Source organism: Novosphingobium lentum NBRC 107847 (assembly GCF_001590965.1).
Taxonomy (GTDB): Bacteria; Pseudomonadota; Alphaproteobacteria; order Sphingomonadales; family Sphingomonadaceae; genus Novosphingobium; species Novosphingobium lentum.
Genome location: NZ_BCTW01000015.1, coordinates 1 through 57,229, shown reverse-complemented (window position 1 = coordinate 57,229; position 57,229 = coordinate 1). Strand labels below are relative to the sequence as shown.

Annotated in this window: 49 protein-coding genes (1 of these 49 cut by a window edge); 12 read left to right on the top strand and 37 right to left on the bottom strand. The window is 66.5% G+C overall.

Translation table 11 applies throughout. The features are described from left to right. The 3 genes in view from sdhA to sdhC are tightly spaced (at most 37 nt apart) and all read right to left on the bottom strand, a layout consistent with a single transcriptional unit that may run on beyond the window. A protein-coding gene (gene sdhA, locus NL2_RS14085; RefSeq protein ID WP_068076329.1) for a succinate dehydrogenase flavoprotein subunit crosses the window boundary here: on the bottom strand, window positions 1-1,543 show its 5' portion. It extends 281 nt beyond the left edge of the window; only the first 1,543 of its 1,824 coding nucleotides appear in the window; its start codon is at window positions 1,541-1,543; the stop codon falls past the left edge of the window. Between the two features lies 1 nt (window position 1,544). Beyond that, window positions 1,545-1,928, bottom strand: a complete 384-nt coding sequence (gene sdhD / locus NL2_RS14080; protein ID WP_068076328.1) for a succinate dehydrogenase, hydrophobic membrane anchor protein — start codon at window positions 1,926-1,928, stop codon at window positions 1,545-1,547. A gap of 37 nt (window positions 1,929-1,965) precedes the next feature. Beyond that, window positions 1,966-2,394, bottom strand: coding sequence for a succinate dehydrogenase, cytochrome b556 subunit (sdhC, locus tag NL2_RS14075; protein WP_068076327.1), 429 nt, complete (start codon window positions 2,392-2,394; stop codon window positions 1,966-1,968). Between the two features lie 162 nt (window positions 2,395-2,556). Between sdhC and NL2_RS14070 the strand changes: the two genes are divergently transcribed. From NL2_RS14070 to NL2_RS14060, 3 genes are read left to right on the top strand one after another with little or no spacing between them, the layout of a single operon-like run. Next, window positions 2,557-3,285, top strand: coding sequence for an SDR family NAD(P)-dependent oxidoreductase (locus tag NL2_RS14070; RefSeq protein ID WP_068076326.1), 729 nt, complete (start codon window positions 2,557-2,559; stop codon window positions 3,283-3,285). After that, a complete protein-coding gene (locus NL2_RS14065) occupies window positions 3,275-4,237 on the top strand; it encodes a 50S ribosomal protein L11 methyltransferase (RefSeq protein ID WP_068076325.1) in 963 nt (320 codons plus the stop codon). Before NL2_RS14070 ends, NL2_RS14065 begins: the two co-directional genes overlap by 11 nt. Then, complete coding sequence (locus tag NL2_RS14060; protein WP_245647693.1) at window positions 4,234-4,977, top strand: TIGR02117 family protein; 744 nt, start codon at window positions 4,234-4,236, stop codon at window positions 4,975-4,977. Before NL2_RS14065 ends, NL2_RS14060 begins: the two co-directional genes overlap by 4 nt. Here NL2_RS14060 and ligA read toward each other — a convergent pair. Genes ligA through recN form a run of 3 tightly spaced genes read right to left on the bottom strand, consistent with a single transcriptional unit; the run spans window position 4,961 to window position 9,242 of the window. Next, window positions 4,961-7,141 (bottom strand): NAD-dependent DNA ligase LigA, encoded by a 2,181-nt coding sequence (ligA, locus tag NL2_RS14055; protein WP_281191029.1) that lies wholly within the window; start codon window positions 7,139-7,141, stop codon window positions 4,961-4,963. The two genes, NL2_RS14060 and ligA, sit on opposite strands and share 17 nt — an antisense overlap. Window positions 7,142-7,161: 20 nt before the next feature. Then, a complete protein-coding gene (locus NL2_RS14050; protein WP_245647692.1) occupies window positions 7,162-7,566 on the bottom strand; it encodes a putative quinol monooxygenase in 405 nt (134 codons plus the stop codon). Continuing rightward, window positions 7,563-9,242 (bottom strand): DNA repair protein RecN, encoded by a 1,680-nt coding sequence (gene recN / locus NL2_RS14045; protein ID WP_068076324.1) that lies wholly within the window; start codon window positions 9,240-9,242, stop codon window positions 7,563-7,565. Before recN ends, NL2_RS14050 begins: the two co-directional genes overlap by 4 nt. 191 nt (window positions 9,243-9,433) lie before the next feature. Between recN and NL2_RS14040 the strand changes: the two genes are divergently transcribed. Both NL2_RS14040 and NL2_RS14035 read left to right on the top strand, forming a co-directional pair. After that, the gene (locus NL2_RS14040; protein ID WP_068076323.1) at window positions 9,434-10,375 is read left to right on the top strand and encodes a UDP-2,3-diacylglucosamine diphosphatase; all 942 of its coding nucleotides are present in this window, start codon (window positions 9,434-9,436) and stop codon (window positions 10,373-10,375) included. Beyond that, window positions 10,372-11,433, top strand: coding sequence for a glycosyltransferase family 4 protein (locus NL2_RS14035; RefSeq protein ID WP_068076322.1), 1,062 nt, complete (start codon window positions 10,372-10,374; stop codon window positions 11,431-11,433). The genes NL2_RS14040 and NL2_RS14035 overlap by 4 nt, the downstream gene beginning before the upstream one ends. A 57-nt stretch (window positions 11,434-11,490) precedes the next feature. Here the strand turns inward: NL2_RS14035 and NL2_RS14030 are convergent, their stop codons facing one another. The 8 genes from NL2_RS14030 to NL2_RS14000 form a co-directional block, all read right to left on the bottom strand. Beyond that, window positions 11,491-14,013, bottom strand: a complete 2,523-nt coding sequence (locus tag NL2_RS14030) for a TonB-dependent receptor (protein ID WP_068076321.1) — start codon at window positions 14,011-14,013, stop codon at window positions 11,491-11,493. A 92-nt stretch (window positions 14,014-14,105) separates the two neighbouring features. After that, window positions 14,106-14,276, bottom strand: coding sequence for a YezD family protein (locus NL2_RS20835; protein WP_084356097.1), 171 nt, complete (start codon window positions 14,274-14,276; stop codon window positions 14,106-14,108). Between the two features lie 193 nt (window positions 14,277-14,469). Continuing rightward, complete coding sequence (locus NL2_RS14025; protein ID WP_068076320.1) at window positions 14,470-15,279, bottom strand: outer membrane protein assembly factor BamD; 810 nt, start codon at window positions 15,277-15,279, stop codon at window positions 14,470-14,472. A gap of 75 nt (window positions 15,280-15,354) precedes the next feature. Beyond that, complete coding sequence (locus NL2_RS14020) at window positions 15,355-15,789, bottom strand: RrF2 family transcriptional regulator (protein ID WP_068076319.1); 435 nt, start codon at window positions 15,787-15,789, stop codon at window positions 15,355-15,357. A 138-nt stretch (window positions 15,790-15,927) separates the two neighbouring features. Beyond that, window positions 15,928-16,920, bottom strand: coding sequence for a DUF2891 domain-containing protein (locus NL2_RS14015; RefSeq protein ID WP_068076318.1), 993 nt, complete (start codon window positions 16,918-16,920; stop codon window positions 15,928-15,930). Next, entirely contained in the window at window positions 16,917-17,858 is a 942-nt protein-coding gene (locus tag NL2_RS14010) for a DUF979 domain-containing protein (protein ID WP_068076317.1), read from the bottom strand. The genes NL2_RS14015 and NL2_RS14010 overlap by 4 nt, the downstream gene beginning before the upstream one ends. After that, window positions 17,855-18,529, bottom strand: a complete 675-nt coding sequence (locus NL2_RS14005; protein ID WP_068076316.1) for a DUF969 domain-containing protein — start codon at window positions 18,527-18,529, stop codon at window positions 17,855-17,857. Before NL2_RS14005 ends, NL2_RS14010 begins: the two co-directional genes overlap by 4 nt. Further along, window positions 18,529-22,122: a hydantoinase B/oxoprolinase family protein gene (locus NL2_RS14000; RefSeq protein ID WP_068076389.1), complete on the bottom strand. Its 3,594-nt coding sequence runs from the start codon at window positions 22,120-22,122 to the stop codon at window positions 18,529-18,531. The genes NL2_RS14005 and NL2_RS14000 overlap by 1 nt, the downstream gene beginning before the upstream one ends. Window positions 22,123-22,304: 182 nt before the next feature. Between NL2_RS14000 and NL2_RS13995 the strand changes: the two genes are divergently transcribed. Genes NL2_RS13995 through NL2_RS13985 form a run of 3 tightly spaced genes read left to right on the top strand, consistent with a single transcriptional unit; the run spans window position 22,305 to window position 26,369 of the window. Further along, on the top strand, window positions 22,305-24,212 hold the full coding sequence (locus NL2_RS13995) for a potassium transporter Kup (RefSeq protein WP_068076315.1): 1,908 nt from the start codon (window positions 22,305-22,307) through the stop codon (window positions 24,210-24,212). Between the two features lie 10 nt (window positions 24,213-24,222). After that, complete coding sequence (locus tag NL2_RS13990; RefSeq protein WP_068076314.1) at window positions 24,223-25,692, top strand: ATP-binding protein; 1,470 nt, start codon at window positions 24,223-24,225, stop codon at window positions 25,690-25,692. Next, on the top strand, window positions 25,689-26,369 hold the full coding sequence (locus tag NL2_RS13985) for a response regulator transcription factor (protein ID WP_068076313.1): 681 nt from the start codon (window positions 25,689-25,691) through the stop codon (window positions 26,367-26,369). The genes NL2_RS13990 and NL2_RS13985 overlap by 4 nt, the downstream gene beginning before the upstream one ends. A gap of 3 nt (window positions 26,370-26,372) precedes the next feature. On the opposite strand, the gene NL2_RS13980 is transcribed toward NL2_RS13985, so the two are convergent. The 5 genes from NL2_RS13980 to NL2_RS13960 all read right to left on the bottom strand — a co-directional run bounded on the left by NL2_RS13980 (window position 26,373) and on the right by NL2_RS13960 (window position 35,229). After that, window positions 26,373-27,509 (bottom strand): DUF11 domain-containing protein, encoded by a 1,137-nt coding sequence (locus tag NL2_RS13980; RefSeq protein ID WP_068076312.1) that lies wholly within the window; start codon window positions 27,507-27,509, stop codon window positions 26,373-26,375. Between the two features lie 41 nt (window positions 27,510-27,550). Next, window positions 27,551-32,521, bottom strand: a complete 4,971-nt coding sequence (locus NL2_RS13975; protein WP_245647691.1) for a hypothetical protein — start codon at window positions 32,519-32,521, stop codon at window positions 27,551-27,553. Window positions 32,522-32,613: 92 nt separating this feature from the next. Beyond that, window positions 32,614-33,675 (bottom strand): hypothetical protein, encoded by a 1,062-nt coding sequence (locus NL2_RS13970; protein ID WP_068076310.1) that lies wholly within the window; start codon window positions 33,673-33,675, stop codon window positions 32,614-32,616. A gap of 73 nt (window positions 33,676-33,748) precedes the next feature. Next, on the bottom strand, window positions 33,749-34,225 hold the full coding sequence (locus NL2_RS13965; protein ID WP_068076309.1) for a hypothetical protein: 477 nt from the start codon (window positions 34,223-34,225) through the stop codon (window positions 33,749-33,751). Window positions 34,226-34,257: 32 nt separating this feature from the next. Next, window positions 34,258-35,229 carry a DUF11 domain-containing protein gene (locus NL2_RS13960; protein WP_068076308.1) on the bottom strand — a complete coding sequence of 324 codons (972 nt, stop codon included), beginning with the start codon at window positions 35,227-35,229 and terminating at the stop codon, window positions 34,258-34,260. A 177-nt stretch (window positions 35,230-35,406) separates the two neighbouring features. Between NL2_RS13960 and NL2_RS13955 the strand changes: the two genes are divergently transcribed. Next, complete coding sequence (locus tag NL2_RS13955; RefSeq protein ID WP_169799515.1) at window positions 35,407-36,012, top strand: response regulator transcription factor; 606 nt, start codon at window positions 35,407-35,409, stop codon at window positions 36,010-36,012. A 21-nt stretch (window positions 36,013-36,033) separates the two neighbouring features. Here NL2_RS13955 and NL2_RS20830 read toward each other — a convergent pair whose 3' ends face one another. Then, entirely contained in the window at window positions 36,034-36,402 is a 369-nt protein-coding gene (locus tag NL2_RS20830) for an Hpt domain-containing protein (protein WP_169799514.1), read from the bottom strand. Window positions 36,403-36,486: 84 nt separating this feature from the next. Between NL2_RS20830 and NL2_RS13945 the strand changes: the two genes are divergently transcribed. Continuing rightward, window positions 36,487-39,189: a PAS domain-containing hybrid sensor histidine kinase/response regulator gene (locus NL2_RS13945; protein WP_068076305.1), complete on the top strand. Its 2,703-nt coding sequence runs from the start codon at window positions 36,487-36,489 to the stop codon at window positions 39,187-39,189. 75 nt (window positions 39,190-39,264) lie between these two features. Here the strand turns inward: NL2_RS13945 and NL2_RS13940 are convergent, their stop codons facing one another. Beyond that, window positions 39,265-40,098, bottom strand: coding sequence for a p-hydroxycinnamoyl CoA hydratase/lyase (locus NL2_RS13940; protein ID WP_174522618.1), 834 nt, complete (start codon window positions 40,096-40,098; stop codon window positions 39,265-39,267). A 26-nt stretch (window positions 40,099-40,124) separates the two neighbouring features. After that, window positions 40,125-41,525: an aldehyde dehydrogenase gene (locus tag NL2_RS13935; protein ID WP_068076304.1), complete on the bottom strand. Its 1,401-nt coding sequence runs from the start codon at window positions 41,523-41,525 to the stop codon at window positions 40,125-40,127. A 75-nt stretch (window positions 41,526-41,600) separates the two neighbouring features. Here NL2_RS13935 and NL2_RS13930 point away from each other — a divergent pair, with 75 nt between their 5' ends. Next, the gene (locus tag NL2_RS13930; RefSeq protein WP_068076303.1) at window positions 41,601-42,011 is read left to right on the top strand and encodes a MarR family winged helix-turn-helix transcriptional regulator; all 411 of its coding nucleotides are present in this window, start codon (window positions 41,601-41,603) and stop codon (window positions 42,009-42,011) included. A 38-nt stretch (window positions 42,012-42,049) separates the two neighbouring features. On the opposite strand, the gene NL2_RS13925 is transcribed toward NL2_RS13930, so the two are convergent. The 15 genes from NL2_RS13925 to NL2_RS13855 all read right to left on the bottom strand — a co-directional run bounded on the left by NL2_RS13925 (window position 42,050) and on the right by NL2_RS13855 (window position 56,808). Further along, a complete protein-coding gene (locus tag NL2_RS13925; RefSeq protein ID WP_068076302.1) occupies window positions 42,050-43,060 on the bottom strand; it encodes an alcohol dehydrogenase catalytic domain-containing protein in 1,011 nt (336 codons plus the stop codon). A gap of 22 nt (window positions 43,061-43,082) precedes the next feature. Continuing rightward, the gene (locus NL2_RS13920) at window positions 43,083-43,847 is read right to left on the bottom strand and encodes an SDR family NAD(P)-dependent oxidoreductase (RefSeq protein WP_068076301.1); all 765 of its coding nucleotides are present in this window, start codon (window positions 43,845-43,847) and stop codon (window positions 43,083-43,085) included. Further along, on the bottom strand, window positions 43,835-44,734 hold the full coding sequence (locus NL2_RS13915) for an MBL fold metallo-hydrolase (RefSeq protein WP_068076300.1): 900 nt from the start codon (window positions 44,732-44,734) through the stop codon (window positions 43,835-43,837). Before NL2_RS13915 ends, NL2_RS13920 begins: the two co-directional genes overlap by 13 nt. Then, window positions 44,734-46,359 carry an FAD-binding oxidoreductase gene (locus tag NL2_RS13910; protein WP_084356094.1) on the bottom strand — a complete coding sequence of 542 codons (1,626 nt, stop codon included), beginning with the start codon at window positions 46,357-46,359 and terminating at the stop codon, window positions 44,734-44,736. Before NL2_RS13910 ends, NL2_RS13915 begins: the two co-directional genes overlap by 1 nt. Then, window positions 46,356-46,682, bottom strand: a complete 327-nt coding sequence (locus NL2_RS13905) for a c-type cytochrome (protein WP_068076299.1) — start codon at window positions 46,680-46,682, stop codon at window positions 46,356-46,358. The genes NL2_RS13910 and NL2_RS13905 overlap by 4 nt, the downstream gene beginning before the upstream one ends. Beyond that, on the bottom strand, window positions 46,679-47,503 hold the full coding sequence (locus tag NL2_RS13900) for an SDR family NAD(P)-dependent oxidoreductase (protein WP_068076298.1): 825 nt from the start codon (window positions 47,501-47,503) through the stop codon (window positions 46,679-46,681). The genes NL2_RS13905 and NL2_RS13900 overlap by 4 nt, the downstream gene beginning before the upstream one ends. 11 nt (window positions 47,504-47,514) lie before the next feature. Then, a complete protein-coding gene (locus NL2_RS13895) occupies window positions 47,515-48,048 on the bottom strand; it encodes a 2,4'-dihydroxyacetophenone dioxygenase family protein (protein WP_068076297.1) in 534 nt (177 codons plus the stop codon). Window positions 48,049-48,058: 10 nt separating this feature from the next. Further along, entirely contained in the window at window positions 48,059-48,586 is a 528-nt protein-coding gene (locus tag NL2_RS13890) for a 2,4'-dihydroxyacetophenone dioxygenase family protein (RefSeq protein WP_068076386.1), read from the bottom strand. Between the two features lie 20 nt (window positions 48,587-48,606). After that, the gene (locus NL2_RS13885; RefSeq protein WP_068076296.1) at window positions 48,607-49,140 is read right to left on the bottom strand and encodes a 2,4'-dihydroxyacetophenone dioxygenase family protein; all 534 of its coding nucleotides are present in this window, start codon (window positions 49,138-49,140) and stop codon (window positions 48,607-48,609) included. Window positions 49,141-49,201: 61 nt separating this feature from the next. Then, a complete protein-coding gene (locus NL2_RS13880; RefSeq protein ID WP_068076295.1) occupies window positions 49,202-51,748 on the bottom strand; it encodes a TonB-dependent receptor in 2,547 nt (848 codons plus the stop codon). Window positions 51,749-51,896: 148 nt separating this feature from the next. Further along, window positions 51,897-52,826 carry a helix-turn-helix domain-containing protein gene (locus NL2_RS13875; protein WP_068076294.1) on the bottom strand — a complete coding sequence of 310 codons (930 nt, stop codon included), beginning with the start codon at window positions 52,824-52,826 and terminating at the stop codon, window positions 51,897-51,899. A 21-nt stretch (window positions 52,827-52,847) separates the two neighbouring features. Further along, window positions 52,848-54,119, bottom strand: a complete 1,272-nt coding sequence (locus NL2_RS13870; RefSeq protein WP_084356092.1) for an MFS transporter — start codon at window positions 54,117-54,119, stop codon at window positions 52,848-52,850. Then, the gene (locus NL2_RS13865) at window positions 54,116-54,661 is read right to left on the bottom strand and encodes a VOC family protein (RefSeq protein WP_068076293.1); all 546 of its coding nucleotides are present in this window, start codon (window positions 54,659-54,661) and stop codon (window positions 54,116-54,118) included. Before NL2_RS13865 ends, NL2_RS13870 begins: the two co-directional genes overlap by 4 nt. Window positions 54,662-54,890: 229 nt before the next feature. Next, window positions 54,891-55,901, bottom strand: coding sequence for a zinc-dependent alcohol dehydrogenase family protein (locus NL2_RS13860; protein ID WP_068076292.1), 1,011 nt, complete (start codon window positions 55,899-55,901; stop codon window positions 54,891-54,893). Between the two features lie 85 nt (window positions 55,902-55,986). Then, window positions 55,987-56,808, bottom strand: coding sequence for an IclR family transcriptional regulator domain-containing protein (locus NL2_RS13855; RefSeq protein WP_068076287.1), 822 nt, complete (start codon window positions 56,806-56,808; stop codon window positions 55,987-55,989). 109 nt (window positions 56,809-56,917) lie between these two features. Between NL2_RS13855 and NL2_RS13850 the strand changes: the two genes are divergently transcribed. Further along, window positions 56,918-57,229, top strand: a 312-nt coding sequence (locus NL2_RS13850) for a Tm-1-like ATP-binding domain-containing protein (RefSeq protein ID WP_174522617.1), incomplete at its 3' end; no start/stop codon positions are given.

Sequence of the window (57,229 nt, the reverse complement as noted above, 5' to 3'; positions counted from 1 at the left end):
TCAGCGAGCGGTCGGACACGTGGATGTCCTGCATCTTCTCATACGTGGCGGCGAGCTTGACCTTGCCTTCGGCCATCAGCTCGTCGGTGCGGAACACCGCCGCGTGCGCCGACATCGTGCGCTGCATCTCGGTGCGCACTTCGGCGGTGGGCGATCCGCCCTTGGCGTTGCGGAAATGGTCGAGCCGGGTCAGCGACAAGTCGGCGCTGTCCTTGGGCAGGGCCTGATGCGCAGTGCCGGGCTTGATCAGTTCCTTGAGGCGCAGGCCGGTGGCGCGGCCGAACACGACGAGATCGATCAGCGAGTTGGAGCCAAGCCGGTTGGCGCCGTGAACCGAGACGCACGCCGCCTCACCCACCGCAAACAGGCCGGGGATGATCGTTTCGGGGTTGCCGTCCGCACCGATCGTCACGACTTCGCCGTGATAGTTGGTGGGGATACCGCCCATGTTGTAGTGCACCGTGGGCACCACCGGCAGCGGCTGGCGGGTAAGGTCCACGCCCGCGAAAATCTTGCCGCTTTCGGTGATCCCGGGCAGGCGTTCGCCCAGTACCTTGGCGTCGATGTGGTCGAGGTGGAGGTAGATGTGGTCCTTGTGCGGGCCCACGCCCCGGCCTTCGCGGATTTCCAGCGCCATCGAGCGCGAGACCACGTCGCGGCTGGCGAGATCCTTGGCCGACGGGGCATAGCGTTCCATGAACCGCTCACCCTCGGAATTGGTGAGGTATCCGCCCTCGCCCCGCGCGCCTTCGGTGATCAGCACACCCGCGCCATAGATGCCGGTGGGGTGGAACTGCACGAATTCCATGTCCTGCAACGGCAGGCCCGCTCGCAGCACCATGCCGCCGCCGTCGCCGGTGCAGGTGTGGGCGCTGGTCGCGGTGAAATAGCTGCGGCCGTATCCGCCGGTCGCCAGCACCACGGCGTGGCTGCGGAAGCGATGGATCGAGCCATCGTCCATGCACATGGCGATCACGCCACGGCATTCCCCGTTCTCCATGATCAGGTCGATCGCAAAGTATTCGACGAAGAAGTCGGCGTCGTACTTCAGGCTCTGCTGGTAGAGCGCGTGGAGCATGGCGTGGCCGGTACGATCGGCAGCAGCGCACGTGCGCTGCACCGGCGGGCCTTCGCCCATGTTCTGCATGTGGCCGCCGAACGGACGCTGGTAGATCGTGCCTTCGGGGTTGCGCGAGAACGGCACGCCGGCGTGTTCGAGTTCGTAGACGGCGGCAGGTGCTTCGCGCACCATGTATTCGATCGCGTCCTGATCGCCCAGCCAGTCAGACCCCTTGACGGTATCGAACATGTGCCAGGTCCAGTGATCCGGGCTGTTGTTGCCCAAGCTGGCGGCGATGCCGCCCTGCGCGGCAACAGTGTGGCTGCGGGTGGGGAACACCTTGGTGATGCAGGCGGTGCGCAGGCCGGCCTGGGCGCTGCCCATGGTGGCGCGCAAGCCCGAACCGCCCGCGCCGACCACGACGGTGTCGTACGTGTGGTCGATGATCTTGTAGGCGGGTTGCGACGAAGCAGCGGTGGCCATCTCAGTGTGCTCCCAGCGCGAGACGAAGGACGCAGATCACCCCGAACGCTCCGGCGGCGAGCGGCACCACGTTGAGCGCGGCCAGCGCGGCAAACTTCAGCCCGTGATCGTGGACATAATCTTCCATCATCACCTGCACGCCAAGGCGCGCATGCCAGAACGTGCTAAGGATCAGCAGGATCATCGCGGTGGCCGAAACCGGCTTGGCCAGCCAAGTCGAGACCGTGGCGTAGTCATACCCCGGCATGAACGCCAGGCTGGCGAGCAGCCAGATCACCAGGATCAGGTTGCCGATCGCGGTGAAGCGCTGCACCAGCCAGTGCTGCGCGCCATGATGGCTGGAACCCAGCCCCCGCACGCGTCCGATTGACGTTCCGTTACCCATGGTTTCCCCGCATTGAAAAGATCATCCGGCCGCGCGTTCAGCGCAGCAGCACGACGGCCCAGAACAGAATGGTCAGCACGATCGAAATGCCGATGGTGGCGATCGACCAGCGCGAATTTGTTTCCAGCTCGTAACCCGCGCCCACGTCGAGCACGAAGTGCCGCAGCCCCGACACCATGTGCTGGAAGAACGCCCACGTCAGCCCGACGATCGCGATCTTGCCCAGGATGCTGGTGAACGACTGGATCGCGCGGTCCGGCTCGGGCGTCCACACCCAGTGGATGAACGTGCCATACGCCTCTGGCCCGCTGGCCAGCGCACCCAGCCACCACAGCAGCAAGCCCAGCCCGCCGAACGCCAGCGCGTTGCCGCAGACCCGGTGCAGGATCGAGACGAGCATGGCCGGGCCCCAGCGCCAGATCTGGAGGTGCGGCGAAAGCGGTCGGTTGCTGTGCGTCTGCGCCATGTGGAGCCCCCTCGCGTCGCGTCGAGCCACGCTTTCGCGCGGCACAATTGAGAATCGGTATTAGTCGATTTGCCGCCCCGCGCAAGCGCGCTAGCCCACGAAAATTGCCGCAAGCCGGGGGCGCAGTTGCAGCCATGGCAGGCTTGCGCCTAGGGATGCCGGATGCACGCACCCACCATCCTCGTCACCGGCTCGACCCGTGGCATCGGCCTGGCCATTGCCGATGCCTTGTCCAGCGCGGGCGCAACGGTCATTCGCCACGGTAGCAGGAACGGAGCCGGTGTGATCGGCGCCGATCTTGCCGCGCCCGGCGCACCCGACGCTCTGTGGCAGCAGGCGCTGGAACTGGCGGGCGGCAGGATCGATGTCCTGGTCAACAACGCGGGGCAGTTCGAAGCCAGCCCGCTCGAAGTGTCGGACATCGTGTGGCTCGACAACTGGGAAGACACGCTGCGGATCAACCTGACCGCCGCAGCGCAGCTTTCGCGGTTTGCGGTCCGTCACTGGCTGGCGTCGGACGGCGCCGATGACGCCGTCAGGGGCCGCATCGTCCATATCGCCAGCCGCGCCGGCTATCGCGGGGATTCGCCCGATCACTGGCACTATGCCGCCGCCAAGGGCGGGATGATCGCGCTGCACAAGACCATTGCCCGAGGTTACGCGGCCAGCGGCATCCTCAGCTTCGCGATCGCGCCGGGGTTTACCGACACCGCCATGGCGGGCGATTACCTCGCCAGTCGCGGCGGCGCGGCGCTGCTCGCCGACATCCCGCTCGGCCGCGTCGCCACGCCACAGGAAATCGCGGCGATTGCCCGGTTCTGCGCGCTCGACGCGCCGCCGAGCATGACCGGCACCGTGATCGACGCCAACGGAGCCAGCTATGTCCGCTGACGAAAGCTGGAAGATCACCGCGCTGGCACCGCGCGAAGTGGTGCAGGCCGCGCTGATCGCGCACGAGGATGCGTTCGACTGGTCGCCCGACATCGTCATCGGCGGCAGCGAGGTGGCCGAGGACCGGCCCGACGACTGGCAACTCGAAGCCTGGCTGCCGCGCAAGCCCAAGGCGGCCGACCGCGCGGCGTTCGCGGCCCTGTTCGGCGCCGATGCGCCCGCCTTCACGGTCGAAAAGCTGCCGCCGACCGACTGGGTCACCCTGAGCCAGCACGGCGTGGAGCCGATCCGCGAAGGACCGTTCCATGTCCACACGCCCGACTATCCCGCGCTGAACGCACCCGGCGTGCGCGACTTCCTCGTGCCCGCCAGCCGCGCGTTCGGCACCGGCCAGCACGCGACGACCGCCGGATGCCTGGCCATGCTCACGCATATCCGGGCCGAGGGTGCGGTCGTGCGCAACCTGGCCGATATCGGCACGGGCACCGGCCTGCTCGCGTTTGCCGCGCTGCACTTGTGGCCGCGCGCGCTGGCGACGGCGAGCGACATTGATCCGGTGTGCGTGCCGGTGGTGCTGGAGAACGCCGCCGCCAACGGCATCGCGACGGGTGGCGGCGCGGGCCAGCTGGCGATGGCGGTGGCCGAAGGGATGGACCATCCGCTGCTGGCGAGCCGCGCGCCTTTCGATCTGCTGATCGCGAATATCCTGGCCGGACCGCTGGTGGAGCTGGCGCCCGCATTTGCCGATGCGGTCGTTGCTGGCGGCAGCCTCGTTCTGGCCGGCCTGCTCGAAACGCAGGAGCCAGCCGTGCGCATGGCGTATCGGCGCGCGGGCTTCCGGCTCGCCGCGCGCGTCGTGCGGGGCGACTGGTCGATCCTGTGGCTGCGTCGGCGTGGCGGCGGTCGATCGCACAACGCCGGACGCCAGACGGGCCGGCCGCAACGCTGGTGAAAGCGCTGCACGCCAGCCTCGGGACAAGCCTGAGGGTGCTGCGCGCGATCGCCGCGTGGACGCTGCTGGCGGCGGGACTGTTCATGCTGTCGGCGCTGCTCGGCTCATCGATCCCGCGCAACAGGGCGTGGCGCGAGCCCAGCGACGGCATCGAGATCATGGTGGCGGGCAACGCCGTCCACACCGAGATCGTGGTGCCGCTGGTGACGCCGGAAAAAGACTGGCGCACGGACTTTCCCGCCTCGGACATTCCCGTTCCCGATCGCGACTACACGCACCTGGCGATCAGCTGGGGCGAGCGCGAGGTGTTCCTCCACACGCCAACATGGGGCGATCTGTCGCCGCGCACGGCGGCATGGGCCGCGCTGGACGGATCGCCGCTGCTCCACGTCGAGCATTTCGTCAGGCCCGCGCCCGACGACGATTTCCGCCCATTGCGCCTGACCAGCGATGAATACGCCCGCCTCGTGCGCCGGATCGAAGCGGCGGTGCGCCAACCGCCCGGCCCGGCGCGCCAGGCTTATCGCGGGTATGCGGACTACGATGCGTTCTATGATGCGCGGGGGCGTTACAGCGTGGCGCTGACCTGCAACCAGTGGACCAGCGACATGCTGGCTGCGGCCGGGGTGCGGATCGGCTGGTGGACGCCGTTCGCGGGCGGGGTGATGAAGTGGATTCCCCGCCCTTCGATGCGTCCCCCGATGCTAACGTCGCAACGCCCGGTCAGCCCGCCGCCCTGACAATCTCGGCCCACGCCGCCTCGTCGATCACTTCGATGCCCAGCGCGGCCGCCTGCTTGAGCTTCGAGCCTGCCCCCGGCCCTGCCACTACCAGATCGGTCTTCGCGCTGACCGATCCGGCAGCGCGCGCGCCCAGCGCCTCGGCCTGTGCCTTGGCCTCGTCGCGGCTCATCGTTTCTAGCTTGCCGGTGAACACCACGGTCTTGCCCGCCACCGGGCTGTCCTTGGTAATGACGATATAATCCGGGGGCGCGACTTCGCCCAGCAGATCGTCCCACACCGCGATGTTGTGCGGTTCGTGGAAGAAATCTCCCAGCGCCTCGACCACCACCGGGCCGACGCCCTCGATCGACAGAAGTTCGGCGCGAGCCTCCAATTCCTCCCCGGACCGGGGAGGCGGACCATCCGCAGGATGGTGGAGGGGCAGCGGCGGTTGGGCACTGGCGGCTGGACCATCCACGACCACAACCTGCCCCTCCACCAGCTTCGCTGGTTCCCCTCCCCGATCCGGGGAGGAATGCGCCCGTTCCGCCACACTACGCAGCGCGGGCAGCGTCACGAACCGCTTCATCAGGTCGCGCGCGGTGACCACGCCGACATGGCGGATGCCAAGCCCGAACAGCAGCCGCGCGGCATCGGGCGCGCGCTTGGCCTCGATCGCTGTCAACAGCTTGTCCACAGACTTGTCCTGCCAGCCCTCGCGCCCCACGATGTCGCTGCGGCGCGCTTTCAGGCGGAAGATGTCGGCCGGGCTTTCCAGCCAACCGAGCGCGAAGAATTCGGCGATGGTCTTGTCGCCCAGCCCTTCGATATCGAGCGCGGCGCGGCTGACGAAGTGGCGCAGGCGCTCGGTTCGTTGCGCCGGACAGATCAGCCCGCCGGTGCAGCGCACATCGACCTCGCCATCTTCCGCCACCGCCTCGCTGCCGCATTCGGGGCAGTGATCGGGAAAGGCATAGGCGGCGCGCGGTTCGTCGCGGGTGAGGTTTTCGACCACTTGCGGGATCACGTCGCCTGCCCGCTGCATCACGATGCGATCGCCGATGCGCAGGCCCAGCCGGCCGATTTCGTCACGGTTGTGCAGCGTCACGTTGGTGACGGTCACGCCGCCGACCAGCACCGGCTTCAACCGCCCGACCGGGGTGAGCTTGCCCGTGCGCCCGACCTGGATGTCGATCGCTTCCAGCACGGTTTCAGCCTGTTCCGCCGGAAACTTGTGCGCCAGCGCCCAGCGCGGGGCCTTGGCGACGAAGCCGAGCCGCTGCTGCCATTCCAGACTGTCGACTTTGTAGACCACGCCGTCGATATCGTATGGCAGCGACGCGCGCTGGGCCCCGATCGAGCGGTAATGCGCCAGCATCGCCTCCAGCGAGGCGCACCGTACCAGCTGCGGCGACACCGGCACGCCCCATGCCGCGATCAGGTGCATCATCCCGAACTGCGTGGCGGCGGGAACTTCGCTCGCCGCCCCCCAGCCGTGCGCGAGGAAGCGCAACGGGCGGGCGGCGGTGACGCGCGCATCCTTCTGCCGCAGCGAGCCGGCGGCGGCGTTGCGCGGGGTGGCGAACAGGCGATCGTCGTTGGCCAGTTGCGCGGCATTGAGCGCGGCAAAGTCGGCCTTGCTCATATAGACTTCGCCGCGAATCTCGAAGACGGCGGGCACGGTGCCGGCCAGTTGCTGCGGGATATCGGCGATATGCGCCACGTTTGGCGTCACATCCTCGCCCACCTGCCCGTCGCCGCGCGTTGCCGCGCGCACCAGCCTGCCCTGTTCATAGCGCAGCGAGCAGGACAGCCCGTCGATCTTGTCCTCGGCGGTCACCGCCACTTCGGCATCGGCGGGCAGATTGAGGAACCTCCGCACCCGCGCGAGGAATTCGGCGACTTCCTCGTCCGCGAACGCATTATCGAGGCTCATCATGCGAACCTCGTGCGCCACTTTGCCCAGCGGCGACGCGGCGACTTCATGGCCGACCGCCTGCGACGGACTGTCGGGCCGGATCAGCTGCGGGAACTGCGCCTCAAGCTCGGCATTGCGCCGCACCAGCGCATCGTACTCCGCGTCGGAAATCTCCGGCGCATCCTCGGCGTGATAGCGCCGGTTATGGTGCGCAATCGCCTTCGCGAGCCGCATCAGCTCGTTGGCGGCATCGGCTTCGGACAAGGGAGGCTGGCCAGGCTCGCTCAATGCTTGCCGCCGACCGGGATGACCTCCGCCGAGGTGCCGAAGCCCGCGATGATCGGGCGCGCCTTGGCGATGGCCGCCTGCACCTGGGGCAGTTTCAGGCTGGCCTTGTGCGATGCCGCGTCCTTCCAGATCTCGGTGATCCAGATCGAATCCGGATTACCGGCATCCTTGGCCACGATGTAGGCAAGGTTGCCGTCCATCCCGTCCGACCCGTCGAGCAGGTAACCGATCAGTTCGGCGCGTTTGCCGGGCATCGCGCGCAGTTCGCCGATCCGGCCGTACAGGTCCTTGTCGCCGGTCAGTTCTTCCATCGCATTTCCCCTTGCATGGACCATGAGCAGCGCCGCTGCCGCCGCGCCGACGAATTCCCGGCGGCCGAGTGACATTCCCGGCGCGATCATGCCCGCTCCAGCAGGCGATCGGCCTGTGCCCGCGCTTCGCTGGTGATTTCCGCGCCCGACAGCATCCGCGCGATCTCTTCCTTGCGCCCCGCCGCGTCCAGCCGGGTGACGCCGGTGCGCGTGACCGTGCCCTCGCTCGACTTGGCGATGACGTAATGCGTGTTGCCGCGCGCCGCGACTTGCGGGCTGTGGGTGACCGCCAGCAGTTGTCCGCCGCTGGCAAGCCGCGCCAGCCGCTCACCGATCGCGCTGGCGACCGCGCCGCCGACGCCGCGATCGATCTCGTCGAAGATCACCGTCGCCGCGCCGCCTTCTTCGGCCAGCGCCACCTTGAGCGCGAGGATGAAGCGCGACAGTTCGCCGCCCGACGCGATCTTGGCCAGTGGCGCGAAATCGGCGCCGGGGTTGGTCGAAATGAGGAATTCGACCAGATCGATGCCGTGGGCGCCCCAGCGATCCTGCTCCATGCGCATGACGCTGGTGCGGAAGCGTGCGGCGTCGAGCTTGAGCGGGGCGAGTTCGGCGGCAACCGCAACGTCGAGCCGCCGGGCGGCCTCGGCCCGCGAGACGGACAGCGATTCGGCCTTGGCGCGATAATCGAGCCCGGCATCGCGCGCCGCCTTGTCCAACGCCGCCAGATGCGCCTCGCCACCCTCGATCGCATCGAGCGCGCTGCGCATGTCGTGCATCTTCGCAGGCAACTCGTCGACCTGGCAGCCATGCTTGCGCGCCACCGCCCGCAGTTCGAACAGCCGCGTCTCGATCCGGTCGAGCGCCTGCGGATCGTGGCTCAGCGCTTCGGAGGCGCGCGCCAGCCGGTCTTCCGCCTCGCTCGCCTCGATCACCGCGCGATCGAGCGATTCAAGCGCTTCGGTCAGCAGCACATGCTCCGCCGCGATGCGATCGAGCCGCCGTGCCGCCGATCGCAGCGCGGCCAGCGCCGAGTCCGATCCGGCCCACAAGTGCTGCAATTCGGCGAGGTCGCCCGACAACCGCTCGCCCTTCTGCATGTCGGCGCGCGCATCGGCCAGTTCCTGTTCCTCGCCGGCGACGGGCGCCAGTCCGGTCAGCTCGGCCAGATGCGCCAGCAGCAGGTCCTGGTCGGCGGCGATCCGATCGACTTGCTCGCGCGCCGCCTGCAGCGCGTCCTCGGCGCCGCGCCAGCGCGTCCATGCCTCGCCCACGCCGACGGTATCGGCCCCGGCGAAGCGATCTAGCAGCGCGCGGTGGCCGCGCGGATTGACCAGCCCGCGATCGTCGTGCTGGCCGTGCAGTTCCACCAGATGCCGCGCCATGTCGCGCAGCAGCGCCACGCCGACCGGCTGATCGTTGACGAAGGCCTTGCTGCCGCCCGCAGAATCGTCGGTGGCGGCGCGCAACCGGCGCTTGACGATCAGCGGTTCCCCCGGTTCCACATCCACTTCGGCTTCGGCTAGAATGGCCCGAATCGCTGGCGGCAGCCGGTCGAATTCAAAGCTGGCGGTGACGCTGGCCTGGTCTTCGCCCGCGCGCACCAGGGCACTGTCCGCCCGGTCGCCCAGCGCCAGACCGACCGCATCGAGCAGGATCGATTTGCCCGCGCCGGTCTCGCCCGTGAGCACGCCCAGCCCCGAACCGAAAGTCAGGTCGAGCGCCTCGATCAGGACGATATTGCGGATGGAAAGCGCGGTCAGCATGGCCTTGTCCCGTCTTAGCGGGTCGATCGGCCCCCGTCACCGTCGATTAATGCCCCATACCGGACGATGCACCGGGCATCGCATCCGTCGCGGTGCGCATCCGCGACAAGTCAGACCTGTGACACTGCGCCTCGGAACGGAAACCTGAGCGGCGTAAATTCTCCCTGCGAACCAGAGAGAAAGGTACGCTGATGCGAAAAGCGCTCCCGACTGCAGCCGCCGCCATCCCCGCTATCGCCGCCTTTACCGCCGCCAGCCCGACGCGGGGGTCGATCCCCGCGTGGCTCGACTTGCCCGAACCGCGCGGCTTCCGCCCCAAGCGCAAATACCGCACGGTGTTCATCTCCGACATCCATTTGGGCACGCGCGGATGCAACGCCGCGCTGCTGCTGGATTTCCTCCAATCGATCGAATGCGACACGCTGTTCCTGGTCGGCGACATCGTCGATGGCTGGCGCCTGCGCAAGGGCTGGTTCTGGCCCGACGCGCACAACGAAGTCGTCCGCCGCATCCTCAAGATGGCGCATCGCGGCACGCGCGTGGTGCTCGTTGCGGGCAACCACGACGAAATGCTGCGCCCTTACGCGGGCATGGGCTTCGGCGGGGTGGAACTGGCGCTCGAGGCGATCCACGAAACCGCTGACGGTCGCCGCCTGCTGGTGACGCACGGCGACGGGTTCGACGGCGTGGTGCTGTATGCCCGCTGGCTCGCGTTCCTGGGCGACAAGGCTTACGAGCTGTTGCTGCGAGCCAACGTGGTGTTCAACGCCGTTCGCCGCCGGTTCAAGCTGCCGTACTGGTCGCTGTCCTCGTACATGAAAAAGCGCGTGAAGAACGCGGTGCAGTTCGTGTGCGACTTCGAGGAAGCCGTGGCCCATGCCGCGCGCGATCGCGGCGTGGACGGGGTGGTCTGCGGGCACATCCACTGTGCCGAAATCCGCGAGATCGGCAACGTCACCTACTACAACGACGGCGACTGGGTGGAAAGCTGCACCGCGCTGGTCGAAGACCGCGACGGCGCGCTCTCGATCCTCGACTGGGCGGCGGAAAAGCGCAAGCCGGCCCACGCCGACGATGTGCGCGAGGCGGAGCCCGTCGCAACCGGCCCGGTCCGGGAGGAGCAACCGGCATGAGGATCGCGATCTGCACCGATGCGTGGCATCCGCAAGTCAACGGCGTGGTGCGCACGCTGGCCATGACCGTCGACCGGCTGACGGCGCGCGGTCATGAGGTCGAGCTGATCACGCCCAGCCAGTTCCGCACGATGCCCTTGCCGGGCTACAGCGAGATCCGGCTGGCGATGGCGCCGCGTTTCGGCACGTCGCGCTGCTTGGCCGATTTCGCGCCCGACATCGTCCACATCGCCACCGAAGGGCCGATCGGCTGGAGCGCGCGCGGCTGGTGCAAGCGCAACGGTGCGCCGTTCACCACCGCGTTCCACACCCGCTTTCCCGAGTACGCAGCGGTGCGCACCGGGATCGATGCCCGGCATTTCTGGCCGGTGATGCAGCGTTTTCACGCCGCGAGCCGCGCCGTGCTGGTGTCCACGCCCTCGCTGGGCCAGGAACTGACCACGCAAGGGATCGGCCACTGGGCGCTGTGGTCGCGCGGGATCGATGCGGCCTTGTTCCATCCGCGCCACGATCCGCTGCCCGAACTGGCCGACCTGCCCCGCCCGATCATGCTCAACGTCGGCCGGGTGGCGGTGGAAAAGAACATGGCCGCGTTCCTTGATGCCCGCGTGCCGGGAACCAAGGTGGTGATCGGCGACGGCCCCGATCTGGCGATGCTGAAGGCGCGCTATCCCGATGTGAAGTTCATGGGCACGATGTCGGGCGAACGCCTTGCGCGGGCCTATTGCTCGGCCGACGTGTTCGTGTTTCCCAGTCGCACCGATACGTTCGGGCTGGTGATGATCGAGGCGCTGGCCTGCGGCGTGCCGGTGGCGGGCTTCCCGGTAGCCGGACCGCTCGACATCGTCGGGCGCGACGGGCGCGGCCCTGCCGGCAACCTGCCGATGACGGTCGGTGCGCTGGCGGAAGACCTTGTGCATGCCATCGGCCGCGCGCTGACCTGCGACCGGCTGGGCGCTGCGGTGCATGGCGCCAGCTTCAGCTGGGAGCGGGCGACCGACCAGTTCGAACAGGCGCTGCTCGACGCGCAGCAGGTCCACACGGCGGTCGCCGCCTGAACTTGCTCACTGAATGACCGGCATGGGCGCCAAAGTGTGCCCATGCCGGTCGATTGCTCAGAACTCGATCTGCAGCGTGCCGCCGAACGTGCGCGGATCGCCAAGGTTGCCCACCACCAGACCGACACTGTTCGGCGCGATCTGGAGCTGTTCGAGATAGCCCTTGTCGAAGGCGTTGCGCACCCACCCGTAGATGTTGAGCTTAGGCCCGGGCGCGTCGCGATCGGACCGCCAGCCGAGGCGGAAGTTGGCGATGGTATAGCCCGCAATGTCGGTCGAGGCCGAAGGTGTCGCGTTCGAGGAGAAGTTGGTGCGGGCGTTGCCGTCGGCCCCGACATAGATCTGGCCGGGCCGGCCGGCCAGCTGCACCGGGAGGTTCGCCTCGCCCCCGAAGGACAGCGAGTATTTCGAAGCGCCGGGCAGGCGCTGACCCGAAATGTCGCACGATACCGGGCTGGTGCCCTTGGGCAAGGCGGTGGGAATCGTGCAGTTGGTGCCGCTGAAGGTCGTGCCGCCGGACAGTTCGAGCGGCGGCGGCGCGTTGGTGAACTCGCGGTAGGTCGCGTCGGTGTATGCGAAATTGACGTACGCGTTGAAGCGCTCGCTCGGGCGCACCGAAAAGTCGCTTTCGATACCCTGCGAGCGCACTTTGGGCACGTTGGCGACATAGCCGCGCAACGTGCTCAGCGAGGCGGCGTTGTTGGCGCTGAACACCGCCTGGTAATTGCCGATATCGGTGCGGAACGCGGCGAGGTTGAGGGTGACCTTGCGATCGAGGAACTGCGACTTCAGGCCGACTTCGTAGTGGTGCACCGATTCGGGTGCGACGCTGGCGAACTGCAGCAACGGCAGGCCGGTGATCGCGTCGGCGGGCACGCCGTTGAGGTTGATGCCGCCGGTCTGGAACGTCTTGGCGTACGTCGCGTAAGCGTGGACATCGCGCGCGAGGTCATAACTGAGCGTGAAATCGTAGGAGAAGCTCCACTTGGACGTCCGGGCCGCATAGCTTTCGGGCAGCAGCACGCCAAGCTGCGCCTTCTGGGTGGCATTGCCGGTGGTGACGAGTCCACCGGTGAGGACTGTACCCGCCGCGTTGGTGACCACCGCGTCATAGGAACCGGTCTTCTTGTCATAGTTTACGCGCGCGCCGGGCTGGATCGTCAGTCCCGGCAATGGGTGCCAGCTTGCCTGGCCATAGACCGAGAAACTGGTGTTCCTCAGGCGGATCGTGTTGGTCGAAGTCAGCCCGTTGAGGACGTCGAGGTTGTAGGGATTGCTGGCCGAGGCATTGGGCGAAAGCAGCCACTTGGTGGCCGCCGGGCCCTGCACTTGCGAGCCGTCGGTATCGATCTTCTGGTAATAATAGAAGCTGCCGACCTGAAAATCGAGGTGATCGCTGTGCTGGTTGTAGCGCAGTTCCTGCGTGAACTGGCGCTGCTTCGACGGGTTCTGGCTGATCGTGGTGATCGGCAGCGCGGTAAAGTCGCGATCGTTGGACGGATCCCAGTCCCAATAGCGGAACGCGGTGATCGAGGTCAGCGTGCCCGCACCCAGATCAAGCTTGGCGCGAACCGAAGCGCCGCCGATCGACTGGCGCGCGCGCAAGGTGGCATCGACATCGCTGATCCGGTTGAACGGGTTCTGCGCGGCCAGCGGAATGGCATAGCTCTGCACGGCGGAAATGGCCGCGTACTGGCGGTTGAGCGCCTTTTGCGTCTGGACGTTCTTCACGTAGACCGTGGCGCAGCACACCGTGTTCTGGTGGTTGTAGTCTGCGGCAACCAGCACTTCGAGATTGCCCGCCGGTTTCCATAGCAGCTGGCCGCGCAGGCCCACGTTGCTGAGGTTGTTGTCGCGCTGGCCGGTCGTGATGTTGTCGACCGTGCCGTTGCGGCGGGTGGCCGATGCAGCGAGGCGCAGCGCCACCTTGTCCGACAGCGGACCCGAGATCGCGCCCTTGAACTGCGCGTAGCCATAATTGCCCGCCGAGATTTCGGCGCGTCCCTCAAGGTCGAACGTCGGCGCGCGCGAGGTGATGTTGATCGCGCCCGCCGTGGTGTTCTTGCCGTACAGCGTACCCTGCGGGCCGCGCAGCACTTCGATCTGCTTCACATCGAGAAAGTCGAACGTGGAGGACGCGACGCGCGAGTAATAAACGTCATCGACATAGATGCCGACGCCCTGGTCGATCCCGTCGTTGGTCAGCCCCAGCGGCGCGCCGAAGCCGCGCACGTTGACCGAGGTGTTGCGCGGGTTCGATGAGTAGAATTGCAACGTCGGGGTGAGCTGCTGCAAGCGGCCGACGTTGAACGCGCCGGTGCTGTCGATGTGATCGCCCCCGACCACCGAGATGGCCACCGGCACCGCCTGCGAGCTTTCGCTGCGGTGGCGCGCGGTGACCACGATGTCAGCGTTGGCATCGCTGGCACCGGTGCCGACCGAGGTCGACTGCTGATCATCGGCAGCGCCCGGATCGGGGGCTGGATTGGGTGAAGAATCGGGCTCGGGCGTGGCGGCATAGGCGGGAAATGCCGTGGCGACGGCAAGTGCAAGCAGCGAACTGCGGACGAACGAATGCATATCCAAATCCTTTGGAAAAGGGAATTGGATGCATCCGGTGGTCCGGTCTGCATCGAATGTGGTTATGAAAAAAGCCCCCGTTTCAGGGAGAATCAGGTGAACCGGCGGCGTTCCGTGACATCGACCTGGACGAGCCGGCCGTCATGGACGACAATCTGGATGACACCGTATTTCATGCGGCCGAGCGCCTCGACGACAGTGTCGAGCGGGGCGTTGTCGGACTTGTGGGAGGGGATCGTGGACGAGACGGGCTTGAGCGACATGGAATGATCTCCTGGCGCGCCGATCTTTAAACTCTACTTTTTAAATAGACAATCAAAGATTGCCTTTGCGTCGCCGAAGCGGGCGTTTTGCGCGCCGTGCGGTGGGCTGAATATCACCGAGCCGGCGCGCCAACGAAAACGGGCCACTTGCGCGGCCCGTGAACGTATCGATGGTACTGCTTACCGCAGCGAATCAGGTGGCGGTGGTGCCCGCCGCCTTGGCGTTCATCAGCTTGAACGCGCGCTGGTACCATTCGCTGCCGGGATAGTTGGCACCCAGCACAGCGGCGGATTTCTGCGCCTCTTCCGGAATACCGAGCGACAGGTAGGCTTCGACCAGGCGATACAGCGCTTCGGGCGTGTGGCTGGTCTGCTGGTACTTTTCCACCACCGAGCGGAACCGCAGCGTGGCGGCCAGCCATTTGCCGCTGCGTTCGTAAAAGCGCCCGATCTCCATTTCCTTGCCGGCAAGGTGATCGTTGACCAGATCGATCTTCAGCTTGGCGTCGGTGGCATATTGCGTGGTGGGGTAGCGGCGGACCACGTCGTTGAGCGCGGTCAGCGCCTGCTGCGTAACCTTCTGGTCGCGCGTGACGTCGCCGATCTGCTCGTAATAGCACAGCGCGACGAGGTAATAGGCGTACGGCGCATCCTTGTTGCCCGGATGGATCGACAGGAAGCGCTGCCCGGCCTGCACCGACTTGTTGTAATCGCGCGCGACGTAATAGCTGAACGCGCTCATCAACTGCGCGCGGCGGGCCCACGGCGAGTAGGGATGCTGGCGTTCCACTTCGTCGAACAGCGCGGCAGCCGCCTTGGCATCGCCTTTGTCCAGGCGGTCCTTGGCCGCCATGTACAGCGTATCGACATCGCGCGCGACATAGGCGGTATCGCGCTTGCCCTTGCCGCCCGCGGCACAACCGGCGGTCGTCCCGATGGCGAGGATTGCAGCGGCAAGGACGGCGAGCCGGAGCGGAGTGCGGCCATGGGCGTTGTGCATCATGCGCGCCCTATAGCCAGCACGCCCCTGAACGCCAAGTGAAGTTGTCCGGCGATCGCACTGCCACTCGACAGATCGTCAGGCTTCGGGAAACGGCGGTTCCAGTGCAATCGGATCGGCCAGCGTGATCCGGTCGAGCATCGCGGCGGTTTCGTCGCGCAGCTGCAGCATGAGCCCGCGCAGGCGGCATTCGGCTTCGGGCAGGCAATTGGGGCAATGTTCGTGCGCGTTGCGGCTGGCGCAGGGCACCAGCGCCAGGCTGCCGCGCGTGAGGCGGATGATGTCGCCATAGCGGACGTCCACCGGCGCCAGCGCCAGTTCATAGCCGCCCTCGCGCCCGCGATGCGAATTGACGATGCCCTCGCGCGCCATTTCCGACAGGATCACGGTGAGGAACTTGCGCGGAATGTTCTGGTCCGCCGCGATTGCGTCCAGCCGGACCGGACCCTGACCGAAACGGTCGGCAAGGTGCTGGAGAGCCCGGATGGTATAGCGCGTCTTCTGCGACAGCATGGCATGAGCAAGACGCCGACCCGAGCAGATTGTCAACGCCCGAGGTAGATAATGCGTCCGATGCGGGGATGCGTTTGGGCGTGAGGCAAGGACCGGATAAATTCTGCAATGAAATCATTGGCCGATTGTCGCGAGCGGCTATCCCTCCAGCGCGAGCAGCGCAAATGTCGCGAGCCAGTGTTCGCCCATGTAATCACCGCTGACGTGCGGCAGCGCCGCGTCGAGGTGGTCTTGCGCCGTCTGCTCCATCGCCGCGTGGAGCGCATGACCGGGGCCAAGCGTGCGGCCCAGCGCGCGCCAGCACCACGCCCGGCTGAGGTTCAAGCCGTCGAGATGCGCGATCTTGCCGTCGCTGCGATCCGACACCACGACCGGACGGAACAGCGTTGCGGGTTCCCTCTGCGGCAACGCCGGCAGGAAGCCGTCGAACCAGTCGGCAAATGCCGCTGGCCCAAGCACCCGGCTCATCAGCAGCGCCTCGCACAGCGCGGGCGACAGGAACTCGTCGCCGCCCGGCTCCCACGCCTGGCAAGCCCGATCGCCGACGAACCAGTCGATCGACCGGGTATCGATCAGGGCCGCCAGCGCCGGATCGAACCGCACCGCCCACTCGCGCGCCAGCACCAGCGCGAACGCGATGTTGAAATGGGTGCCGACGCGGATCGGGTAGGTCAGCTTGGGCAGGAACGTGTGGAACCGCAGCGCGAACGCCTCTGCCAGCGGGCGCAGCGCTTCGCCCCAGCCTGCATCATGCCGCGTCGCTTCGCCGTGCAGCGCCAGCAGCCACGCCCAGCCATACGGCCGCTCGAACCCTGCGGCGGTCGGGCGTGCCAGGAACGCCAGTTCGCCTGCCACTTTCTCAGGCACCAGCATCGCGTTGGCGTGCACCCGCACCTCGGCCGCCTGGTCCGTGTCCGGAAACAGGCGGGCAAGGCGCAGCACCTGCCACCAGCCATGGACGCAGCTGTGCCAGTCGAAACTGCCGTGGAAGATCGGGTGAAGCTGTTCGGGCAGGCGAAAGTCGTCGGGGCCCGCCAGCACGAGATCGGGCTTGTAGGGCCAGCGCCGGTCGAGATGGCCCAGCGTCAGCGCCATGAAACCGGCGGCGGTGGCTTCGTCGATGCGGCTCATGGAAAGGCCATGACGCGGATCAGCACGATGTTGAACACCAGCAGCGGCAAGGCGGTGGGCCATTGTGCCCGGATCACCGCATAGCGGTCCTTCAGCTTGAGCAGCGCGACCGGGACCAGGTTGAAGTTGGCCGCCATCGGCGTCATCAGCGTGCCGCAGAACCCAGCGAGCATCCCCACCGCGCAGACGATCGCCGGATCGCCATGGTGCGCGCGGATCAGCAGCGGCAAGCCGATCGCGGCGAACATCACCGGGAACGCGGCAAAGGCGTTGCCCATGACCATCGTGAACACCACCATGCCCAGCGCATAGGCCAGCACCAGCGCGGTCAGCCCGGCGCCGGGCAGGCTGGCCGAGACGATATGCCCCACAGCTCCCCCAACCCCGGCCAGCGCGAAGATCGCGCCGAGGCTGGCGAGCATCTGCGGCAGGATCGCGGCCCAGCCGACATGATCGAGCAGCCGCCGACCCTGCTGCAGCGGCATCAGCGCGGCGGGGCGCAGCCATGCGTAGCCTGCCGCCAGCGCCACCAGCACGCCGAACGCCAGCGAGATCAGCGTCGCCTGCCTGGCATCGAGCAAGCCGGGCGCGTACTTGGCCAGAATCGTTCCCGCCAGCGCGGTTGCCGGGATGGCGAGCGCGATCACGAACAGGCCATTGCCGAACCGGGTGGCGCCTGCCTCGCGCGTCGCGGCTGACACCTCGTGCGCGGTGCCCCGGCCCAGCCCGCCAGCCCCGGCAATCGCCACCAGCGCCAGCACGAGGACACCGTTGGCCAGATCGCCCAGCCGGTCGCCCGCCAGCATCGACAGCGCCAGCAATGCCCAGAACAGCGCGGTCGTCCAGCGGCGCGGGTTGCTGCGGTCCGCCGCGCCCAGCACCGCAAACGCGGCGAACAGGCTACCCGCGAACGCATAGACCATCGCCAGCGAGATCATGGCCGCGCGCCCTCCAATCGCCGGGTCAGCCGCCGGTCGAGCCGCCACAGGCGGAACCCGTGGATCAGGAACGCGGACACCGCCGAAGGAATCGCCCAGACCGACAGCGCGAACGGCGGCAGGGCGATGCCCGCAGACTGGAGGATGCCCTTCATCAGCAGGATCGAACCGATCGCGAGGAAGATGTCCTCACCGAAGAACACCCCGATGTTGTCGGTCGCCGCCGCCAGCGCCTTGATCCGGTCAAGCTCGTCGTCACCGCTCAACCCCTGGCGCTCGGCGGCCGCGACCGCCATCGGCGCCAGCAGCGGGCGCACCGTCTGCGCGTGGCCCGCCATCGAGATCAGGCCGACCGCGGCAGTCAGCTGGCGCAGCAGCAGGTAGCCCCACAACAGGCGCCCCGCCGTGGCCCCCGCCATGGATGCCACGATGGCGCGGGCGCGTTCCTGCAGGCCCTTGGCCTCCAGCATCCCGATCACCGGCAGCACGATCCAGATCACCGAGATATAGCGCGTGTCGTTGAACGACTTGCCCAGCGCCGCGACGATCGTAAGCGGGTCCATCCCGGCGGCAAGACCGGTGACCAACGCCGCGACCAGCACGACCAGCAGCGGATTGAACCGCAGCAGGAAGCCCGCGACGATCACGCCGATCCCGCTCAGCACCAGCATCAGTCGTCGCCCTTCCTGCCGAACCCGCCACCACCCGGCGTTTCGATCACGAACACATCACCGGGGGCCATGCTGGCGGTGGCGGTGGCGGGCAGCGGTTCGACCTTACCGTCCGCGCGTTCGATGCTGTTGCAGCCCGTTGCGCCCGGCATCCCGCCCGCCAGCCCGAACGGCGGGACGATCCGCCGGTTGGAGAGGATACCGGCCGCCATCGGTTCCAGAAAGCGCACCCGCCGCGTCGCGCCATCCCCGCCCCGGTGCAAGCCCGGCCCGCCCGATCCGCGCCGGATCGAGAATTCCTCCAGCCGCACCGGAAAGCTGGTTTCGAGCACTTCGGGATCGGTCAGCCGGCTGTTGGTCATGTGCGTCTGCACCACGTCGCAGCCATCGAAGTCCGGCCCCGCGCCCGATCCGCCCGCGATCGTCTCGTAATACTGGTGGCGGGCATTGCCGAAGGTGAAGTTGTTCATCGTGCCCTGCGCCGCCGCCATCGCGCCCAGCGCGCCGAACAGGGCATCGGTGATGACCTGGCTGGTCTCGACGTTGCCCGCCACCACGGCCGCCGGCGAGACCGGACGCAGCATCGATCCTTCGGGCACGATGATTTCAATCGGACGCAGGCAGCCCTCATTCATCGGCACCGCATCGTCGATCAGCGTGCGCACGACGTACAGCACCGCCGCGCGCACCACCGGCAGCGGCGCGTTGAAGTTGTCGGCCAGTTGCGGGCTTGAACCGGTGAAGTCGATCGTCGCGCGATGGTGGGCGCGATCGATCGTGACCGCGACGCTGACCTGCGCGCCGTTGTCCATGGCGTAGACGAACCGTCCGTCGTCGAGCCGATCGAGCAGCGCCCGGACAGCGCGTTCGGCCTGCGCCTGAACATGGCACATGTAAGCATCGACCACCGCGCGGCCCTGATCGGCGGCAATGCGGCGCAGTTCGCTGGAGCCGCGCTGGCAGGCGGCGACTTGCGCGCGAAGGTCGGCCAGATTCATGTCGGGATTGCGCGACGGCCACGGGCCCTGCTCCAACAGTTCGCGCACGTCTGCCTCGCGCAAGCGGCCGCGATCGACCAGCAGCACGTTGTCGAGGAGGATGCCTTCTTCGGCCAGCGTCGTGCTCCCCGGCGGCATCGATCCTGGCGATATCCCGCCGATGTCGGCATGGTGGCCGCGCGCGGCGACGAACCACGCGGGCGCGGTGTCGCCCGCCTCCGCGAACACGGGCATCACCACCGTGATGTCGGGCAGATGCGTGCCGCCGTCGTACGGCGCGTTAAGCGCGTAGGCATCGCCGGGCAGGATTCCGCGACTGTCTGCCCCCGCACCGCGCCGCGACAGGATCGTGCGCACGCTTTCGCCCATCGAGCCCAGATGCACCGGCATGTGCGGCGCGTTGGCGATGAGGTTGCCCGCCGCATCGAAGATGGCGCAGGAGAAATCCAGCCGCTCGCGAATGTTGACCGACGAGGCGCTGTGCTGAAGCGCCGCGCCCATCTCCTCGGCAATGGCCATGAACATCCCGCCCATGATCTCCAGCCGCACCGGGTCGCAGGCGGTGTCGCCCGCAGGAGTTGCGCGCGCTGAGATGCGCGACAGCAGCAGATTGCCGATGGGATCGACCCGCGCGCGCCAGCCCGGCTCGATCACGGTGGTCGAGACCGGATCGACCACCAGCGCCGGTCCGTCGATCGCAAACCCGGCGGCGAGGTGTTCGCGGCGCAGAAGCACGGCGGCGCAGTCGATCCCCGCTGCGCGCATCGCAATCGTCTCGGTCCCCGGCGTCGATCGTTCCGGCAGCGCCGCGAGGTAGGGCGTGGTCTGCGCGTTGTGCACCACGACCTCGACCCGCACTGTCTCGACGACCAGCGCGGCAGTTGACGCAAAGCCGAAGCGGGCGTTCCAGTCGCGTTCGAACTGCGCGGTCATTTCCGCGAGGCTGGCGCGCCTGACCTCGATGACGTTTTCGCTGCCGACAGGGCGCAAGTCGAGCGACACGTCACGGCGCAGCGTTTTGCCTTGCGCACCTTGCTCGCCCAAGGCCCGACCCGCATCGTCCGCCAGTCGTGCAACGCACGCCTCGATCGCATCGGTCGCGGTCGGGTCGAGCGGGAGGCCCAGCGTTGCCTCACGCACCTCGCGCCGGTCGGCCAGGCCCATGCCATAGGCAGACAGCAGGCTGGCCAGCGGGTGGACCATTACTTGCGTCATCCCCAGCGCATCGGCCACCAGGCACGCGTGCTGTCCGCCCGCCCCGCCGAAGCACGCCAGCGTCGCGCGGGTGACGTCATGGCCCCGGCGCACCGAGATGGCCTTGATCGCGTTGGCCATGTTCGCCACGGCGATCTGGACGAAGCCTTCGGCCAGCGCCAGCGGATCGGGTGGCGCGCCGGTGGCCAGCGCCACCTCGTCGCAGATCGCGTCGATGCGTGCTTGGGCCGCCTCAGCGTCCGGCGGCAGGTCGCCGGCGGGGCCGAACACCTGCGGAAAATGCGCAGGGCTCAGCTTGCCCAGCAGCATGTTGCAATCGGTCACCGTCAGCGGCCCGCCGCGCCGGTAGCAGGCCGGGCCCGGCACCGCTCCGGCCGAATGCGGACCTACGAAATAGCGCATGCCGTCGAACCCGCAGATCGATCCGCCCCCGGCGGCCACGGTGTGGATGCGCATCATCGGCGCGCGCAGTCGCACCCCGGCAACATGCGTCTCGCTGTCGCGTTCGTACCGCCCGGCATGGTGCGAGACATCGGTCGACGTGCCGCCCATGTCGAACCCGATGACGTGGTCGAAACCTGCCGCCCGCGCGGTTTCGGCCATGCCCACGATGCCGCCCGCCGGGCCGGACAGGATCGCGTTGCGCCCGTGGAACGCCGCGCGTCGGGCAAGGCCGCCGCTCGACTGCATGTAGAGCGCGGCCACGTCCGGCCCCAGCCCGTGCTCCAACCCCGCGACGTAACGGTGCAGCACCGGTGACAGGTACGCGTCGACCACCGCCGTATCGCCCCGCGACACCAGCTTGATCAGCGGCGCGACCAGATGGCTGGCGGACACTTGCGTGAAGCCGATCTCGCGCGCCATTCGCATGATTGCAATCTCGTGGGCCGTGTGCCGCCACCCATGCATCAGCACGATCGCAACCGATCGCAAACCGCGCTCGAGCGCATGGGACAGCGCGGCATGAGTCGCTCGTTCGTCGAGTGGCTGAATGACGGTTCCATCGACCCCGACCCGCTCGTCGATTTCGATCACCTCTGCATAAAGCGGATCGGGGCGATGGATGGCGCGGGCGAAGATATCGGGCCGTTCCTGCGTGCCGATCCGCAGCGCATCGCCGAACCCCCGGGTGATCGCCAACAGGGTCGGCTCGCCGTTGCGCTCGAGCAGCGCGTTGGTCGCCACGGTGGTCCCCAGGCGCAGTTCGGCGGGCGGCAAGTGTGCCCCGGTGCCGGTCAGGCGCTTCATCGCTTCGACTGCGGCGTCAGCATAGCGGCCCGGATCTTCCGACAGCAGCTTGGCGGTGTGCCACGTGCCTTGAGGATCAACGGCCACCACATCGGTGAACGTACCGCCCCGATCGACCCAGAATCGCCACATCGCCTTGCTCACGCCCGCCACCCTAGAAGGTTTGGCGAAAACCCCAAGCGGGTGGAATCCGCCAGGCGCATCATCGCCACAGGCGGCAACTTTAATGCTCTCGTAATGGCGGGCAGACCGATTTCTTATGGCGCCGTAATCGTTTGATCGCCCATGGCGGGCTCTGACATGGGGGCCACTTGATGACAGAATCGGCATCGGCGCACAAATCGACGCTGGGCGCGCTGACGCTCGGCGCGCTGGGCGTCGTCTATGGCGATATCGGCACCAGTCCGCTTTATGCGTTCCGCGAAGCGCTGGCGCAAACCGCCGCCGGCGGGATCGATCGCAGCGAGGTGATCGGCGTGTTGTCGCTGGCGCTGTGGGCGCTGATCGTGGTGGTCACGCTGAAGTACGTGCTGTTCCTCACGCGCGCCGACAACAACGGCGAGGGCGGCGTGCTGTCGCTGATGGCGCTGGCCAGCCGGGCGACCAAGGGCAAGTGGATCGTCGTGCTGCTGTTCGGCGCGACCGGCGCGGCGCTGTTCTATGGCGACGCGATCATCACCCCCGCGCTGTCCGTGCTGTCTGCGGTCGAAGGGCTCAGGACCGTCCCGAGCCTGGCGCACCTGATGACCCTGCCGGTGATCCTGGGCACCACGATCGGCATCCTGTTCGGCCTGTTCGCGATCCAGTCGCGCGGGACCGCCAGCATCGCCCGGTTTTTTGGCCCGGTCTGCGTGCTGTGGTTCCTCGTGCTCGCCGTTCTCGGGTTCTGGCACATCCTCCAGGCCCCCGAAGTGCTGGCCGCGTTCAACCCTTACGAGGCGGTGGCGTTCATGATCGGGCACGGCGTGTCCGGACTGTTCGTACTCGGCGCGGTGTTCCTGACGGTGACCGGCGCGGAGGCGCTGATCGCCGACATGGGCCATTTCGGCCGCAAGCCGATCCAGCTCGGCTGGTTCGCGATGGTGTGGCCGTCGCTGACGCTCAACTACCTCGGCCAGGGCGCGCTGGCGCTGGCGACGATGAAGGCATCTGAAGCAGCTGGAAAGCCGTTCGAGAACGCGGACTGGTTCTTCCTGATGGCTCCCGAAACGATGCGCGCGCCGCTGGTGATCCTCGCCACGGTCGCAACGATCATCGCCAGCCAGGCCGTGATCACCGGGGCATACTCGCTGTCGCAGCAGGCGATCGCGCTCGGCCTGCTGCCCCGCCTCACGATCCGCCAGACTTCCGCCGACCAGATCGGCCAGATCTACATGCCGGTGGTCAACTGGCTGGTGCTGGCCGGCGTGCTGGTGCTGGTGCTGGCGTTCAAGAACAGCTCCGACATGGCCGCCGCCTATGGCATCGCGGTGACCGGGACGATGGTCGTCACCACCTGGCTGGCCTTCATCATCGCGTGGAAGCTGTGGGGCTGGAACCCGCTGTGGACCGCCGTGCTGTTCGTGCCGTTCATGGCGCTGGACATGGTGTTCTTCGGCGCCAACATCCTGCGCGTGGTCGAGGGTGGCTGGGTGCCGCTGCTGGTCGCCGCGATCATGGGGGTGATCATCACCACCTGGATGCGCGGGCGCAGCGCGGCACTGCAACGCACCACGGAACAGGGCGTGGCGATGACCGACCTTGCCTCGGCGCTGGCCGCCCGACCGCCGACGATTGTCGAAGGCGTGGCGGTGTTCCTGACCCAGAACCCCGAAATCACCCCGTCCGCGCTGCTCCACAACCTCAAACACAACAAGGCGCTGCACCGGCTGAACGTGCTGCTTGCGGTCACCACCGAGCAGCGGCCGCATGTTCCGCTGGCGGAACGGCTGACGATGGAGCCGATCGACGAACGCTTCACCCGCGCGTCGCTGCACTATGGCTATATGGACCGTACCGACGTGCCAAGCGACCTCGCGCGCAGCCCCAGCCTGCTGACCGGGCGCGGGGGCACGTCGTTCTTCGTCGGCCGCAACGCCATCCGGCGCGCCGCCAACCCGGCCCTGCCCCGGTGGATGACGGTGCTGTTCACGTTCCTGCACCGCAACGCGGCCGACCCGACTGCCTATTTCGCGATTCCGCCGAACCGCGTGGTCGAACTGGGGACGCAAATCGAGCTATAGCGTTGCGGGCATGATCGATCGAAGCCCCGCCTTGCGCCATCCAGCCCGTTCCCCGGCGCGATCCTATGTCGTGGCGGCGCTGGCGGTGTCGCTGGTCGGGGGGCTGACGCTGGCGTTCCTGCCCTGGCTCGGGCTGGCATCGTGCGCGCTGCTGTTCCAGTTGCCGGTGCTGCTGGCAGCGGTGGAAGGCGGCCTGGGCCCGGGCCTGATGGCCGCCGTGCTGGCAGCTTTTGCCTACAATTTCCTGCTGCTTCCGCCGCAGTTTTCGCTGCGGATCCATGAGGCGGAAAACATCGTCAGCGTGGTGGTGCTGATCGTGGTCGCTTATGTTTCCAGCCGGCTGGCAACCGCTTTGCGCCTGCGCGAGCTCGAGGCATCGCAGCGCGCCGATGCCAGCGGGGAACTGGCTGAACTGTCGGCCGCGCTCAACGCCGCACCGCCGGTGCGTGCGATCGAACACGCGCTGGCGTTCCTGACCGCCCGTTATGGCCGTGCGCTGTTCCTGCCGCAGGACGAGATTGAAAGTACCGCTGCCGCGTTCAACTCGCTCGAGCATTCGGCCGCGGCGTGGTCGATGCACAACGGCGACATGACCGGCCACGGCACGCAGATCATGCCCGAAGCGCGCTGGACCTTTCTGCCGCTGGCGCCGCGCCGCCCGGGCGGCGGCCCGATCGTCGCGCTGGGCCAACCCGGCGGCCGTGCGGTTCGCGCGGAAGGCCAGCTTGCCCACCTGCAGCAGCTGTGCCGGTTGATCGGGCAGGCCGCCGACCGGCTCGCGCTCGAGCAGGCGCGGCTCGACCGCCAGCGGCTGGAGGATCGCGACCGGCTGCGTCGCGCACTGCTGGCCTCGCTGGGGCACGATTTCCGCACGCCGCTGACCGTCGTCATGGGCGAACTCGAAAGCCTCGATCATGGCCAATCGGCGGTCGTCCGCGCGCTCGCCGCGGCTCGGCGGCTCGACCGCAAGATGGACGATCTGGTCGGCGTGACCCGCATCGAGCATGGCGGGTTGGCGCCAGCGCGCGATGCGATCGATCTCGTGGACGTGGTGGCGGATGCGTGCGCCGCCGTCGCTCCCGATCCCGGCAACATCGCGCTGCAGTCGCACATCGCGCCGGACCTGCCGTTCGTCGCCGGCGATGCCGTGCTGTTGCGGCACGTTCTGGTCAATCTGATCGACAACGCTTTGCGCCACGCCCGCAGCCAGGTGACGATCGATGCCGGAACGTCTGGCGGGAACGTCTGGCTGTCGATGTCCGACGACGGACCGGGCGTGCCGCCCGCGCAAGCAGCGGCGGTGTTCGAACGATTCGCGCGGATCGAGGGTAGCGACCGCAGCGGCGGCAGCGGCCTGGGGCTTGCCATCGTGAAAGGCTTTGCCGATGCCATGGCGATGGAAATCGCGATCACCGATGCACCGGGCGGCGGCGCCTGCTTCACCCTGACCATGCCCGCCCGTGCGATGGACGGCGCATGAATCGCATCCTCGCCGTCGATGACGAGCCGGCGATCCTGCGGCTGCTGGGAGCCGTGCTGGGGCGCGGCGGGTATGACGTGGTGCCCGCCAGCGACGCCGCAGCGGCCATGGCAGCACTGGCGCGCGGTGGGATCGATGCGATCGTGCTCGATCTGGGCCTGCCCGATCGTGACGGTCTGGAGGTGATCGCGGCGGTGCGCGCAAGCAGCCAGGTGCCGATCATCGTCGTCACCGCGCGCAGCGATGTCGCGGAAAAGATCGCCGCGCTCGATCTGGGCGCGGACGATTACGTGACCAAGCCGTTCGACGGCGACGAACTGCTCGCCCGGCTGCGATCGGCGTTGCGGCGCGCCCGGCCCGACGGACGCAGCGCCGAACAGCTGGTCCACGGCCCGCTGCGCATCGACTTTGCCCGCCATGTGCTCACCCGCGATAACGCACCGGTCGCGCTGACCCCGCGCGAATTCGCGGTGATGGGCGCGCTGATCGAGGCCGGTGGCCGCATCGTCACCCACGCCGCGCTGCTGGAGAAGGTGTGGGGCAAGGCCCATGTGCACGATGTCGATTACTTGCGCGTGGTCGTGCGCGCGCTGCGCCTCAAGCTGGAGGCCGACCCGGCGCATCCCGACCTGATTCGCAACGAGCCCGGCATCGGTTACCGCCTGACCGACGCGTGACGCTTACTTCACGCTGACGATGTACTGCAACTGCAGCGTCGAATTGGCCGCAAGCTGCCCTCCCGGCACGATCTTGATTCCGTCGACTTGCGCGTCATAGCCCGCAACGGGCGTGTACGTGAACGTGGCGTCGGCGAGCTTGCTGTAGGTGATGTTCGCAGAGGCCAGTGTCGTGCCGCCCGCCGAGACCAGCTTGACCGGCAACGTCGTCGTCCCGTCGAACGCGCTGTTCCGGAACGTGGTCGCCGCCGGCAGCAAATCGGTGAGCACGATCGAACTGCCATCGACCGGGCTCGCACCGCTGTTCGTGACGGTCAGCGTATAGACCACGTCGTTGCCGGGTATGTTGTAGGCGCCGTAGGTGCCGGTTGCGGGGGCGGATGTCTTGGCGACCGCGATCGCCGGCATCGGGCAGAACGTGATCCCGGCAATGCCCATCGCCTGCTGGCCGGTCGTGGTCTCGCTACCGGTCAGCGGGAAGTTGCCGTATTTGAGCGTGACCGAGGTGACCGGCTGGGTAAAGCTGGCGTTGATCGTGCCGTCGTCCGAATTGTTGTTCGACGTGGCCGTCCCGCCCGCCTGCTGGTTGGTGAGCGACAGCGGCGTGGTCGTCGACCCGATCAATGAGGTGGAACCGGTGGCGCTGTGCGGCAGCACGCCGTTGTTGCCGTTGCCCCATGGTGTCGTCAGCGCCGGTGTCATCGTGGTGGTGCCGTCGCTGCCGGTCACCTGCAGCCAGTCGCGATACTGGTTGGCGGAATAGTCGACGTCGTGCACCGCCATGGTGAAATCGCGGATCGGCTGCGCGAACGTGAACGTGACGGTGATGACCCGGGTCGAGCCGGCCATGCTCGCGGTGCGCGACGAGAACACCCCGCCGAACACCAAGTCGTTGGCGGTGGTGGTCGGCCCGGTGATCATCGTCGAGATGTTCGGCATCTGGGTGGCAGCGACTTGCGTGTTGCTCAGCCCGTTCTGCGCGATCGTGACGCTGAACCCGCGCGTGGCCCCGCCGGTGCTGGTGGCGGTGTAGTTGTAGGTCGAACCGTAGGCAAGCGTGGCCGCCGCCTGGTTCGCATAGCTGAAGGCAAACGTGTTGGCGGCGCTGCACGTGCCCGCCAGCGCCGGTACGGATGCCAAACTGAAGCAACCTGCGGCCATCGCCGCAACAACCCGTCGTTTCACCGGCCGAGGCCCAGCATGGCCAACGTGCTGTTGTCGAACTTCAGCCGGATGCTGGCAAACACGCCCTTGTCGGTCGTGCGCGCCGCCGCGAAATCGCGGTCGCGGAACCCGCTGATGTTGTAGCCCAGCGTGAGCAGCACGTTGTCCGCCGGAACGATGCCGATCTGCGGGCCGAACGCGAAGCTGGTGGTGTGGTCGACCAGGCTGGCGCGGATCGTGGCGGTGCCGCCGATCTCGATCCGGTCGCCGATGCCGATGTGGGCATCGAGCCCGCCGAGCAGCGTGGTGCCGGCCAGCGCGAAACCTTCGTAGCGATCGAAGTTGTAGCGCACGGCGGCGAACACGCCGAGTTCCGAACGCTGCACGCGATCCCCGTCGACATGGCCCTGCGGCGACCAGTTGCCCGAAACGCTGCCGATCAGGCGGCGCGACTGCGCATCGCCATTGACGATCAGCGCGGTCTGCCCGGCGGCCCCGGCCAGCCCATCGACCGCACCGGTCACCTTGTCGCTGCGGAAGGCGATCTTGGTCAGGAAAGCAAAGTGCGAGTCGGCCGGGCGGTGCGCCGCCGAAATCGCCGCATCCATCACTTCGGTGGTCGCGCCGCCGACGGCCGTCGCGTGGGTCCAGCTGAAACCGCTGCCCACGACGCTGCCTTCGCCGAGCTGGCGGATCGCGCCGAAGATGAAGCCCTTGCGGTTGGCATACTGGCCGTCGCGATACTCACCGCGCAAAGTCGCGCTCCAGCGTCCGGCCCGCCAGGCCGCGCCCACGGTGACGGCGGTGAAGTTTTCCACCAGCGATCCGCTGTCGTTGATCTGGCCGCCGCTGGCGACAGGCTGCGCGGGATTGATGATCGCGGCAGGATTGATCCCGCCCAGCACCTTGTTGCCGTCGAGCGTGGCATCCAGCGTCAGGTGGGCGCCGACGGGCAGCGACTGCGACAGGCCGTAGGCGGCGAACGTCCGCTTGCCCTGTTCGGATACCGATTGGCTGCCCAGCGAGGTGACCAGCCGTGCGCCCGACCACGGGGCGGCCTCGAACCCGGCGCGGAACGTGCGCGCGTCGATCGCGTCGCCCTTGGCGATTTCGTAAGTGCCGACCAGCTTGATCCCCGGCGTGATCGAATACCGTGCGCCAAGGCGCTGGCGTGCCGGCAGATCGATCGATTCGCTCTTGCCCAGCGCGATGCTCGTCGATGCGTCGAGTTCGAGCTTGTTGCCGAAGAACTTGTGCGCCGCGCCGGCTTCCAGCACGGTCGAGTTGGTCTTGCTGCCATCGGCCAGCGTATCGGCGAACCGCGCGATGCCGACCCGGGCCTCGGTCGAACCCTTGCGATAGGACGAGCTGACCTGCACCGCGTTGCGATGCGAGGCGTCGGTCAGGCTGTCGTCGTACCAGGCGCTGCCGGTCACCGACCAGCCTTCGCTCAGCAGCACGCGGCCATCGACGCCCAGCTTGCGACGGCCGCGTTCGGCCCCGCTTTCCTGGCCGAGCCCGAAATCGGGATCGACCGAGCGCGCATACGCCAGCAGATCGAGCTTGCCATCGTGGTGCTCGGCCTCGACCAGCCAGGCCGTGGCGTTGCTGCCTGCCTTGCGGCTGGCGGCGGCTTCGGCGCGCAGTTCGGTGCCCTCACCCACCCGCGCCTTGACGTCCATCGCGGCCAGCGTGGTGCGGGCATCGTCGCCCTTGTCGCTGACCACGGTTCCGCCCACGCGCAGCTTGCCGTTTTTGGTGGTGTAGTCGGCGCGGCCACCGGCGTTGACTTGCGCGCCGGCTGCGGCCGTATCGAGTTCGTAGTCGATCACGATGAACTGCGGGTTGAGATCGGCATCGCGGCTGAGGATCGGCTGCTTGAAGCTGATCGTGCCCGACAGCAAGTCGATGTCGTAATCGATGAAGCGGGTCAGCGTGGTGGTCTTGACCACCAGTTCCGACCGGAAGCGGTCGCGCACTTCGATCGTCACGTTTTCGCTGTTGGCGATAATCGCGCGGCTGGTCAGGCGATAGGGGCCGCTGATGCCGCCGCCCTGGAATTCGTCGCGACGATGCGTGGATTCAACGCGCGCCGCAAAACCCTCGGCGTGCAGGCCGCCGGTGTGCAACTCGCCCTTCAGGCCGGTGGTGGTGCGCTGGTAGCGGCCCAGCACGGTCTGGTCGAAGCCGGTCGTGATGTCGCCGAACAGGGCATAGAACGTGCCGGTCTCGATCCGCACGTAAATCTTCTTGCGGCTGGCGGCATCGAAGCGGCGGTCCGATCCATCGGCGAACACGGTGTAATAGGCGTTGGGATCGATCGCGCCGAGCAGGCGCTGGTCGTCGGCCTGCTTGGCGCTGTCATAGGCCAGCGTCAGCAGGTAGCGGCCCAGCACGCGGCCCTTGGCATAGAACGCGACACGCGCGTGATCGCCCAGGTCGCTGTCGAAACGCCCGGTGCGCTCCATGTTGTCGGCCACGCTCTTTTCGCCGACCGATCCTTCGGCCAGACCGACCAGCGTCCACTTCTGCTGGCCGGGTACGATCCAGGCTTCCAGCGTCTGCTGGCGCTTCAGTTCGCCGTTGGCAAAGGTGAAGTCGAGGTGGACCGCACCGCTGACCATGGTCGGCGCCAGTTCGATCAGCGCGATGCCGTCGTCGCCCTTGACCGTCCACGTCGGGCTCGACCGGCCCAGACCGGTCAGCGCGCGCGATTGCATGGCGTCGAGCGCCTGCGCGCTTTCGTAAGGCGCGTTGACCGCGAACTGGCCGGTCAGGCCCGAGTGGACCGGACGACCGCTGCGATCGAGCACGCGCACCGCGAGCATCGGGCGGGTGCTGCCATCGGCCACGAGCTTGGACGACGCCGCCACGATCTCGACCCGCGCCGGGCTGGCGGTGAAGTGAATGTCGCGCGTCAGGGTCTTGTCGGCGCTGCCGTCGAGGTTGCGGACGACGGCGGAGACGTGAGTGACTTCGCCGTCGAGCGGGATGCCGCGCCACACGCTGACGGCATAGCGCTTGTCGGCCGAAACCTTGGCGCCATCGAACGCCACCTTGTCGACCGGCTTGCCGTCGATGCTGAGGTCGACCTTCTGGCTGGCGCGGTGACGGATCACGATGCGCACGGCGGGCGCGCGCGGGTTATAGTCCGTCGCGGGGAACAGGAAGTCGGTGGGACCATCGCCCAGCGTCAGCCAGTCGATGTCGCCGCCGGCAGCTTCCTTGTCGGTCGCGGCTTCGGCCGGGTCCTTGGCGGGCGCTGCGGCATGCGGCGGCACCACCGCCGAGAAATCGGCGACGATCAGGCTGCCGCCCTGCCCCATCACGAAGCGCGAGCTGGTGCTGCCGGCATTGCGCGTCGAGCGGCTGCAGTCGACGAAGCGGCTGCCCTGCGGCAGCGTGGTTTCCTGCGCCGCGACAACGTGCGTGCCCGGTATCAGGCCTTCGAAGTGATAGCGCCCGTCGCGATCGGTGATGGCAAAGCTGCCGTCTTCCAGCATCACGCGCACGCCGGGGATGCCGAGGCGCGGATCGTTGACCGAGCAGGCACCTTCGGTGATGCGGCCGATCAGCGTCATCCGCCCGGCGATCGTCTCGCGATCGATCTTGAGCACCGCGCTGGCGACCGACGTCAGCCCGCGCGAGTCGGTGGCTTCGGCGCGGTTCACTGCCTGGCCCGGAGGCGCATCGGCGCGCACCGTCATCGCGTAGGTCACGCGATGTGTCGATGCGGCGGGCATCGTGCCCAGGCGGATGGTCAGGTGGTGGCCGTCGGCGGCCACGGTGATCGCCGCCGGATTGGCGGTGCCATCGACCCGGATCGATTCGGCGCGCAGGCGCAACCACGGCGAAGGCGTGTCGGACAGCACCACGTCGCGCTTGGCGCGGGTGCCGTCGGTGTTGGTCGCCAGCACGGTGTAATAGACCACGTCACCGGGAACCGCCGAAGGGGCCGAGACGGTCTTGGTCAGCGCCACCGCAACGCCCGGGCGATCGACCGGAATGTCCACGCGCACCGGCGAAGGGTTCGACAGGCTGAACCGGGCGCCGAACGAGCTATCGCCCAGAGTCAGTTCGCCCCCATCGGGGCGGGTAAGACCGGAAAGCTGCGCGACCCTCGCCTTGGACGGCGCCACGTAAGGAGAGGGTGGCTCGACCACCAATCGGTAGCTGCCAAGCGGCGCCAGCGGGAACCGGTATTCCCCCACCGGCATCGGATAGAGATTGCCCGCCGCATCGGTCACCGTCTCGCCGGTGACGATCGTCGAAGGATAGGGGGTGAGGCCATCGTCGCCGAACACCTTGGCGGGCGCTCCGGTCAGGGCATCGACCATCGAGATGCGCACGCCGTTGATCGGCGTGCCGTCTTCGCTGTCGAACACGACGCCGTAAGGGTCGGCCAGCACGTTGACCGCCGCCATGGCGATCGGCTGGATCTGCGAGGGCATCCGCAGCTCGATCGAGATCTTGTCACCCGAGGCGACGCTGAGGCGGCAGTCGCCCTGCACCGGCGTTGGCGGGACGGCGGTGGTCGGCACGGCGCCAATGAAGATGCCGCTGTTGGCCGAGGTTTCCAACACGGTGACGACTTCGCGATCGCCGCTGATCGTGGTGATCACCGCATCGACCTGATCGACGGCCGTGGTCGAGCGGTTGGCGGCGTGGTCGACCAGACGGAAGATCAGCTGCTGGCCGATCTTGATCGTGCTGACGTCCGAGGCCGAAACCAGGTTGGTCATCGTGCCCAGCAGCGCTGCCGACAGCGAGTGTCCGCCGCACAGCGAAGGCGCGATGGTGGTCGAGGGCGAACCCGGCGCGGATTGGAGCACGTCGAGCGTGACCGGGGTCTGCGTGACTTCGAATGTGGCCGCGTTCGACTGGACCGACAGGACCTGGTCGCCCTGTGTCCAGCTGGCGCGGGCAATGTTGGTGATGGTCTGCGCCTGAACCGATCCGCACAAAAAGAGCAGCGGCAGTGCAAGCACTGTCGCTGCCAAGTTGCGGATGGATTGAAGCTTGAGCATCTGGTTATGTGCGATCCGTTACCGGCTGCGCCTGGACGCAGCCGGTAGATCCATCAGTTGATCGTTGCGCGGAACAGCAGCGTCTTGGTCTCGGTCGCCGCGACGCTGGTGAGCGTGCCGCTCACCTTGTTCGAGGCAAACGAGCCGCCAGTGGCCCCGTCGGTGTTGCAGACACCCGAAGTCACCGTGCCGTTGATCTTGATCCCGTAGCCGGCATCATAAGTCAGGCCGGCAGGTAGCGGATCCTGGATGAGGATGGTGGTCGCCGTCGCACTGCCCGCGGCGTTGGTGACCGCGATGCAGTATTGCAGCGTGGCGCCGGGGATGAACTTGGCGTTGGTCGTCCCGTTCACCGGATCGCTGATGATCGTCGACGTCTTGACGGCGGTCAGTGCCGCGGCCGAGATCGTGTAGTCATCCTTGGCCGAGAACGCCGCATCGCGCGCCGCATCGGTGGCACCCGCTGCGTCGGCAAACACGGTGTCCATGCCCGAGGTGTTCGCGCCGGTCGTCTGGACCAGAGCGATACCCTGCGTGCCGGCAGTTCCGCCCTCACGACCCGTCGCGGTCAGCGTGACAGCGGCAACATTGCCGGTGGTCAGGCTGAGCGGGATGTCGGCGACCACGAACACCGTCGCGGTGCCGGTATCGGCACCCAGCTCGTCAAGGTACGTGACCAGCGTGTCGGTACCGGCATCATAAACGCCGTTGGCGTTGGCGTCCTTGTAGATCTTCACGTTGGTGACATCGAACGAGTCGGTGTTCGAGTGCGCACCCGCGCCGCCGGTCTGCTGAGTTGCCGTGAGCGCGAAATCGAGCACGGCGTTCGACAGGTTGGTGACGGTGAACGTGGTCACGGCTGCGGTCTGACCGGGCGAAACGGTCGTCGTGGTCGTGCCGACTTCGGCGACGGTCACGTTGACCTTGCGGTCGACCGTCAGCGTGTCGGACGCCGATTGTTGTGTCTGCGAGAACCCGCCGACCTGGAAATCCACCGAAACGGTGTTGGTGATCGTAGTGCCCGCAGTAGTCTGCGCCGCGAGCGCTGGTTGTGCGCCAAGCACGGCGAGTGTGAGAACACCGGCCGTACTCAGCAGTTTTTTGCTGAGTTTCATGTTATTAGTCCCCACTGCGTGATGTGGCCCGCGTATTTATCCGCCCGCGGGCCCGGGCGGTCCCCCCCGCGTCTCAGCGGACGATGGCGTGATATTGAACCGCGCCCGACGCACCCGGGGCGATCGTCGCCAGGGTCCAGCGGACATGGGTTACATCGGCGGCCTGTGCCCCGCGGCGACCACCCTTGCCATCGGCAACGGTCATCTTGGCAAGGCTGCCCCAGGACTTGCCGCCATCGACCGACACTTCGAGCGAAGCAGCGGATTCGGGGGCCAGCGTCACTGCCGACGGCAGCGGGTTGGTCACCACGAAATGTTCGACAGGGGCAGCGCCGCCGTTGCGATAGGCCGTGGAAAAGAGCAGCCTGTCGCCCGGGACGACGACCTTGGGATCGGTCAGCGTCTGCTTGGAAATTCCATTTTCAACGATCGTCTTTTCCAGCTTCACGTCGCCCTTGAGGGTGACCGGGCTGGCCGGCGCTGCGAACGCGGGCGCAGCCAGGCTGCCAAGGACGAGAAAGCCAACGATATCCGCAATCATTTTTTTCATTGTTGTGGTCCTTCTAAGTTCCGAACCGAATATCAGTTTATGGTTACCTGGAAGTTGACCGTGCGCGACTGTCCGCCATCAATCGCGCCAAGCCCGACATCGATGCCCGAAGCGCTGCCCACGCCGGCGTCGCCATCGGCAACGTCGGTCAGGGCCGTTCCGCCCAGCTTGAGCGAGTTCGCCTTGTACGTCGTCCCGGTAGGGATAACGTCGGTGACGTGGAGATTTTCAGCCTTGCCGCTGCCGCTGACCGAGGCGACCATGGTGTAGGTCACGGTCGCGCCGGGAACCGGCTGGTGTCCGCCGAACTGGTCGTCGATGACCGCCGTCTTGGCGAGCGCGACCGTCGCGACGCTGGCCACCAGCGCGTCGAGCGCATTGGCCTGCGCGGTCGAGGTGCCGACTACGGCGTCGCCGCCGCCCTGGCCCTGTCCGCTGAACACGGTGCCGGCGGTGCCGGTTCCGGTCGCTGCGGCAGCGATCAGGCGAACCTGGCTCTGCTCACCGTCGGTCACGCCTTGCGGTACGGACACGATCACCAGCACCTGCACCGAAGAATCCGGCGCGATGCTGGGCGATGCGCCGCCCTGCGTGACGATGACGTCGCCGGCATCGTAAACGCCGTTCTTGTTGGTATCGATGGCGATCGAAACGATGTTGCCGTCGAACTTGTTGCCCGTGACGGTGGGGTTGGCGGTCAAGTTGAAAGCTTCGTTGCCGTTGCCGGTGTTGGTGACGGAATAGACGAGCACGGCATTGGTGGAGCTGATGGGTTCGGGCGTGGTGGTCAGGCCGGCGACGGCAACGTCGAGCAGTTCGTCGACCTTGACGGTGACGGTGTTCGACGTGATCGAGCCGCCCGAGGCGCCCGACGTGTACGTGGCCGAAGCCGTATTCTCGATCAGCGTGCCCGCGGTGACGCCGGTCGCATGGGCAGATCCTGCCCAGAAAAGGGTTGCAAGGGCCAGCGAGCTGGCGGCGATACGGGTTTTTGCGCGTTCCATGACGCTGCCGATGCGCGTCGTCTGGTTATCGACTTCTTACCTGCGGGGTCTATTCATACCTAAGTATGCAGGTTAACGGTCCGCCAATCATACTTCTGTATGACGCATCATGACAAACGGTTGCAGGAAACGTCCTGAACACGAATCGTAAGGCACTGGGGTCGCCATATGAATATCATGAAACGCCTTCTGATCGCGGACGATCATCCGATCTGCACCGCCGCCCTGACGATGGCTGCGCATACCGTCGAATCCGCGCTGATCGTCGATACCGCCGAAAGCATGGCCGCGATTAAGGATCTGGTGGCGGCCCATACGTACGATGGCCTATTGCTCGATCTGGCGCTCAAGGACAGCGAGGGCCTGATGACGCTGTCGATCGTGCGTCAGATGCAGCCGCACCTGCCGGTCATCGTGGTCAGCAGCAGCGACGGGCTGGAGACGCAGGCGCGGGTGCGTTCGATGGGCGCGCGCGGCTTCCTGTCGAAATCTTCGGCGATTTCGGTAATGGTCTCTGCGATCAGTGTGTTGCTGGCGGGCGGGCGCTGGTTTGCCGACGCATCCGAACTCGAGGCGCTGCACGGCGGCGATGCGATGATCTCCAGGCTCTCCCCGGCGCAACTGCGGGTGATGGCCGCGCTCGCCGATGGCAAGCCGAACAAGATCATCGCCCACGATCTCGGGATCGCCGAGCCCACCGTCAAATCGCACATGTCGGCCATTTTTCGCGTTCTGGGGGTCAGCAACCGTAGCCAGGCCATTCTCGCGCTACGCCAAGGCTAGCAACATAACTTTAGTTAACAATCAGCGGTTTGAAGCGATCTCTGCAACCACTCTCTCTGCTTGTGCAATCGTCGCGTCGGCCAAGTTGCACAGCGCCGTGATCTCGGCGCGCGCGGGATCGACCGACGCGCATTCCAGTTGCCGCGCCGCCGCCGCAAGCGACCCTGCCGACAGGCTGAGCGCTCCGCCGGCCAGCGCGTGGGCTGCGCGTCGCAACCCGGTCCAGTCCCCTGCAATCTGTAATCCGACTATTTTATCAACAGTTTCTCGAGTTGCTCTACTAAACAGAACGAGCAATTTTTCCAGATTGTCCTGGCCCACCACGTCGGCCAGTTCTGCCAATGCGGTGCCATCGACCAGCAGCACATTGTCGGGCAATTCGTCGCTCAAGCGCCTGGCCTCTCGGGGTATGGGGCGTTCGTTCACGCGTTATCCGGAATCGGACCGCTTGCAGGATAGGGTTTGTTCGTGACGATGGACAATGGCGATTTTCAGCACATGCTCGACCGGTTGCCCGATGTCGTGTTCGGCACCGACCGATTGGGCACCATCACCTTCATAAACGCGGCATGGGAAGCGCTGACCGGGATGCCGACGGCCGAGGTCGGCACCCGGTGGCGCGAACTCCTCAGTCCGGGCGCGATCGTGGAGCTCGAAGCCACGGCAACGGATGCCCGCAACGCCATCGGGGTTCCGGTGTCGGCAACGCTGCCGATAACGACATTGACCGGCCAGCCGAAGTTCGTCGAACTCCGGCTCCAGGCCAACCGCGATCCGGACGGGACTGCAGGCGGATTTTCCGGAACCATCCGCGACCGCACCGTCGAGCTAGAACGCGACGCGCTGATCACGGCAACCGACGACCGGTTCCGGCGTATTGCCGAAAGCGCGCCGATCGGCGTCTATCAGGCCGATGCCGAGGGCAACATCATCTACGTCAACGGCACACTCGGCAGACAACTGGGCGGTGTGTCGGATCTGGCGCTCGGACAGGGCTGGAAGGATCTGGTCGACGACCCGGAACAATTGGCCGAGACGCCGGTCTGGCAAGGCTTCACACCGCAGAACGACACCCGTATCCGGCTGATCCGGTTCCGCGCTCCCGATGGCGAGCCGGTGCTCATGCAGTCGGTCAATCGTGCGGAATTTCGCGCCGATGGCTCCTTGCGCGGCTTCATCGGCGTCATGACCGACGTCACCAGGCAGTTCGAAGCGACCCAGGCGCTCGAAATCAGCGAGCGGCGCTATGCAACGCTGACCGAACTCGCCCCGGTCGGAATTTTCCGGACGGACACGCAAGGCAAGGTGACCTTCGCCAATGCCGCGTGGGCCGCATCAGCCGGGATATCGCCGCAGGAGGCGCTCGGCGATGGCTGGGCGCGCAACCTCCATCCCGACGACCGCCAGCGGGTGCTGGATGGATGGAGTGATGCCTGGCATGCGCAGACCGGAGCCACCATCCGGTTTCGCTGGCTTCATCCCGATGGCCAGATCCGCATGGTCGATGTCGTCACCGCGCCCGAGGCCAGCGCCGATGGCGAAATCGTGTCGCACGTCGGCTCCACCGTCGATATCACCGACCGCGTCAAAGCCGAAGCCAGCCTCAAGGAGCGCGAAAGCCAACTGGCGCTGCTCGCCGAATATTCGAACGACGCGATCTTCCGGCTCAATCTCGAAGGCATTTGCATTTACGCGTCGCCAGCCACACGGGATGTGGTCGGATTTTCACCAAAAGCCATCATCGGCAGCACGTTACTAGATCATTTTCATCCCGATGATCAGGAACGGGTGCGGCACGAGTTTCAGCGCCTCGCGCGTGGCGAGATGAACAGTTGGACCATCGAGTATCGCCAGTTGCGCCCCCCGGAGTTGATCGAATCCGTGTGGCTCGAAGCCAGCTGCAGGCTGGTGCGCGACGACGCGGACCGGCCGATCGAAATCATCGCCACCGTGCGCCTGATCGACCAGCGCAAACAGCTGGAGCGCGATCTGCACGCCGCCAAGGAAGCCGCCGAGGACGCTGCGCGCGCCAAGAGCACGTTCCTGGCCAACATGAGCCACGAGATCCGCACGCCGATGAACGGGGTGCTGGGATTTGCCGATGTGCTGCTTGCCGGAAGCCTGCAACCCGATCAGCGCCGGAAGATCGAGCTGATCGCGGAATCGGGCCGCGGCATGATGCGGCTGCTCAACGATGCGCTGGAACTGTCGTCGATCGAATCCGGCCTGCTGAACTTGACAATCGAGGATGTGAATCTCGCGTTACTCGTTGATAGCTCGATGTCCCTGCTGCGATCCGGACTGGCCGACAAACCGGTCGAACTGCGTCTCGATCTCGATCCGGCGCTGCCCCGGGCTATCCTTGGCGACGGGCAGCGCATGCGCCAGATCGTCGACAACCTGATCGGCAACGCGATCAAGTTCACCGACCAGGGCACGATTGTGATTGCCGCGAAGGTGCTCGACGAACAGCGGTCGCGGTTGCGCATTACCGTAACCGACACCGGCATCGGCATAGCCAAGGATGCGCAGGAACGCATCTTCGAAGGCTTCACCCAAGCCAATTCCGGCATCCATCGGCGGTTCGGGGGCACGGGGCTCGGCCTGTCGATCTCGCGCGAACTGGCAACGGCCATGGGCGGGTCGCTGACGGTCGCGAGCACGCCCGGAACGGGGTCGGCCTTCATGCTTGATTTGCCGTTGATCGCGGCGCCGTCGGCCGGGGGTTCGACGCGGACCCCGCGCCACGCCAGCCAGCCTGCCGAACTGCCGCGCTTTTCCGGGCGCGCGCTAGTGGCCGAAGACAGCAAGGTGAACAGATTTCTCGTCGCCGCGATGCTCGATCGGCTGGGCATGGCGCATGACGAGGTCGGCGATGGCCAGGCAGCGGTCGATCTCGCGTTGCAGCGCCACCGCGCGGGCGAAGGCTACGACGTCGTGCTGATGGACCTGCAAATGCCGGTACTCGACGGGATCGAGGCCACCGCGATGATCCGCAAGGCCGGGCTGGGAGCCGACGACCTGCCGATCGTGGCGCTGTCCGCGCAGACATTTCCCGATGTGATCGACCGATGCACTGCCGCAGGAATGCAGGCCCACCTGTCAAAGCCCCTGACCCTTGCGAAACTGGCGGGAATACTCCGTGACGTTTCGATCAATGAAAAATCAGTGCATTAGCGACGGCATCGAGAATTTTCAGTAAGTCTGACGGGCAGTGCGGCGGCCGCTGCGTTGCGACCGCCGCTCCGTGGATCAGGATTTCTTCGACAAGTCGTAGGCGCCCAATCCGGGCTTGAACGCCTTTTCATCGATGAACTGGCGCGTGGCTTCCTTGCGCCCTTCCCCGTCGAAGCTGTTGGCGGATTCCTGCGCGCGGATCAGGTAGTCCTCGGCATTGTCGTACGTCATCTCGCGCACGCGGCGGACCGCGAACTTGGTCGAGCGCAACGCGGTCGGGTTCTTGGCGAGCAACACGTTGGCGACTTCGAGCACGCGCGCTTCCAGCTTGTCGGCGGGCAACGCCTCGTTGACCAAGCCCCATTCGGCGGCCTGCGTGCCGGTCAGGTTCTCGCCCATCATCGCGTGGTACATCGCATGGCGGAACGAGAGCAGCTCTGCGGCAACTTTCGAAGCGCCACCGCCGGGCAGGATGCCCCAGTTGATTTCGGACAGGCCGAACTGTGCGTCTTGCGCCGCAAACGCGAGGTCGCAGGCGAACAGCGGGCCATAGGCGCCGCCGAAGCACCAGCCGTTGATCATCGCGATCGTCGGCTTTTCGAACCAGCGCAGGCGCTCCCACCAGCTGTACGCTTCGCGCTGCGCCTGACGGACCGCGCCGATGCCCTTGTGCTCGTTCTCGCGGAAGTATTCCTTGAGATCCATGCCGGCCGACCAGGCCGAGCCTTCGCCCGCCAGGATGAGAACGCCGACGTCGTCGCGGAATTCCAGTTCCTCGATCGTGCGCAACATCTGGCGGTTGAGCTTGGGGCTCATGCAGTTGCGCTTTTCCGGCCGGTTGAAATAGACCCACGCGATGCGGTTCTCGACGCGGAACGAAACTGTATCTTCTTCAAGACGATCCGACATAATATTCATCCTTGTTGTGCGAAAATTCAAATGGGAAAATGGCCCGGCTGGGTCTCGATGGTGATCCAGCGCAGTTCGGTGAAGCTGTCGATGCCCGCCTTGCCGCCGAAACGCCCGTAGCCCGACGCCCCGACGCCGCCGAACGGCATCTGCGCCTCATCATGGACGGTCGGGCCGTTGACGTGGCAGATGCCCGAACGCACCCTGCGCGCTACCGACAGGCCCCGGGCGATGTCCCTGGTGAACACGGCGGCAGACAGGCCGTATTCGCTGTCGTTGGCGAGATCGACCGCGTGCGCTTCGTCGCGCGCGCGGATGATGCCGACCACGGGGCCGAAGCTTTCATCGCGGAACAGCTTCATCGCCGGCGTCACGCGATCGATGACATGGGCGGGCATCAGCACGCCTTCGGTGGTCTCGCCGCCGACGAGTTGTTCGGCGCCCGCCGCCAAGGCGTCATCGATCAGGCTGCGGCAGTGCGCCACGGTGCGGGTGTCCACCACCGCCCCGAGCGGGGTGTTGCCGGCGCGCGGATCGCCCACCGGCATCGCGGCGACCTTGTCGCGAAACTTGGCGGCAAAGGCATCGCCCACGCTGTCGACCACGATGATCCGTTCGGTCGACATGCAGATCTGGCCCTGGTTCATGAACGCGCCGAACGCCGCCGCCTTGACCGCCTCGTCGAGATCGGCGTCCTCCAGCACGATCAGTGGGGCCTTGCCGCCCAGTTCGAGCAGGCAGGGCTTGAGGTGTCCGGCGGCGCGCTGCGCGATGATCCGGCCCACGGTGGTCGACCCGGTGAAGTTGATCCGCCGGACTTGCGGCGCATCGATCAACGCGCCCACGACCTCGGCCGCATCGGCCGGTGCGTTGGTGACCACGTTGACCACGCCATCGGGGAAGCCCGCTTCGACGAACGCCTCGACGATCAGTTGGTGCGTGCGCGGGCAGCTTTCGCTGGCCTTGAGGATCACCGCGTTGCCGCACGCCAGCGGCACCGCGATCGCGCGCACGCCCAGGATGATCGGCGCGTTCCACGGCGCGATGCCGAGGATGACGCCGACCGGCTCGCGCAGCGCCATCGACAGGCAGCCGGGCTTGTCGGACGGGATGACCTCGCCCGAAATCTGCGTGGTCAGCGCGGCGGCTTCGCGCACCATCCCGGCGGCCAGCCCGAGGTTGAACAGCGCCCAGCCCCGCGTCGCGCCGATCTCTCCCATCATCGCCTCGACGAACGCTTCGGCACGCTGTTCGAGTGCGGTCGCGGCTTTCATCAGCACCGCGCGGCGGGCGTTGGGCCCCATCGCCGCCCAGACCGGCCATGCGGCCGCTGCGCGTTCGGCGATGCCCGCCATATCGGCCGCCTGCATCGCCGGTGCGGTTGATGCCACAGCGCCGGTGAGCGGGTTCATCCGTTCGAACTGCATTTCGACTCTCCCATTTGTTATATAACATAACAATGTCGTTTGCTATGTGCAACAGCGATCGTTAGGGTCGTGGCGATGCAGGATCCGCTTTCCCATCTTCCGGGCTATGCCCTGCGCCGCGCCGCCAACGCGATGCTGTCGGAGCTGTCGTCGCGGCTGGCGGCGGTCGATTTGCGCTATGCCGATGCCTCGTGCCTGATCCTGATCGACGCCAACCCGGCGATTACGGCCAGCGCGCTGGGCCGCGCGCTCGACATCCAGCGCGCCAACATGGTGCCGCTGCTCAACCGGCTGGAAGGTGCGGGCCTGATCGCGCGCACCCCGCTCGACGGCAAGTCGCAGTCGCTGTCGCTCACCGATACCGGTCGGGCGCGGCTCGCCGAGGCGCGGACGATCATCGATGCGTTCGAGCTGGACCTGCTCGGCATGGTGCCCGCGGAACACCGCGATCACCTGCTGCCCGCGCTCAACGCGCTTTGGCAATAGGCGCGCGATCACCGCGTTGATGGGGCTTCACGGTGACGTCATGGTGCCGTCGGATCGATCAGCACCTTGCACTGCTGCGTGCGGCGACGCAGGCTTTCGAACACTTGCGGCGCGGCGGCCAGGCCGATCGTGTCGGTGATCAGCAGGCGTGGTTCGGCAGCGCCCCGGTCGAGCGCGTCGAGCGCCGCCTCGTATTCCTGGCGGGTAAAGAAGGCTGACGTCACCAGTCGCACTTCCTTGGACAGCATCGCAAAGCTGTCGATCGTGTCGGGCCGGGTGCACAGCCCGAGCAGCAGGATCGTGCCGCGATTGCGCACCTGCTGCACCGCTTGCGCGATCAGCCCGGGTATGCCGACGCATTCGAACACGATGTCGGCTTTGCCGCCCAGCGCGCGCTCTGCGCCGTCGACCGGGTCCGCCGGATCGTCGATGAAGGCGTTGGCGCCCATCGCCAGCGCCCGGTCGCGCTGCCATGACGTCACATCCTGCAGCACGACGCGGCCCGCACCGCGTCGCCGCGCCCAGAACGCCACCGCCAGGCCGATGGGGCCCGCACCCAGCACCAGCACGCGGTCGCCGGGGCGCATTCCGCTCATGTTCACGCCGTGCAGCGCCACCGCGAGCGGCTCGATGATCGCTCCGTCGGCCAGACTGGCCGAGCGCGGCAGCTTCACGCACTGGTTGGGCCGGGTGATCGCGTATTCGGCATAGCCGCCGCCCTGCAGCCCGAACTGCTCGCACCACGCCACCTCGCCGACGCGGCACGAGGCGCAGTGGCCGCAGCTTTTGAGCGGGATGACCGACACCAGGTCGCCCTTGGCGAGCCCTTCGGCGCCTTTGCCCAGCGCAACCACCTCGCCGGCGAATTCGTGGCCGAGGATGTCGCCCGCGCCCATGCCGAAGGCGGGGTCCTCGGTCATGTGCAGATCCGAGCCGCAGATGCCGCAGCGAGCCACTTTGACCACCACCTCGCCCGCGCCGGGATCGGGATCGGCGACGGTTTCCAGCATCAGGGGCTGGTGCAGGCCCTGCATCACGGCTGCGCGCATGGTCGGTTCCGCTCCTTGGGCGTCAGTGCGCGGTCTGGCCGCCGTCGATCGCGAACGTGGCGCCGTTCACGAAGCTGGCCGCGTCCGAGCACAAGTGCAGCACCGTCCCGGCAATCTCTTCGGGCTGCGCCGCGCGCCCGCTGATGTTGCCGGCAAAGAACGCGGCGCGGAACTCCGCGCTGTCGGCCCAGTGCTGCGTCATCGGCGTGACGACGAAGCCGGGCGCAATCGCGTTCACCCGGATACCCCGTTGCGCATATTCGATCGCGGCCGCCTTTGTCACACCGATAACGGCATGTTTTGCAGCGACATAGGCGGCCATGTTGGGGTCGGCTATCAATCCGCCGACCGAAGCCGTGTTGACGATGACGCCCCCACCCACCCGCAGGAAATGGCGCACTTCGGATTGCATCGCGAACCACACGCCCTTGAGGTCGACATCGATCGCCAGCGCGAATTCGTCGGGCGGAATCTCGTGGAACGGACGCTGCGGCGGCAGCACCCCGGCGTTGTTGAACGCCGCATCGAGCCGACCGAACCGCGCCACGCAGGCCGCGACGAGCGCGTCCATCGCCGCCGGATCGGTCACATCGGCGCGGACGAATTCGGCCGCCCCGCCCTCGGTTCGGATCAGCGAGACGGTTTCTCCCGCGCGATCGTCGATGTCGCCGATCATCACGCTCGCGCCCGCTGCAGCGAACGCCAGCGCCGAAGCGCGGCCGATGCCGGTCGCGCCGCCGGTGATCAGCACCGCCTTGCCGGCGAATGCGCCGCCTATTCCTGCCATGCCGCCTGCTCCCCCTTGGCCACGCGCGACGAATTTCCGAGGAGAAAATCGCCCAGCACATCCACCGATCCGGGGAAGGCCTTGGTCACTCTGGCGCCGAGATCGGTCGCATCCTTCGATGCCGCGACCAGGCCCGGCCAGGCCGCGATGTAACGGCGGCTGTAGTCGAGCCCCGACGCATCGTTGGGCAGACCGGGTTTCGAGTGGCCCGCGACCACCATCGTCGGCTGGAGCGCAGCCAGTTGGTCGATCGCCTTGCCCCATGCCGCAATCGATGCGGGATCATGCTCGCCGAACCACAGATACATCTGGTTGTAGACCAGATCGCCGGGGAACAGCGCCTTGATCGATGGTGCCCACAGCGCGGTGGCGTGCAGGTGATCGCCCTGCATCGGGCCGATGATCTTCAGTTCGCGCCCTTCGAGCAGGATGGTGTCGCTGTCGAGCGGCAGCGGCGCGCTGGGATGGCGCGGACCGTTGGTGCCCAGCAGCGGGCCCCACCGCTTGACCTTGAACGGCAGCGAGCGCCAGATGTCTGCAACGACAACCGGATGCGCCACGATCTTCACATCGGGAAACGCATCCTGGATCACTTCCATCGCGAAGAAGTGGTCGGGATGATCGTGGGTTACGAACACCGTGGTCAGGTGTTTGCCACTGTCGAGCACCATCGCCACCACCCGGTGCGCATCGGCCCGCGTGAACGGCGCATCGACCAGCACCGCGTCGTGCTCACCCTCGATCAGCGCAATGTTGGCATAGAGCGATCCGGCGCTGGTGCGCAGCACTTTGACCGTCAGGGGGCTGGCGTCAGCCGCAGCTTCGGCGCACGGCGCCGACCCAGCCAGGGCCAAGACCAGCGCCGCGATCACGGCAGCCACGCGCATCACGCGATGCCCGACTTGCCGGGGGCGATGATGTGGTTGGGATCGAGCGCCTGCTTGATCGCGGCGTTCACCGCGCGGTTCACCTCGCCGTACTGCTGCGCGACAAGGTCCATCGCCTGCACCCCGGTGCGGTACGACGCCCAGCCTTTGTCCCCGAACCCGGTGACGAGATCGTGGTAGCATTCGGCCGCGCGCTTCTCGTCTGCCGGATCGGATTTGTCATACAGCAGCGCGATGATGTGGTGCAGTTCGCGGCTGCCGATGGCGAAGGCGACGGTATAGTCGAAGCCGTGGCGCCCGAGGATTTCCTTGGCCAGCGCGACCTGCCCCACCGTCTCGCTGCCCTTGGCCGGGGCTACCGGGGCGAACCAGGCCAAGCCCCCGCCCGCGCCCTTCCAGCGCACGATGCCGATTTCCTCAAGGCTCAACCCGCCCTGCATCAGCGTGGCGTGGTGATGGAAATAGGGGTTGCCGACCATGTCCGCCTCGGTCAGCACCTCGCCGCCGATCGCCTCGAACGCCGCGCGCACGATCTTCTCGCTTTCGGCCACCATCGTCTCGGTGCCGTACAGCGCAAAGTAGGTGTTCCACATCCCCAGCCCGACTTTGGCGGCGGCGGCCTCGAACGCTTCGTCGGGCACCGGCTCGGGCTTGTCCCACACTTCGGCGCGCCGCGCGAACATGCCCAGCTGGTATCCCGCACCCATCATCAGCACCACGTTGGGGATGATGTTGGCAATGCGCAGCGGCCGCATCGCATCGACGATGCGCGACACGTCCTCCATCTTCTTGTGACGCACCACGAACGGCTTATAGACCGGCGGCGCGGGCAACAACCACATGCCCATCTTGGTCACCACGCCGAAGTTGGACTGGGTGAAGATGCCGTCAAGATAGGGCCCGTAACCCCATTTGAACGCCTGCCACGCCGAGGGGTTTTTTGTCGAACCCATGCCGGTCTTGAGCAGATCGCCATTGGGCATGACCACTTCCATGCCGCACTGGACCATGAAGTGTTCGCCATAAGGCGTGTAACCCACCCCGCGATCGAGCGTGTTGCCCACCGGGCTGGCGATCGGGCCGACCGTGGGCACGTCGATCCACAACGGCAGGTTGTTCTCGACCAGGTAGTCCTTGAGCTGCTGGTAGGTCACGCCGGGCTCGACCAGCGCCGTACACAGTTCAGGATCGACCGAAAGTATCCGGTTCATCCGCTTGAGATCGAGCACGATCTGCCCCGGCGCGGCCGTGCTCGTCATGCCATAGCCCATGTTCTTGCCGGTCGAGACCGGCCACAGCGGCTGCTTGTAGGTGTTGGCGATGCGGACGAGCTCCTGCACTTCCTCGACCGAGGCAGGTGCCACCGCGCCGACCGGGGCGTGCACATTGCCCGGGTCGGGGATGTACTTCTTGGTCCACGGCTTCACGCTTTGCGCATCGCCTGCGACCCATTCGGCGCCGACGATCGACTTAGCGGCGGCGATGAACCCGGCGAAGTCCGCCTTGCTGACCCCGGGGGCCAGCGACACCGGCGCCTTGCGTTCGCACGCGGCCAGGCCCAGCGCGGCAGCGACGACGACGCCTGCACCGAGCAAGCCCCGGCGATCGATCGGAAGCGTGCTCACTGGCCCTTCTCCTGCGGGTTGGCCGCGCTGGCTTCGACCCAGCGGCTCAGGGCTTCGAGTTCGCCGTTGCTGATTTCGGTAGGCCGGAACGCGGGCATCGCGTTGCGCCCTTCGCGCACCATGCCGACCACGGTCACTGCCGGCAGGTGCCGCCCCAGGATGATCGGTCCGACGTTGGTCCCGTGACAGTAGCCGCACGTGCTGGCATAGACCTTTTCGGGCGAGCGCGGGGCGAGTGGCTGGCCCAGCTGCTGCCCGGCGGCCCAGGCGGTGCCCGCTCCGGCCATGACCAGCGCGGCGGCGATCAGCACGGTGCGCCTCATCTGAACTTCCCCAGCATCATGCCCCCATCGATCACCACGTGGCTCCCCGTCATGTAGTCCGACGCATCGGACGCCAGCAGCAGCGCCAGCGGCTTGAGCTGGTCGGTTTCCGCCACCGCGCCCAGCGGCACCAGCGCATCCCACGCCGCCCGCGCGACCGGATCCTTCTTGAGCCAGCCGCCACCGATGTTGGTGACGAACGGCCCCGGCGCGATCGCGTTCACGCGGATGCGGAACTCCGCCAGTTCCAGCGCGAGGTGGCGCACCATGTGCAGCACGCCCGCCTTGGCCGGCATGTAGGCCATGCCGACAATCGGCTCGCTCACCAGCCCGGCGTTGGACGCGGTGGCGATGATCGAACCGCCTTTGCCGCCCGCCTTCATCAGCCGCACTGCGTCGCGCATGGTGTTGTAGACGCCGGTGAGGTTGATCGAGATCGTCCGGTCCCACCGCGCCGGGTCGAACGTATCGACCTGGCCATCGTCATTGCGGCGCCCTTCGGGATTCCAGAAGCCAGCGCCGGGATCGATCCCCGCGTTGGCAAAACAGATGTCGAGCCCGCCGTAAACCGCTGCATGGGCATCGAAAACTGCTTTGGTCTCCTCGCGGTCGGCCACGTCATGACGCGCGGCGCGGGCATTGAACCCCTCGCCCCGCAGGCGCTCGGCCTCGCGCTCTGCGCCGTCGCGATCGATGTCGGCGAGGGTCACTTTGGCACCCGCCTCGGCCATGATCTCGGCATAAGCGAGGCCGATACCCGATGCGGCGCCCGTCACCAGCGCGCTGCGCCCGGCGATGTCGAACTTGCCCAGCGTCCCCATCGTCCGGTCCGTCACAGGTACAGTTGCGGGTTGATCGGCAGGCCGTGTTCCTTGCAGTAGCTTTCGTAGTGGTTGATGAACCACCACACATCGAGCGTTTCGACGTGGTTGCCGTTCTCGTCGAAGAACTCGTTGGCGCCCTGCATGTGGAACAGCGCCTTCATGCCGTTGGGATCGTCGGTCACCAGCGTGTGCGCGGTACCGGGCATTTCGGTGATGAATTCGCCGGCGCTGCACACCCAGTCGTATTCGAGGTAGCGGAACGAGCCTTCCAGCCCGATCGCCCAGACCTTGCCGCGGTGCTTGTGCGTGCCGATCACGCCGGGGCCCTTGATCCACAGGATGTTGACGTAGACGTTCTCGCGCACGTCGAACGCCAGGTGGCGGATCGCGGCGTTGTCGCCGAACGGCACCCACGGGCTTTCGGCCTCGGACTTGCCGACGTAGCTGCCCTCCAGCCCGCGCGCCTTGATGAGGTCGCCGTACAGTTCCGGCACGGCCACGATCTTGTACGCGCCCGATGGCGGCGCCTTCATTCCGGTCATCGTCTGGTCCTTAAAGATATAGCTTGGGATTGATCGCTATGCCATTGGCATTGCAGTATGTTTCGTAGTGATTGATGTACCACCAGACGTCGGCCGTCTCGACGAGCCGGGCCTGCGCATCGTAGAACTCGATCGGGCCCTGCATCCACCCGAACAGCTTCACGCCTTGTGGATGCTCGGTCACCAGCGTGTGGCTTTCGCCCGGCACCTCGATGATCAGCCCGCCGGGCGAGGCGACCCAGTCGTATTCGAGATAGCGCACGCTGCCTTCGAGACAGACCATCGTGATCGTGCCGCGATGAAGGTGCGTGCCGATCGTGCCCGGCCCTTTCACCCACAGGATGTTCGAGAACAGGTTCTGCCGCACGTCGAACGCCAGATGCTTGATCGCGGCATTGTCGCCGAACGGCACCCACGGGCTGTCGTCATCGCTTTGCACATCGATGTAGCGACCGCCGGGGCTCAGCCGTTCGACCAGGTGCTTGTAGTTGTTGGGCACGTCGACGATGGTCTTGGCGTCGGACGGCGGGGCGGTCATGATGGCCACGGGCGCGGTTCCTAGCGGATTAGCGTATCGACGTAGTCGGCACCGATCCCGTTGGAGGCATAGTGCGCCCGCGCGGCGGCGATGTAGTCGAACACGTCGTAATGGCCGGTGGTGTTGCCGTCCTCGTCCAGCCACATCAGCGGGCCCGAGACGACGAAGAACACTTTCATTGGATCGGCATGTTCATAGCAGACCAGCGTGTGGCTCTCGCCCGGCGTCTCATAGACGAAGTCGCCCGCCGTGGCGGTCCATTCGTGCTCGAGATAGGCCCACTTGCCGCTGATCGTGTAGGCCCAGATCGGATGCGGGTGATAATGCCGGTTAACCAGCCCGGCCGACTTCGACATCAGCACATCGGCCCACATGTTCTTCGACGGGCTGATCCAGACGGGCTTGGAGCTGACCGTCTCGCTGATCGGCACCCAGTAGCGTTCGTCGCCCTCGGCGATCTTGGGCAGGTAGACTTCGGGCAGGCTGCCCTCGCGAAACACTTTCGCGACCGGCTTGAGGCCGCCCCAGAATTCGGAATGTGCGGTTTCGGGCATGGGCTGTCTCCGTTGGCGGGCGGGGATCGCAATTCGTCCCCGCCCCGCCGTTTTCGTGAACCTAGAACTTCACGCCAAGCCGGGCGTACCATTCGGCCGGGCGGCTGTAGGTGCCGTAGATCTGGCCGCCGGCAAGCTGCGCCTGGCCGGTGGTCAGATAGCGCTCGTCGGTGATGTTGGTGCCGCCCACGGTCACGTCCCAGTGCTCGCTGGGTGCCTTGTACGTGGCGCTGGCGTTGAGGATCGTGGTGTGCGGACGAACGAGCAGGAACGTGCCCTCGGTGTCGTTCTTCATGCTGCCGGTGAAGGTCACGTCACCCAGCAGCACCAGCTTGCCGTGGCCACCGAGATCGGCCTCGTAGCGTGGGCTGATGTTGGCCTTCCACTTGGGCGTCTTGGGCAATGAAACCCCGGCGAACACACCGGCCTGGAGCGGCGAAGGTGCGACCTGCGCCGGTGCCAGCACCGTGGTGTAGTGCGCATCGGTATAGCCCACCGAACCGGTCACCGTAAAGCCGGTGGCCGGCGCTGCGGTCACTTCCAGCTCGAAGCCCTTGATCCGGGCGTCGCCGGCGTTCTGGATGGTCGGCGAGATGCCCTGCTGGAAGTTAAGCTGGATGCCCTTGTAGTTGGTCAGGAATGCCGCCGCGTTGACCTGCAGGTGCCGGTCGAGCAGTTCGGACTTGAAGCCCACTTCATAGGTCGTCGCCTTTTCCGGGCCAAAGTCCGGCGCAGTCGGCAGCGGGTTCGACAGGCGGGTGGTCCAGCCGCCGGTCTTGTAGCCCTTCGACCAGCTGGCATAGAGCATCACGTCGTCGGTGGGGTGGAACTGCAGCCCCACCTTGGGCGAGAAGTTGTTGAACACCTTCTTCTGCACGCCTGCGATATAGTAGCGCAGCGGCTGGCCGGGATTGGGAAAGCCGTTGTCGATGCGGCACTGGTCGCTGATCGGGGTGAGCGAGGCGCAATTGGGATCGCCGAAGAACTGCGCCAGCTTGTAGTTCAGGCCGTTGTTGTCCGACTGGAACCCTTCGAACTCCTTGTTTTCATGCGTGTAGCGGCCGCCCACCGTGATCGCGAACTGATCGGTGAACTTGTAGTCGACCTGACCGTAGAATGCATAGTTCTTGGTCGAAAGGTTGTTGGGCCCATCGACCTGCAACAGCCCTTCGGCGAACGTCACGTAATCGTGCAGGTTGCCCGATTCCTTGAAGTAGTAGGCGCCCAGCACATAGTTCAGCTTCTTGTCCATGGCATGGCCGGTCAGCTGCAGTTCCTCGCTGAACTGCTTCTGGTTCATCTCGAAGCTGGTGTGCAGGAAATCGAGCGGCGACCCGTCGAGGTCCATCCCGGTCTTCCAGTGCAGCTCGCGGTAGGCGGTGATCGACTTGATCGAGATGCTGTCCGACAGGTCATAGTCGAGCGTAGCCGAACCGCCGTAGGTCTTCAGCTTCGAGAAGTTGTTGCCGTTGGCATAGCTGGTGTCGATGCTGTTGGTGACGAAGCGGTTGTCATACGGCAGGCGGTTGTTGTTGGGGTTGGCATCGGCGTTGACGCCATAGATCGACGGCAGGTCGACCACCGAGGTCAGGCCACCGCGATTGGCGAACAGTGCGCCGGCCGGCGGTCCGCCGATGAAGCTGTCGCACGGGCCGGTCGCCGCGCCCATCGTCACCGTGGGGTTGCCGGCGATCGCGCAGTTGTAGGTGCCGGCGAACACGGCCGGGAACGTGGTGATGACCTTGTTGGCGATCTGCGAGGTATCGACCTTGGTATAGTCGCCGCTCAGGGTCATGCGGAACGCGCCGCCGTTGTCGTAGCGCAGCTTGCCGCGCAGGTTGTAGTTGTTGTCGCCGCCTTCGGTGCCCAGCCCGATGTTGTTGTATCCCGCCGCCTTGAACGAGGTGATCGGATCTTCGGCAAAGCCGGCGGCGCCGGGAAACGCGATCCGCTTGAGGTAACCGTCGCGCTTGGTGGTGGAGAAGCTGAGCGACGACGACAGACCCGTCGTCAACGGCACATCGACCGTGCCCTTGACCGAAATGTAGTTGAACCGGCCGGTGGTGACGCTGCCCTTGAAGTGGAACTCGTCGCCCGGATCGTGCGTGACGATCGAGATGGCGCCACCGATGGTGTTGCGGCCGAACAATGTGCCCTGCGGGCCCTTCAGTACTTCGACGCGCTCCACGTCGGGCAGATCCTGGTTCGCACCGACCGATCGTGCGAGATAGACGCCGTCGAGGTAGATGCCCACGCCCGGATCGATGTTGAACGCAAAGTCGTTGGCGCCGATGCCGCGGATATAGGCGGACAGCACCGACGACGAACCGGAAAACGGCGTTCCGGCGTCAAGCGTCACGTTGGGCGAAATGTTGGACAGCGACGCGACGCTGGTGACCGCGCGTTCCTGCAACGCCGCGGCGGTGAACGCCGAAATCGAAATCGGCACGTCCTGGACGTTTTCCGCGCGCTTTTGCGCGGTGACGACGATCTGCTCGATCCCGCCTTCCGAGGCTTGGGCTTGCGCTTGCGGCGCTGTGTCCTGCGCGAAAGCGGGCGTGGCCAGCACGGTGGCCAGGGCCGCGATTGAAACCGGTGCGAACTTCATGGTTCTTCCCTCTCCTGTTTATTTTTTACCGGGCGAAGCGTTTGAAGGAATGCTTCACCTCGGGGTCACCGTTGATGGCACGTCGGGCAGTCCCCTGCTTGCACTGGGGCGCAAGCCGATCAGGACTGATACGCAAAAGTTGCCCCGGTCAGGGCCGGCTCCTCCATTCGCGCGGCGCGAGGCCGAAATGCTGGCGGAAACAGCGCGTGAAATAGGCGCTGTCGTTGAACCCGTGTTCGAATGCGACTTCGGTGATGCTGGCTTCGGGGCGGGCCAGCAACCGGTCGGATGCGCGCAGCAGCCGGCGTTCCAGAATATACCCGCTGGGCGTGGTGCCCATCGCGGCGAACAGGTTCTGCACGGTGCGGACCGATGCGTTGCACGCTTGCGCAATCGTCGTGGTGCGCAGGAACGGGTCGCACAACTGGGCATCGACCACCGCCAGCACCCGGTTGCGGAACGCGGTTTCGACTTTGCGTGGTTCATCACGCCCGGCGCCGCGCATGGCCAGCGCGGCCAGATCGTAGAACACCGCGTTCACGCCCTGCTCCCATTCGGGATCCTGCATGCCCTGATCGCCCTGATGCCACAGCGACAGCAGGAAATCGTGGAACACGCGCCCTCCCGGCGAAGATCCGCACATCCGCCGCGACAGCGCATCGTCGAGTCCCGGAAAACGTTCGACCAGCGGCTGGCGGGGAAATTCCACGACCAGCAGTTCGTGCGCCGACAAGTCGATCGCATAAGGGCGATGCGGTGAACCCAGCACGAAGTCGCCCGGCTCCAGAACGCTGGTCACCCCGTCCTGCCGGTGCTGGCTGGTGCCGCGACATTGCAGATGCAGGATGATGCGTTCGGAAGCGCTGTCACGCGGCAGGCGCCCGACCATCGACGGACCCGAACGCGGGCGGATCATGTCGAGTTCGCCCACGCTCCAGCACCACATTTCGCCCGAGAAGTCCTGATCGGGTGTATTGACGAACGTGCCGCCATAGACGCGGTCGACCAGATCGTTCCAATAGCGCAGCCGTTCGGGCGGTGCGACGCCGGCGGTGGCGAATTTTTCCACGACACTCATCGTTCACTCCCTTCCCGCAGATCAGGCCGCTTGTGCCGATAGCCCTCCGGCCGCCCGTCGCGCGACCACGCGCGGGGCGGATTCGATCAGCCCGAGCGCGCAGAAACCCGCCGCGATGGCGAGGCCGAACATCAGCCACACCGGCGCGGTCAGCCCCCACTTGTCGGCCGCCGCCCCCGCGATGAACGGGCTGAGCACCCCGCCCAGCACTTCGCCGGTGCCCATCACCACGCCGGTCAGCGTCGCGGTCAGGCGCGGATCGACCGACTCCGACGGGATCGTCGCCATGAACAGCGGGAACACGCCGTTGAGGCCCCAGCCGAAGAAGAAGATCGCGGCCAGCACCACGGTCGATCCGTTGAAATACAGCGCGCCGAGCGGCAGCGTCACCCCAAGGAACGAGAAGAACACCAGCACCGGGCGGCGGCCGATCGCATCCGAAATCGCGGGGACCACAAAGCTGCCGATGCCCGCCGAAATGCCCAGCGTGGCCATCAGCCATCCCATCGTCTCGGGCGCGAACCCGCGCACTTTGGTCAGGAACAGCGGCATGAACGCCCAGCAGACCACGAGATACGAGACCAGCAGGATCGCAATCAGCGCGCACAGCACGACGTTGCGATGCCGAAACGCTTCGCGCAGGGACACCGTCGGATGCGCTTCGTGGCTCACGTCCTGCGGCGGTTCGCGCAAGGTGAACCAGATGATCGCGGCGGAGATCAGGCCGGGAATGGCCGCCATGTAGAACCCCGTGCGCCAGCCATAGGCCAGGGCGATCGGCACCAGCAGCAACGGCGCCAGCCCCGATCCGAGCAAGTTGGACCCCAGGTTCTGCGCCACGCCCATGGCAAGCCCGCGCCGCTCGGGCGCTACCTCGGACACGACCATCGCATGGCTGACCGGCATCACGCCGCCTTCCGCAGCGCCCATCAGCAGGCGTGCGCCCAGCAGCATGATGAAGGTGGTGGCGACGCCCGACACGAACGAGCACAGGCAAAACGCGATCGTCGCCAGCACGATCACCGGCTTCTTCGACCCGAGTTTGTCCGACAGGCGCCCGACGCCGAAGCCCGCCAGCGCCCAGGTGAGCGACAGCGCCGAACTCAGCGTGCCGACTTGCGTGTTCGACAGGTGCAGGTCGGGCTGCACGAACGGCATCAGGAAATTGAGCGCGTTGCGATCGAAAAACAGGATGCCGAAGTTGAGGCTGAGCAGCCCCACCACCCACGCCTGATAACCACCGCCACGGCGCTGTCCGGAGCCGGTGGTTGCTGCGTCGATCGACGCGCTCACAGGAACGACCTCACCGGCTCGCGGCCATCCCAATCGCGCGACGCCTGCCAGAACCGCGTGAAGTGTTCGTCCATGCCCGTCGTTGCGGGAATCAGCTCGATGAAGCCGGGCTGCGCGGCGTGTCCGCCTTCGAGGTAGGCGACGGCGCCGCCGGTCGGCACGGCCGCGCGGAACGCCAGCTGGTACCCGCGCGCCAGATAGCCGGGCAGGTCCGCATCGACATCGGCGCAAGCAATGCCGAAATGGTGGAAGCCGTACCCGCGCTGCTCGACCGTCTCGCGATAGACCGAGGGATGATCGTCGAGCGGCTGGATCAGTTCGATCTGCATGTGCCCGGCAAAGCCCATGGCAATGGTCACGTCGGCGCGTGACGCTTCACCGCGATAGACCTGGTCTGGCGCGAGGAAGTGGTCGAGCAGGAAGAACGGCCCTGCCCCGCAATCGCGGATGAAGTGATCGATCGCGGCGTGGATGTCCGCGACGACGAACGCCGTCTGCATGATCCCGCCGATCGATTGGCCGAAGCCGAGTTGCCGTGCCATGCGCTGTCACTCTCCCCGGGACAGCGACCGATCCAGGCCCAAATGGAGCCGTTTCGCGCTGTGCCCTTTCCCGTTTTTCCGCCCCGCAATCGGGGTCGGGTCGTTGTGGTCCGCGCTCGTCGCGGCGCACTTCGATCTTGGTTTATTTGTACGTAACAGATACAATTTTCGGAAGAATGCAAGTGGCCTTTCGTCCGGCTTGCCCGGACGGCGACCTTGCGTTCCCGCTTCAGAGCGTGATGACGACCTTGCCGAACAGCGACGACGATCCCTGATACCGATAGGCATCGAGCGCCTGCTCGATCGGGAATGTGCGGTCGACCACCGGCTTGATGGCGTGGCCATCGACGAACGCGTTGAGGCGCTGCGCCATGCCTTTCGAACCGACGAAAATGCCGCGCAATGTCGCACCCTTGAACATCAGCGCGTGCGGGCCGGTATCGCCTTGGCGCGTCAGCACGCCGATCAGCGAAATCTCGCCGTTGTAGCCGACCGCCGCGATGCTTTGCGCCAAAGTGCCCGAGCCGCCGACTTCGACGACATGATCGACCCCGCCGACCAGCTTCGCCGCAGCAGCGCCCCAATCGGGCACCGAGCGGTAGTTGATCGTGTCGTCGGCGCCCATCGCCTTGACCCGCGCCAGCTTTTCATCGGACGAGGACGTGGCGATCACGCGCGCTCCGGCGGCCTTGGCGATCTGCAGCGCGAGCAGCGACACGCCGCCGGTGCCCAGCACCAGCACGCTCTCGCCCGCTTTCACGGGTCGCGGGCCTTCCATCAGCGCATTCCAGGCAGTGACCCCGGCGCACGGCAGGCAGGCCGCTTCCTCGAAGCTGAGGCTGCTGGCCAGCGGCACCACCGCATGGGCGGGGAGGACCACGTAGTCCTGCAGCATTCCGGTCGTCGGCGGCGCGCCGAGCGCAGGGCCGTGCCCGGCGTTGGGCGGCCCGTCGATCCAGTCGAGGAAGAATGTGCCCGCCACGCGATCGCCCAGCGCCAGCCCGGTTACACCCGCGCCGATCCCGGCGATTTCACCCGCACCGTCGGACAGGGGCACGGTGTCTCGATCGACCGCGCCGCCCAGGTAGTGCCCCTGCGGAATCAGCTGGTCGCGAAAATTCAGCGAACAGGCGCGCACCCTGACCAGCACTTCGCCGGGACCCGGTTCGGGCCGGGCCACCTCGATCATGTCGAGATCGTCGAGCGACGCTGCGCCCTTCCTGATCAGCCACTGCCGCATGTTCGTTTCCTCTGCCCTTGCCTGTCATCGCCGAAGCCGGCCCAAGTCCCAATCGACCATGAGTGGGTTGTTTCACGGTGTGAAACTAACTTGTCGAAGAAGTTTCAGGCTGCGGTCCCGCTTCCAGTTCGGTGCCGATGATCCGGGCCGCATCTTGCAACGCGCCCAGATGCCGCGCGATGACCCGATCTTCGATGGTGCGCTTGGCCGGCCAGGTAACGTTGATCGCAGCCACCGGGGCACCGCGCACCTTGATCGCCACGCCCATCGAACGCCGTCCGTCGCGCAGCACGAGCTGCCGCGAACGGTCGGGCCAGGCATGAACCGGTTCGCGCACCGCGTATCCTCTGCTCCGCGCCAGATTGAGGATCGCGTGCAATTCGGCCTCGCTCGCTTCGTCGGCACCCGGCGGGCGCAGGCGCGACAGGATCGCATCGCGCTCGGCATCGTCGCAAGCCGCAAGATACGCCCGCCCGGTGGCCGTGTGGATATACGAAAGCTTGACCCCGACCGGACCCAGCGTGGCCGCATCGAGCCGGAACAGCGGGCTGTTGGTCTCGATGATCTCGATATGGTCGAGCCGGGGAACCGCCAGGATCGAGGGCCAGGCGATGCGGGTGCTGAGCGCCTTGAGATGGGGCGAGGCGATCTCGGCGATTTGCTCGCTGGACGCAAACTGTGCACGCGCGATGTTGTCGACATGCGGCAGATAGGCGCCATCGGCCAGGCGCTGCCACACCAGTCCTTTTCGCCCCAGCGTCAACAACATGCGCAGCAACGTCGCCTTGGGCAGGCTCAACGCGAGATGCAGTTCGTGCAGGCTCACCGCCCGCCGCGCCTGCACTTCCAGCAGCACGTCGAGCCCGCGTTCCAGCGCCCTGACGGTCTTTACCTTGCGATCCAGCATGGCCGCATCCTCATCCCCGGTATTTCACCTTGTGGAACGCTGCGTCGCGAAAGCATGGTGCAATGTCAACCGCGATGACGCAGCTATGGTCGCAGGGAGAGAACCGGGAATGGACGACTTGCCAAGCGTCCTGCTCATCGCGACGCAGGACACCAAGGAAGAAGAAGCGCGCTTTGCCCGGCGGGCGCTGGAGGCAGCAGGCGTGCGCGTTGTGCATCTGGACCCCAGCATACGCCAGACCGTCGGCGGAGCGGAAATTTCACCCGAACAGGTCGCCCAGGCGGCCGGCACCACGATCGAGGCGGTGCGCGCGCTGGGCCACGAGGGCAAGTGCCAGGACGCGATGATCCGCGGATCGATCGCCGCCGCGCACGCCTGGCAGGCGCGCGAGCCGGTCTCCGGCATCCTTGCCATCGGCGGG

What these genes read in the sequence shown, in the direction of transcription:
- NL2_RS13915 (WP_068076300.1), bottom strand. Translation starts at nt 44,734, where the DNA reads ATGCGCGTGGCTGCCGTGATCGCGGCGCTGGTCTTGGCCCTGGCTGGG.
- NL2_RS13955 (WP_169799515.1), top strand. Translation starts at nt 35,407, where the DNA reads ATGAAACGCCTTCTGATCGCGGACGATCATCCGATCTGCACCGCCGCC.
- NL2_RS13865 (WP_068076293.1), bottom strand. Translation starts at nt 54,661, where the DNA reads ATGGCACGGCAACTCGGCTTCGGCCAATCGATCGGCGGGATCATGCAG.
- NL2_RS13890 (WP_068076386.1), bottom strand. Translation starts at nt 48,586, where the DNA reads ATGACCGCCCCGCCGTCCGACGCCAAGACCATCGTCGACGTGCCCAAC.
- NL2_RS14000 (WP_068076389.1), bottom strand. Translation starts at nt 22,122, where the DNA reads ATGTGGCGATTCTGGGTCGATCGGGGCGGTACGTTCACCGATGTGGTG.
- NL2_RS14020 (WP_068076319.1), bottom strand. Translation starts at nt 15,789, where the DNA reads ATGCTGTCGCAGAAGACGCGCTATACCATCCGGGCTCTCCAGCACCTT.
- NL2_RS13995 (WP_068076315.1), top strand. Translation starts at nt 22,305, where the DNA reads ATGACAGAATCGGCATCGGCGCACAAATCGACGCTGGGCGCGCTGACG.
- NL2_RS20835 (WP_084356097.1), bottom strand. Translation starts at nt 14,276, where the DNA reads ATGTCGCTCAAGCCCGTCTCGTCCACGATCCCCTCCCACAAGTCCGAC.
- NL2_RS14030 (WP_068076321.1), bottom strand. Translation starts at nt 14,013, where the DNA reads ATGCATTCGTTCGTCCGCAGTTCGCTGCTTGCACTTGCCGTCGCCACG.
- NL2_RS13985 (WP_068076313.1), top strand. Translation starts at nt 25,689, where the DNA reads ATGAATCGCATCCTCGCCGTCGATGACGAGCCGGCGATCCTGCGGCTG.
- NL2_RS13920 (WP_068076301.1), bottom strand. Translation starts at nt 43,847, where the DNA reads ATGGCAGGAATAGGCGGCGCATTCGCCGGCAAGGCGGTGCTGATCACC.
- NL2_RS13930 (WP_068076303.1), top strand. Translation starts at nt 41,601, where the DNA reads ATGCAGGATCCGCTTTCCCATCTTCCGGGCTATGCCCTGCGCCGCGCC.
- NL2_RS14005 (WP_068076316.1), bottom strand. Translation starts at nt 18,529, where the DNA reads ATGCTGGTGCTGAGCGGGATCGGCGTGATCGTCGCGGGCTTCCTGCTG.
- NL2_RS13960 (WP_068076308.1), bottom strand. Translation starts at nt 35,229, where the DNA reads ATGGAACGCGCAAAAACCCGTATCGCCGCCAGCTCGCTGGCCCTTGCA.
- NL2_RS14025 (WP_068076320.1), bottom strand. Translation starts at nt 15,279, where the DNA reads ATGATGCACAACGCCCATGGCCGCACTCCGCTCCGGCTCGCCGTCCTT.
- recN (WP_068076324.1), bottom strand. Translation starts at nt 9,242, where the DNA reads ATGCTGACCGCGCTTTCCATCCGCAATATCGTCCTGATCGAGGCGCTC.
- sdhC (WP_068076327.1), bottom strand. Translation starts at nt 2,394, where the DNA reads ATGGCGCAGACGCACAGCAACCGACCGCTTTCGCCGCACCTCCAGATC.
- sdhD (WP_068076328.1), bottom strand. Translation starts at nt 1,928, where the DNA reads ATGGGTAACGGAACGTCAATCGGACGCGTGCGGGGGCTGGGTTCCAGC.
- NL2_RS14010 (WP_068076317.1), bottom strand. Translation starts at nt 17,858, where the DNA reads ATGATCTCGCTGGCGATGGTCTATGCGTTCGCGGGTAGCCTGTTCGCC.
- NL2_RS14040 (WP_068076323.1), top strand. Translation starts at nt 9,434, where the DNA reads ATGCGAAAAGCGCTCCCGACTGCAGCCGCCGCCATCCCCGCTATCGCC.
- NL2_RS13905 (WP_068076299.1), bottom strand. Translation starts at nt 46,682, where the DNA reads ATGAGGCGCACCGTGCTGATCGCCGCCGCGCTGGTCATGGCCGGAGCG.
- NL2_RS13855 (WP_068076287.1), bottom strand. Translation starts at nt 56,808, where the DNA reads ATGCTGGATCGCAAGGTAAAGACCGTCAGGGCGCTGGAACGCGGGCTC.
- NL2_RS13860 (WP_068076292.1), bottom strand. Translation starts at nt 55,901, where the DNA reads ATGCGGCAGTGGCTGATCAGGAAGGGCGCAGCGTCGCTCGACGATCTC.
- NL2_RS13895 (WP_068076297.1), bottom strand. Translation starts at nt 48,048, where the DNA reads ATGACCGGAATGAAGGCGCCGCCATCGGGCGCGTACAAGATCGTGGCC.
- NL2_RS14065 (WP_068076325.1), top strand. Translation starts at nt 3,275, where the DNA reads ATGTCCGCTGACGAAAGCTGGAAGATCACCGCGCTGGCACCGCGCGAA.
- NL2_RS13925 (WP_068076302.1), bottom strand. Translation starts at nt 43,060, where the DNA reads ATGCGCGCAGCCGTGATGCAGGGCCTGCACCAGCCCCTGATGCTGGAA.
- NL2_RS13875 (WP_068076294.1), bottom strand. Translation starts at nt 52,826, where the DNA reads ATGAGTGTCGTGGAAAAATTCGCCACCGCCGGCGTCGCACCGCCCGAA.
- NL2_RS14015 (WP_068076318.1), bottom strand. Translation starts at nt 16,920, where the DNA reads ATGAGCCGCATCGACGAAGCCACCGCCGCCGGTTTCATGGCGCTGACG.
- NL2_RS13940 (WP_174522618.1), bottom strand. Translation starts at nt 40,098, where the DNA reads ATGTCGGATCGTCTTGAAGAAGATACAGTTTCGTTCCGCGTCGAGAAC.
- NL2_RS13885 (WP_068076296.1), bottom strand. Translation starts at nt 49,140, where the DNA reads ATGCCCGAAACCGCACATTCCGAATTCTGGGGCGGCCTCAAGCCGGTC.
- NL2_RS14050 (WP_245647692.1), bottom strand. Translation starts at nt 7,566, where the DNA reads ATGATCGCGCCGGGAATGTCACTCGGCCGCCGGGAATTCGTCGGCGCG.
- NL2_RS13990 (WP_068076314.1), top strand. Translation starts at nt 24,223, where the DNA reads ATGATCGATCGAAGCCCCGCCTTGCGCCATCCAGCCCGTTCCCCGGCG.
- NL2_RS13945 (WP_068076305.1), top strand. Translation starts at nt 36,487, where the DNA reads ATGGACAATGGCGATTTTCAGCACATGCTCGACCGGTTGCCCGATGTC.
- NL2_RS13880 (WP_068076295.1), bottom strand. Translation starts at nt 51,748, where the DNA reads ATGAAGTTCGCACCGGTTTCAATCGCGGCCCTGGCCACCGTGCTGGCC.
- NL2_RS13970 (WP_068076310.1), bottom strand. Translation starts at nt 33,675, where the DNA reads ATGAAACTCAGCAAAAAACTGCTGAGTACGGCCGGTGTTCTCACACTC.
- NL2_RS13965 (WP_068076309.1), bottom strand. Translation starts at nt 34,225, where the DNA reads ATGAAAAAAATGATTGCGGATATCGTTGGCTTTCTCGTCCTTGGCAGC.
- NL2_RS13935 (WP_068076304.1), bottom strand. Translation starts at nt 41,525, where the DNA reads ATGCAGTTCGAACGGATGAACCCGCTCACCGGCGCTGTGGCATCAACC.
- NL2_RS14035 (WP_068076322.1), top strand. Translation starts at nt 10,372, where the DNA reads ATGAGGATCGCGATCTGCACCGATGCGTGGCATCCGCAAGTCAACGGC.
- NL2_RS13900 (WP_068076298.1), bottom strand. Translation starts at nt 47,503, where the DNA reads ATGGGGACGCTGGGCAAGTTCGACATCGCCGGGCGCAGCGCGCTGGTG.
- NL2_RS14070 (WP_068076326.1), top strand. Translation starts at nt 2,557, where the DNA reads ATGCACGCACCCACCATCCTCGTCACCGGCTCGACCCGTGGCATCGGC.